The 55,306-nt window shown below is 61.5% G+C and carries 54 protein-coding genes, 1 tRNA gene and 6 pseudogenes (1 of these 61 cut by a window edge); 32 read left to right on the forward strand and 29 right to left on the reverse strand.

From position 1 onward, the window contains the following. The first annotated feature begins 238 nt into the window (after positions 1-238). Entirely contained in the window at positions 239-1,168 is a 930-nt protein-coding gene (locus AC0L2Z_RS26430; RefSeq protein WP_473629706.1) for a cation diffusion facilitator family transporter, read from the forward strand. 320 nt (positions 1,169-1,488) lie between these two features. Here the strand turns inward: AC0L2Z_RS26430 and AC0L2Z_RS26435 are convergent, their stop codons facing one another. Continuing rightward, a complete protein-coding gene (locus tag AC0L2Z_RS26435; protein WP_473629707.1) occupies positions 1,489-2,040 on the reverse strand; it encodes a hypothetical protein in 552 nt (183 codons plus the stop codon). On the opposite strand from AC0L2Z_RS26435, the gene AC0L2Z_RS26440 reads away from it, so the two are divergent. The 4 genes from AC0L2Z_RS26440 (at position 2,030) to AC0L2Z_RS26455 (ending at position 4,362) form a co-directional block, all read left to right on the forward strand. Beyond that, positions 2,030-2,641, forward strand: coding sequence for a hypothetical protein (locus AC0L2Z_RS26440; RefSeq protein ID WP_473629708.1), 612 nt, complete (start codon positions 2,030-2,032; stop codon positions 2,639-2,641). The two genes, AC0L2Z_RS26435 and AC0L2Z_RS26440, sit on opposite strands and share 11 nt — an antisense overlap. Positions 2,642-2,692: 51 nt before the next feature. Further along, positions 2,693-3,130 carry a DsrE family protein gene (locus tag AC0L2Z_RS26445; RefSeq protein ID WP_023797884.1) on the forward strand — a complete coding sequence of 146 codons (438 nt, stop codon included), beginning with the start codon at positions 2,693-2,695 and terminating at the stop codon, positions 3,128-3,130. 67 nt (positions 3,131-3,197) lie between these two features. After that, entirely contained in the window at positions 3,198-4,013 is an 816-nt protein-coding gene (locus AC0L2Z_RS26450) for an SDR family NAD(P)-dependent oxidoreductase (protein ID WP_036269456.1), read from the forward strand. Positions 4,014-4,059: 46 nt separating this feature from the next. Further along, positions 4,060-4,362, forward strand: a complete 303-nt coding sequence (locus AC0L2Z_RS26455) for a putative quinol monooxygenase (protein WP_023797886.1) — start codon at positions 4,060-4,062, stop codon at positions 4,360-4,362. Between the two features lie 40 nt (positions 4,363-4,402). Here the strand turns inward: AC0L2Z_RS26455 and AC0L2Z_RS26460 are convergent. The 3 genes and pseudogenes from AC0L2Z_RS26460 to AC0L2Z_RS26470 all read right to left on the reverse strand — a co-directional run bounded on the left by AC0L2Z_RS26460 (position 4,403) and on the right by AC0L2Z_RS26470 (position 6,654). Then, a pseudogene (locus tag AC0L2Z_RS26460) lies at positions 4,403-4,767 on the reverse strand (endonuclease domain-containing protein). A 135-nt stretch (positions 4,768-4,902) separates the two neighbouring features. Then, positions 4,903-6,031 (reverse strand): annotated as a pseudogene (locus AC0L2Z_RS26465) (IS4 family transposase). A 308-nt stretch (positions 6,032-6,339) separates the two neighbouring features. Then, a complete protein-coding gene (locus AC0L2Z_RS26470; RefSeq protein ID WP_027154393.1) occupies positions 6,340-6,654 on the reverse strand; it encodes a YMGG-like glycine zipper-containing protein in 315 nt (104 codons plus the stop codon). Positions 6,655-6,979: 325 nt separating this feature from the next. Between AC0L2Z_RS26470 and AC0L2Z_RS26475 the strand changes: the two genes are divergently transcribed. Continuing rightward, a complete protein-coding gene (locus AC0L2Z_RS26475) occupies positions 6,980-7,543 on the forward strand; it encodes a hypothetical protein (RefSeq protein WP_287280480.1) in 564 nt (187 codons plus the stop codon). A gap of 124 nt (positions 7,544-7,667) precedes the next feature. Next, positions 7,668-7,901, forward strand: coding sequence for a hypothetical protein (locus AC0L2Z_RS26480; protein ID WP_198032787.1), 234 nt, complete (start codon positions 7,668-7,670; stop codon positions 7,899-7,901). A gap of 159 nt (positions 7,902-8,060) precedes the next feature. On the opposite strand, the gene AC0L2Z_RS26485 is transcribed toward AC0L2Z_RS26480, so the two are convergent. Beyond that, entirely contained in the window at positions 8,061-8,492 is a 432-nt protein-coding gene (locus AC0L2Z_RS26485; protein ID WP_473629709.1) for a hypothetical protein, read from the reverse strand. 289 nt (positions 8,493-8,781) lie between these two features. On the opposite strand from AC0L2Z_RS26485, the gene AC0L2Z_RS26490 reads away from it, so the two are divergent. The 3 genes and pseudogenes from AC0L2Z_RS26490 to AC0L2Z_RS26500 all read left to right on the forward strand — a co-directional run. Continuing rightward, the gene (locus AC0L2Z_RS26490; protein ID WP_473629710.1) at positions 8,782-10,131 is read left to right on the forward strand and encodes a hypothetical protein; all 1,350 of its coding nucleotides are present in this window, start codon (positions 8,782-8,784) and stop codon (positions 10,129-10,131) included. A 307-nt stretch (positions 10,132-10,438) separates the two neighbouring features. Next, entirely contained in the window at positions 10,439-10,801 is a 363-nt protein-coding gene (locus AC0L2Z_RS26495) for a VanZ family protein (protein WP_023797892.1), read from the forward strand. A gap of 94 nt (positions 10,802-10,895) precedes the next feature. Then, positions 10,896-11,158 (forward strand): annotated as a pseudogene (locus AC0L2Z_RS26500) (AbrB family transcriptional regulator); the annotation flags it as partial. A gap of 117 nt (positions 11,159-11,275) precedes the next feature. Here the strand turns inward: AC0L2Z_RS26500 and AC0L2Z_RS26505 are convergent. The 7 genes from AC0L2Z_RS26505 to AC0L2Z_RS26535 all read right to left on the reverse strand — a co-directional run bounded on the left by AC0L2Z_RS26505 (position 11,276) and on the right by AC0L2Z_RS26535 (position 17,509). Beyond that, positions 11,276-11,515: a hypothetical protein gene (locus tag AC0L2Z_RS26505; protein ID WP_473629711.1), complete on the reverse strand. Its 240-nt coding sequence runs from the start codon at positions 11,513-11,515 to the stop codon at positions 11,276-11,278. 6 nt (positions 11,516-11,521) lie between these two features. Further along, a complete protein-coding gene (locus AC0L2Z_RS26510) occupies positions 11,522-11,983 on the reverse strand; it encodes a hypothetical protein (protein ID WP_473629712.1) in 462 nt (153 codons plus the stop codon). Positions 11,984-12,782: 799 nt separating this feature from the next. After that, positions 12,783-13,637, reverse strand: a complete 855-nt coding sequence (locus AC0L2Z_RS26515; protein WP_473629713.1) for a phosphorylase family protein — start codon at positions 13,635-13,637, stop codon at positions 12,783-12,785. 97 nt (positions 13,638-13,734) lie between these two features. After that, a complete protein-coding gene (locus AC0L2Z_RS26520) occupies positions 13,735-14,526 on the reverse strand; it encodes an ABC transporter permease (RefSeq protein WP_128248014.1) in 792 nt (263 codons plus the stop codon). Beyond that, positions 14,519-15,406: an ABC transporter permease gene (locus tag AC0L2Z_RS26525; protein ID WP_473629714.1), complete on the reverse strand. Its 888-nt coding sequence runs from the start codon at positions 15,404-15,406 to the stop codon at positions 14,519-14,521. The genes AC0L2Z_RS26520 and AC0L2Z_RS26525 overlap by 8 nt, the downstream gene beginning before the upstream one ends. Beyond that, positions 15,403-16,440 (reverse strand): ABC transporter ATP-binding protein, encoded by a 1,038-nt coding sequence (locus AC0L2Z_RS26530; RefSeq protein ID WP_473629741.1) that lies wholly within the window; start codon positions 16,438-16,440, stop codon positions 15,403-15,405. Before AC0L2Z_RS26530 ends, AC0L2Z_RS26525 begins: the two co-directional genes overlap by 4 nt. 28 nt (positions 16,441-16,468) lie before the next feature. Continuing rightward, positions 16,469-17,509, reverse strand: coding sequence for an ABC transporter substrate-binding protein (locus AC0L2Z_RS26535; protein WP_287375498.1), 1,041 nt, complete (start codon positions 17,507-17,509; stop codon positions 16,469-16,471). Positions 17,510-17,526: 17 nt separating this feature from the next. Here AC0L2Z_RS26535 and AC0L2Z_RS26540 point away from each other — a divergent pair, with 17 nt between their 5' ends. Beyond that, the gene (locus tag AC0L2Z_RS26540; protein ID WP_287375501.1) at positions 17,527-18,705 is read left to right on the forward strand and encodes a LacI family DNA-binding transcriptional regulator; all 1,179 of its coding nucleotides are present in this window, start codon (positions 17,527-17,529) and stop codon (positions 18,703-18,705) included. 59 nt (positions 18,706-18,764) lie between these two features. Here the strand turns inward: AC0L2Z_RS26540 and AC0L2Z_RS26545 are convergent, their stop codons facing one another. Next, the gene (locus tag AC0L2Z_RS26545) at positions 18,765-19,550 is read right to left on the reverse strand and encodes a DUF1499 domain-containing protein (protein ID WP_473629715.1); all 786 of its coding nucleotides are present in this window, start codon (positions 19,548-19,550) and stop codon (positions 18,765-18,767) included. A gap of 75 nt (positions 19,551-19,625) precedes the next feature. Continuing rightward, a complete protein-coding gene (locus tag AC0L2Z_RS26550; RefSeq protein ID WP_473629716.1) occupies positions 19,626-21,254 on the reverse strand; it encodes a fatty-acid--CoA ligase in 1,629 nt (542 codons plus the stop codon). 196 nt (positions 21,255-21,450) lie between these two features. Here AC0L2Z_RS26550 and AC0L2Z_RS26555 point away from each other — a divergent pair, with 196 nt between their 5' ends. After that, the gene (locus AC0L2Z_RS26555) at positions 21,451-21,807 is read left to right on the forward strand and encodes a hypothetical protein (protein ID WP_023797902.1); all 357 of its coding nucleotides are present in this window, start codon (positions 21,451-21,453) and stop codon (positions 21,805-21,807) included. 130 nt (positions 21,808-21,937) lie between these two features. Then, the gene (locus tag AC0L2Z_RS26560; RefSeq protein ID WP_473629717.1) at positions 21,938-22,327 is read left to right on the forward strand and encodes a DUF427 domain-containing protein; all 390 of its coding nucleotides are present in this window, start codon (positions 21,938-21,940) and stop codon (positions 22,325-22,327) included. 95 nt (positions 22,328-22,422) lie between these two features. Here the strand turns inward: AC0L2Z_RS26560 and ppdK are convergent, their stop codons facing one another. Continuing rightward, a complete protein-coding gene (gene ppdK, locus AC0L2Z_RS26565) occupies positions 22,423-25,101 on the reverse strand; it encodes a pyruvate, phosphate dikinase (protein ID WP_473629718.1) in 2,679 nt (892 codons plus the stop codon). Between the two features lie 231 nt (positions 25,102-25,332). On the opposite strand from ppdK, the pseudogene AC0L2Z_RS26570 reads away from it, so the two are divergent. Together AC0L2Z_RS26570 and AC0L2Z_RS26575 are read left to right on the forward strand one after the other, a co-directional pair. Further along, positions 25,333-25,444: pseudogene (locus tag AC0L2Z_RS26570) on the forward strand (VOC family protein); the annotation flags it as partial. Between the two features lie 172 nt (positions 25,445-25,616). Next, positions 25,617-25,691: transfer RNA gene (locus AC0L2Z_RS26575), tRNA-Gln, on the forward strand. 61 nt (positions 25,692-25,752) lie between these two features. On the opposite strand, the pseudogene AC0L2Z_RS26580 reads toward AC0L2Z_RS26575, so the two are convergent. Then, positions 25,753-25,902: pseudogene (locus AC0L2Z_RS26580) on the reverse strand (SLC13 family permease); the annotation flags it as partial. 22 nt (positions 25,903-25,924) lie between these two features. Between AC0L2Z_RS26580 and AC0L2Z_RS26585 the strand changes: the two are divergent. Both AC0L2Z_RS26585 and AC0L2Z_RS26590 read left to right on the forward strand, forming a co-directional pair. After that, positions 25,925-26,164, forward strand: a pseudogene (locus AC0L2Z_RS26585) (transposase); the annotation flags it as partial. Between the two features lie 267 nt (positions 26,165-26,431). Further along, a complete protein-coding gene (locus AC0L2Z_RS26590) occupies positions 26,432-26,749 on the forward strand; it encodes a hypothetical protein (protein WP_128174332.1) in 318 nt (105 codons plus the stop codon). A gap of 70 nt (positions 26,750-26,819) precedes the next feature. Here AC0L2Z_RS26590 and AC0L2Z_RS26595 read toward each other — a convergent pair whose 3' ends face one another. From AC0L2Z_RS26595 to AC0L2Z_RS26620, 6 genes are all read right to left on the reverse strand, one after another. Beyond that, positions 26,820-27,383: a DUF995 domain-containing protein gene (locus AC0L2Z_RS26595; protein ID WP_473629719.1), complete on the reverse strand. Its 564-nt coding sequence runs from the start codon at positions 27,381-27,383 to the stop codon at positions 26,820-26,822. A gap of 132 nt (positions 27,384-27,515) precedes the next feature. Then, positions 27,516-28,460, reverse strand: coding sequence for a glycoside hydrolase family 26 protein (locus AC0L2Z_RS26600; protein ID WP_128169368.1), 945 nt, complete (start codon positions 28,458-28,460; stop codon positions 27,516-27,518). 15 nt (positions 28,461-28,475) lie between these two features. Beyond that, positions 28,476-28,982: a DUF995 domain-containing protein gene (locus tag AC0L2Z_RS26605; RefSeq protein WP_128174439.1), complete on the reverse strand. Its 507-nt coding sequence runs from the start codon at positions 28,980-28,982 to the stop codon at positions 28,476-28,478. 201 nt (positions 28,983-29,183) lie between these two features. Continuing rightward, positions 29,184-31,022, reverse strand: a complete 1,839-nt coding sequence (locus AC0L2Z_RS26610) for a glycosyltransferase (RefSeq protein ID WP_473629720.1) — start codon at positions 31,020-31,022, stop codon at positions 29,184-29,186. After that, on the reverse strand, positions 31,019-32,005 hold the full coding sequence (gene galE, locus AC0L2Z_RS26615) for a UDP-glucose 4-epimerase GalE (protein WP_473629721.1): 987 nt from the start codon (positions 32,003-32,005) through the stop codon (positions 31,019-31,021). The genes AC0L2Z_RS26610 and galE overlap by 4 nt, the downstream gene beginning before the upstream one ends. Beyond that, a complete protein-coding gene (locus AC0L2Z_RS26620; protein WP_473629722.1) occupies positions 32,005-33,018 on the reverse strand; it encodes a UDP-glucuronic acid decarboxylase family protein in 1,014 nt (337 codons plus the stop codon). Before AC0L2Z_RS26620 ends, galE begins: the two co-directional genes overlap by 1 nt. Before the next feature lie 574 nt (positions 33,019-33,592). On the opposite strand from AC0L2Z_RS26620, the gene AC0L2Z_RS26625 reads away from it, so the two are divergent. After that, positions 33,593-34,735 carry a helix-turn-helix domain-containing protein gene (locus tag AC0L2Z_RS26625; RefSeq protein ID WP_287289374.1) on the forward strand — a complete coding sequence of 381 codons (1,143 nt, stop codon included), beginning with the start codon at positions 33,593-33,595 and terminating at the stop codon, positions 34,733-34,735. 19 nt (positions 34,736-34,754) lie between these two features. Here the strand turns inward: AC0L2Z_RS26625 and AC0L2Z_RS26630 are convergent, their stop codons facing one another. Continuing rightward, a complete protein-coding gene (locus AC0L2Z_RS26630) occupies positions 34,755-36,527 on the reverse strand; it encodes an SLC13 family permease (RefSeq protein ID WP_473629723.1) in 1,773 nt (590 codons plus the stop codon). A gap of 279 nt (positions 36,528-36,806) precedes the next feature. On the opposite strand from AC0L2Z_RS26630, the gene AC0L2Z_RS26635 reads away from it, so the two are divergent. Together AC0L2Z_RS26635 and AC0L2Z_RS26640 are read left to right on the forward strand one after the other, a co-directional pair. After that, positions 36,807-37,376 (forward strand): peroxidase-related enzyme, encoded by a 570-nt coding sequence (locus tag AC0L2Z_RS26635; RefSeq protein WP_473629724.1) that lies wholly within the window; start codon positions 36,807-36,809, stop codon positions 37,374-37,376. 2 nt (positions 37,377-37,378) lie between these two features. After that, positions 37,379-37,768 (forward strand): rhodanese-like domain-containing protein, encoded by a 390-nt coding sequence (locus tag AC0L2Z_RS26640; RefSeq protein WP_027150948.1) that lies wholly within the window; start codon positions 37,379-37,381, stop codon positions 37,766-37,768. 44 nt (positions 37,769-37,812) lie between these two features. Here the strand turns inward: AC0L2Z_RS26640 and AC0L2Z_RS26645 are convergent, their stop codons facing one another. Both AC0L2Z_RS26645 and AC0L2Z_RS26650 read right to left on the reverse strand, forming a co-directional pair. Further along, a complete protein-coding gene (locus AC0L2Z_RS26645) occupies positions 37,813-38,049 on the reverse strand; it encodes a hypothetical protein (RefSeq protein WP_023797920.1) in 237 nt (78 codons plus the stop codon). 111 nt (positions 38,050-38,160) lie between these two features. Further along, the gene (locus tag AC0L2Z_RS26650; RefSeq protein ID WP_473629725.1) at positions 38,161-39,093 is read right to left on the reverse strand and encodes a complex I NDUFA9 subunit family protein; all 933 of its coding nucleotides are present in this window, start codon (positions 39,091-39,093) and stop codon (positions 38,161-38,163) included. A gap of 665 nt (positions 39,094-39,758) precedes the next feature. On the opposite strand from AC0L2Z_RS26650, the gene leuA reads away from it, so the two are divergent. From leuA to AC0L2Z_RS26670, 4 genes are all read left to right on the forward strand, one after another. Next, positions 39,759-41,477: a 2-isopropylmalate synthase gene (gene leuA, locus AC0L2Z_RS26655; protein WP_473629742.1), complete on the forward strand. Its 1,719-nt coding sequence runs from the start codon at positions 39,759-39,761 to the stop codon at positions 41,475-41,477. A gap of 182 nt (positions 41,478-41,659) precedes the next feature. Continuing rightward, positions 41,660-43,432, forward strand: coding sequence for a hypothetical protein (locus AC0L2Z_RS26660; RefSeq protein WP_473629726.1), 1,773 nt, complete (start codon positions 41,660-41,662; stop codon positions 43,430-43,432). Between the two features lie 88 nt (positions 43,433-43,520). Continuing rightward, a complete protein-coding gene (locus tag AC0L2Z_RS26665) occupies positions 43,521-44,324 on the forward strand; it encodes an alpha/beta fold hydrolase (RefSeq protein WP_473629727.1) in 804 nt (267 codons plus the stop codon). 124 nt (positions 44,325-44,448) lie between these two features. Beyond that, positions 44,449-45,069 (forward strand): hypothetical protein, encoded by a 621-nt coding sequence (locus AC0L2Z_RS26670; protein WP_473629728.1) that lies wholly within the window; start codon positions 44,449-44,451, stop codon positions 45,067-45,069. Here the strand turns inward: AC0L2Z_RS26670 and AC0L2Z_RS26675 are convergent. After that, entirely contained in the window at positions 45,059-45,973 is a 915-nt protein-coding gene (locus AC0L2Z_RS26675) for a metallophosphoesterase family protein (RefSeq protein WP_023797927.1), read from the reverse strand. The two genes, AC0L2Z_RS26670 and AC0L2Z_RS26675, sit on opposite strands and share 11 nt — an antisense overlap. Positions 45,974-46,026: 53 nt before the next feature. On the opposite strand from AC0L2Z_RS26675, the gene AC0L2Z_RS26680 reads away from it, so the two are divergent. Continuing rightward, the gene (locus AC0L2Z_RS26680; RefSeq protein WP_031254497.1) at positions 46,027-46,527 is read left to right on the forward strand and encodes an NUDIX domain-containing protein; all 501 of its coding nucleotides are present in this window, start codon (positions 46,027-46,029) and stop codon (positions 46,525-46,527) included. Between the two features lies 1 nt (position 46,528). On the opposite strand, the gene AC0L2Z_RS26685 is transcribed toward AC0L2Z_RS26680, so the two are convergent. Then, on the reverse strand, positions 46,529-47,518 hold the full coding sequence (locus AC0L2Z_RS26685) for a glutathione S-transferase family protein (RefSeq protein ID WP_023797929.1): 990 nt from the start codon (positions 47,516-47,518) through the stop codon (positions 46,529-46,531). A 311-nt stretch (positions 47,519-47,829) separates the two neighbouring features. On the opposite strand from AC0L2Z_RS26685, the gene AC0L2Z_RS26690 reads away from it, so the two are divergent. The 6 genes from AC0L2Z_RS26690 (at position 47,830) to AC0L2Z_RS26715 (ending at position 52,930) form a co-directional block, all read left to right on the forward strand. Beyond that, positions 47,830-48,366 carry a GNAT family N-acetyltransferase gene (locus AC0L2Z_RS26690; protein ID WP_128174312.1) on the forward strand — a complete coding sequence of 179 codons (537 nt, stop codon included), beginning with the start codon at positions 47,830-47,832 and terminating at the stop codon, positions 48,364-48,366. A 172-nt stretch (positions 48,367-48,538) separates the two neighbouring features. Beyond that, a complete protein-coding gene (locus AC0L2Z_RS26695; RefSeq protein ID WP_023797931.1) occupies positions 48,539-49,300 on the forward strand; it encodes a 3-hydroxyacyl-CoA dehydrogenase in 762 nt (253 codons plus the stop codon). 6 nt (positions 49,301-49,306) lie between these two features. Then, the gene (locus tag AC0L2Z_RS26700; protein ID WP_473629729.1) at positions 49,307-50,497 is read left to right on the forward strand and encodes a CaiB/BaiF CoA transferase family protein; all 1,191 of its coding nucleotides are present in this window, start codon (positions 49,307-49,309) and stop codon (positions 50,495-50,497) included. A 38-nt stretch (positions 50,498-50,535) separates the two neighbouring features. Beyond that, positions 50,536-51,297, forward strand: coding sequence for a HugZ family pyridoxamine 5'-phosphate oxidase (locus AC0L2Z_RS26705; protein ID WP_031254499.1), 762 nt, complete (start codon positions 50,536-50,538; stop codon positions 51,295-51,297). A 173-nt stretch (positions 51,298-51,470) separates the two neighbouring features. After that, complete coding sequence (locus tag AC0L2Z_RS26710; protein ID WP_128169352.1) at positions 51,471-51,809, forward strand: ArsR/SmtB family transcription factor; 339 nt, start codon at positions 51,471-51,473, stop codon at positions 51,807-51,809. A 317-nt stretch (positions 51,810-52,126) separates the two neighbouring features. Next, positions 52,127-52,930 (forward strand): TrmH family RNA methyltransferase, encoded by an 804-nt coding sequence (locus AC0L2Z_RS26715; protein WP_473629730.1) that lies wholly within the window; start codon positions 52,127-52,129, stop codon positions 52,928-52,930. A 29-nt stretch (positions 52,931-52,959) separates the two neighbouring features. Here AC0L2Z_RS26715 and AC0L2Z_RS26720 read toward each other — a convergent pair whose 3' ends face one another. Further along, a complete protein-coding gene (locus tag AC0L2Z_RS26720; protein ID WP_473629731.1) occupies positions 52,960-54,108 on the reverse strand; it encodes a coiled-coil domain-containing protein in 1,149 nt (382 codons plus the stop codon). A gap of 148 nt (positions 54,109-54,256) precedes the next feature. After that, positions 54,257-54,865, reverse strand: coding sequence for a DUF1134 domain-containing protein (locus AC0L2Z_RS26725; protein WP_023797936.1), 609 nt, complete (start codon positions 54,863-54,865; stop codon positions 54,257-54,259). 357 nt (positions 54,866-55,222) lie between these two features. On the opposite strand from AC0L2Z_RS26725, the gene chpT reads away from it, so the two are divergent. Beyond that, positions 55,223-55,306: the start of a histidine phosphotransferase ChpT gene (gene chpT, locus AC0L2Z_RS26730; RefSeq protein ID WP_473629732.1), read on the forward strand. 546 nt of this gene lie beyond the right edge of the window; the window shows 84 of its 630 coding nt (coding positions 1-84); it begins with the start codon at positions 55,223-55,225; its stop codon lies beyond the right edge, outside the window.

A 55,306-nucleotide genomic window follows, 5' to 3' on the forward strand; every position in this document is an offset into this window, starting at 1 on the left:
GCTTAGGGCGAGGAGTTTTCGTGTTGAGGTTTGCGCCCTACGTCGCCCCCCTCTGTCCTGCCGGACATCTCCCCCACTTGGGGGGAGATTGTCTCTCATTTCGGCTTTCGCCAATCTCAAGCATTGCAGATCTAGCCCGAATATCTCGCACGACGTCATCCATGACAGCCCATCTCCCCCCTTGTGGGGGAGATGTCCGGCAGGACAGAGGGGGGCGCCGAAGAACGCGGCTTCCTCAATGACAACAGCCGAAATCAAGGCGACCAGCAAGCGCAAGGTCGCCAGCCTCGCCTTCTGGTCGATCATCGTCGCCTTCGTCGTGCTCGGCCTGAAGCTGGCGGCCTGGTACGTCACCGGCTCCGTGGCGCTGTATTCGGACGCGCTGGAATCGATCGTCAACGTCATTGCCTCTGCCGCCGCCTATTGGGCGATCCAGGTCAGCCACAAGCCGGCCGACCAGGATCATCCGTTCGGCCACCACAAGGCCGAGTATTTCTCGGCTGTTTTGGAAGGCGTGCTGATCGTGCTGGCAGCCCTTCTGATCCTCAACGAAGTGTGGTGGTCCCTGCGGCATCCCGTCCCGCTCGAACAGCCCTGGACCGGCCTCGCCATCAACGGCGTCGCCACGGTGATCAACGCCTTCTGGGCCATGACGCTGATCCGTGCCGGCCGTGCCGAAAAATCACCGGCACTGGTCGCCGACGGCAGGCACATCATGACCGACGTGGCGACCTCGGTCGGCGTGTTCATTGGCCTGGTCGGCGCCGTGCTGACCGGCTGGCAAGTCCTCGATCCCGCTCTTGCCGTCATCGTTGCGCTCAACATCCTGTGGCAGGGCTGGCACGTCATCGGCTCGTCGATGAACGGTCTGATGGACCGCGCCGTCGACACGCAGGAGCACATGCGCATCCGCGACATCATCTCGGCCAATTGCAAGGGCGCGCTGGAGGTCCACGATCTGAAGACGCGGATTGCCGGCCGCGCCACCTTCATCGAGTTCCACCTGGTCGTCGACGCCGACATGTCGGTGGGCGCCAGCCACGTCATCTGCGACCGCATCGAGGATGCGCTGAAGGCGGAAAACCGCTCGGTGCGTGTCACCATCCATGTCGAGCCCGATGACGAGGCAAAACTGCCCAGGGGCACGACGGCCGTGCCGTTCGCGTGAGGCCTGAGAGACGCCGGCTTCCCTGCCATGACATCAAAAACGTCGAGCCGGTGCAGAACCTCTATGCCGGCGGGACAGCGCCCCCCTCTGTCCTGCCCTCCCTTTGCCAAAATATGTCATCTCCCCCACTTGGGGGGAGATCGGCCGTCTTCCCGGCTTTCGCCAATCTCTGATGGTGCAAGAGTGGGCGGGACGCTGAAGCCGCCAATCTCCCCCCTCGTGGGCCCCACGTGGGGGAGATGCCAAGTGGGGGCAAAGAGGGCAGGACAGAGGGGGGCGCGAAGGATCGCTGCCGCCGCCATTCTGATCCGAGGATCCGATCAAGGCGCGCAGGCAGCCTGCGGCATCGGCTCCAGCCGATAGACCTTGTCGTCGGATGCGGTCTCGCCGTCGGTCGCCTTCGAGCAGAGGTCGACGATCGGCAGGCTGCTGTTGGGATTGGCCAGCATCATCGTGCCGTTGGCGCCGCGGCGCAGATAAATCTCCCTTGCCGCGATGTCGCAGGAAAAGTCGCTCGTCCTTGCGCTCGCCACACAGCGCCACTGGTCCGCTTCGCCGTCACAACTGTAGCTCTGCGTGACCTCTACGGCATTGTGTCGCGTGACGGAAACGACTATCTCGGCGCCATCAGGCCAGCTTGCCGTCTCGCCGTCCTTGGCGAAGGCGGCCAGTTCGATCGGGCCCCTGAAAACCCGGATGGTGTGGGTAAGCTGATCGGGATGCGAGCCGAGATGCGCGGCATCGTAGTCGCGCCCGTAGCAGAACGGCTGGTCCGGTTTCAGCCGCTCGCGCAACGGTGCTCCCAGCGCCGGATCGACCGGATCGATGCGCGCGAATTCGGCCTTGCAGGTCTGCGCCGGCATGGCGGTCAAGCCGGAAGCCGTCGTCTTCCGTGCCGAGTGCCTGCCTGGCGAACTCCTTTTCGCCAAGTTCATCCTCGGCGCCGGTATCGAGATAAAGGCTGCGATGCACGCCGGAGACGATCAGCCGGCCTTTTTCGTCGACGTTCAGCAAGGCCATGGTGCGGTCGCATTCCATGCCGCAATGGATCTCGCCCGATTGCGGATCATCCTTGCCGCACCAGCCGCCGACCCATTCAGGCTTGTTGGCGCCGCGCACCGTCGTCGCCAAAAAACCGTTGTAGCCGGATGGACCACTGCTCGGCTCCTCGTTCGGAGGGCTGACTGGATCCCCGCCAAAATAGAAGAAAATCCGTCCCACCTTCTGGTTCGGGTGCACCTTGAGATGCGCGGCATCGTAGATACGCCCGAAACAGGCATCCTTGCCGTCCGGGCTGAGTTCGGTGAGCTCAGGCGTATCGTCGGCAAGGGCCGTGCCGGCGACAGCGGCCAGCAAGGCGACAGCAAGTCCGGCGCCCACAATGGTCTTCCCCACAATGGTCTTCGATATCATGTGCCCCTCCTCGCCCGACCCCTCTTCGCTCGACCACGACGTAACGTCAATTTATGCTAGGATCGAGGCCGAAGCCACGCAATTTGCGCGGACATGCTGGAGAACGACATGATGCGACGCCGCGATATTTTCCGTGTCGGCCTTGCCGGGGCCGCTGGCCTCTTCGGGCTGCGCCAGGTCAAGGCGGCGGCCGTGGCAGAGGAAAGGCAGAAGGTCGCCTATCACCTCAGCGACCTCGACAAGGTCGGCTTCGTTCTGGGCAATATCAAGAACCATTATGAGGGCACCGGCGGCAACGTCGACATCGTGCTGGTCGTGCACGGACCGGCACTCGCCGCCTTCAAGTCGAAGAGCGCGTCGGCTGCCATTTCCAGCCGTTTTTCCGGTCTGGTTCGCGACGGGCTGGCCCCGCATGCTTGCGCCAACACCATGCAGGGCATGGACGTTGCGCTCACCGATCTGCTCGACGGCTTCCATGCCGCCGAGACCGGCGGCGTCGTCAAGCTCGCCGAATTGCAGCGCCAGGGCTACGCCTATTTGCGGCCCTGACCTCTACGGACTTGAACATGAGGGCGGCGAGGCCCTACGAAGAACAGGAGAACCCAGAGGAATAGCCGTGCCAGCCACCACAACCACCCCTGTCACTTCCGCCCTTGTCACCCCCACTTTGGTCATCCCCGACCTCGCCGGCAAGGCGGTGCTGGTCACCGGCGCTTCGACCGGCATCGGGGCGGCACTTGCACTGGCCTACGCCGCGCAGAAATGCCGCGTCGCGCTGCATTATAATTCAAGTCGGGCGGCTGCCGAAAACCTGGCCAAAACCATCCGCAACGGCGGTGGCGAGGTATTCCCGGTCCAGGGCGATTTCTCGATCGCTGCCGATGTCGAGCGCGTCGTCGAGGACAGCGCGCAACACTTCGGCCGGCTCGATGGCCTGGTCAACAATGCCGGCGGCATGCTCGGCCGCGTGCCTTATGCCGAACTGACCGAGGCGCATTACGACGCGGTGATGGACCTCAACGCCCGCTCCGTGCTGACCGCATCACGCAAGGCGATGCCATGGCTGAAGCGCCAGGGCGGCTTCATCGTCAACACCTCGTCGATCGCCGCACGCAATGGCGCCGGCGGCGGCGCCGGCCTTTATGGTTCGGCCAAGGCCTTCGTCTCCAATGTGACCCGCGGCATGGCCAAGGAACTGATCGGGTTCAACATCCGCGTCAACGCGGTGGCGCCGGGCACCATCGCGACCCCTTTCCATGAGCGCTATTCGACCGAGGAGCATATGCAGGCCATGGTTGCCACCATTCCGCAGGGCCGCGCCGGCACGCCCGAGGATTGCGTCGGCGCCTATCTGTTCCTCTCGTCCGCCCTGTTGAGCGGTTACATCACCGGCCAGATGATCGAGGTGAACGGTGGCCAGTTGATGCCGTGAGCGGCGGCCTGCATACTTGTCGCAGCAAGCAACGGAGAAACCGGCAATGTATGGTCTGATCGGCAAGATGCGGGCGACGCGCGGCCAGCGCGACGCAATGATGGACGTCCTGCTTGCCAGCACCGGCGCCTTGCCTGGCTGCCTGAGCTACATCATCGCCACCGATCCGGCCGATGCCGACGCGATCTGGGTGACCGAGGTATGGACCGACCAGGCCAGCCACAAGGCTTCGCTGCAATTGCCGGAAGTCCAGGCGGCGATTGCCAGGGCGCGGCCGATCATCGCCGGGTTTGAGTTCCAGGTCGAAACGCATCCTGTTGGTGGGTTTGGGTTGGCCAAGGCGGGATAGGCCGGCGTGACAGCGGCCTGGGCGCTGTCCCGCCGGCGTATCAAGTCGTACCGGCGAGCCCTGCCTCGATCACAATATGCTGGCAGACATTGTCGATGTCGCGAATGACGTCGTCGTTCCAGAAGCGCAGCATGGTCCAGCCATCCCGTTCCAGACGCTTTGTCCTCGCCTCATCGCCTGTATTGGCGTCGGCATGCTGCGAACCATCGACTTCGACGACGAGCTTCTTGTCCGGGCAAGCGAAGTCTACAATGTAACCGGCGATCGGAAATTGTCGGCGGAAGCCAAGCCCCATCAGGCGATGCGCGCGAAGCTCGTTCCAAAGCTCAGTTCGGCGTCGGTCATGGCTTTGCGCATCGACTTGGCATTTGCGCGATTTCGCGGAGGCAATGGCGTGTGAGGCATTGGTCAATGCTCGGTCGCAATTGAGGTTCGCGCTCTACGGCGCCCCACCTCTGTCCTGCCGGACATCTCCCCCACTTGGGCAGGGCTGTCCGGGGAAAGTTATTCATATATGAAGACCATCTGATCGGGAGAGGCTCAGTCTCTCGGTCGGCTTGGATTGACCCGGTGGCGGCTTGGTGATGGTGTGCATTTTCCGCCGCCCGAACAAGTACTGAGCGACCAGTTCTGTGAACCTCAAGATAGAAATAGGGACGCGGCGGGTGCGCGCGACAATGCGCAGCAGCGCAAAGGCGATCATTGCGGCAAAGAGTTGCAGGCGGATTGCATTGCCGTTGTTGCCGAGGAACTTGCGGATCTTGAGGTGCTGCTTGATCCATCGGAACAGAAGCTCGATTTGCCAGCGGCCTTTGTAGAGCCGTCCAATCTCGACGGCGGAGCGCTCCAGATCGTTGGTCAAAAGCGTGATGGTGTCGCCCGCTTGGCGCTGAACGCGCAGGCGACGCAGGCGCATCGGCAGCTTGCAAGGACCTTTGCTGACCTGGCTTACCTCACTGTCTTCCACAACCAGGAAGCCGTCGCCCTGCGGCTCGGCTATAGGGCGATCGCGCACCAGCGCCAGCCCCATGTTGGATTTGGGCCGCGTCGCGAAGATCGATCCGGCTTCGGCGATCGCTGTCCACCAGCCATAATGGCAGTAGCCCTTGTCGAACACGTAGGTCGCTCCAGCTTCGATCGTGATCTGGCGACCGACTTGAGCGTCGTTGACGTTGGCGTCGGTGATGTCGAGGATGCGCGGACAGTCGGTCTTCGGGTCATAGACGACATGCACCATCATGCCGCGGATGCGCCCGTTCGACTTGGCCCAATCGCACAGTTTGCCGAGCGGAATGGGGGTCGAGTCGATCAGCCGCAGCATGGCTTCGCCCTCGCGCCGCGTTTGCCTGTCGAGCAGGTTCGCCACCAGACCGAACGCCTCGGCAAAGACGGCGACCGGGCGCCGTCTGTTGGCATCCGACAAGGTCGAACGCATCAAGGAACCGCTGCCCAGGTGACAATGATGCTGGCTGTTAGCGTTCCAGCCGGCTTCCAGGCCACGCAAGCCGCTGCTGCCGCAGAACTGGGCATAGATCAGCGCCACCAGATGGTCCCAGCTTCTGAACGATTTGTCGTAAGCATCCCCGTCGTGGCGATCCACAATTGCTTGGAATTGACGCCGATCGATGGGTTCAAGAAGCTGCCCGAAGATGCTAGGTGCAAAGCGCATGCCCCGTTCCTTTTCTGAGTCTCGACAACCAGAGAGAAGACGGACAAACCCCGTTTTACGGGGCATGCACATGTGGCATTTCGATTCACTCAAAACTTTCCCCGGACAGCCCTGCCACTTGGGGGGAGATTGGCCGTCGCCGCTGACTTCGCCAATTGCCAACGCGAGAAAGGGGCAGGCGTTGGTGTTCCCTGGAACACCCCTCATCCGGCCGCGGAGCCTGTCTTCGGGCTTGCCGGAGGCAAGACCCGTGGGCGGCCACCTTCTCCCACAAGGGGAGAAGGGAAGACCAGCGCCGGGGCTACGTCTCAATAATCGCCGCGGTAGTAGCGGTCGTCGCAACGGGCGGTGTAGATGCGGCCGTAGCGGTCCTGATAGCGGCAAAGCTGTTCGCCGCGCCGCTGTGGCGTCGTTGCGCTGCCGACGACCGCCCCCAGCAGGGCGCCGCTGGCTGCGCCGATAACCGTGCTCTTGGTGTCGCGGCCCAGGGCCTGACCGACGAGAGCGCCGCCAGCGCCGCCGACCAGGGCCCCCGTGGTGGCTCTTTGCTGCCCTTCGGTCTGTGCACATCCTGCCAGCGCGGCAGTCACAAGCAGGGCGGCAATGGCTTTGTACATGGTCATCGTCTGATACTCCGTTGAAGCCTATGAACTAATACACTGGCTGGTTTTGCCAAGTGTTCGCCAAGTGCGGTTGCATTGCGGCGGAACCGCGGCAACCGCTTGTCACGAAATGCGACATGGTTTCTTTCGTCTTGACGGTGCGTGCCTCCGACTCTGAAAGATCGTACTCGAACAAGACGATAGGGCCAGGTCCTGTCGAAAAGAATCAGGCTGCGGCCGAACGATTCCGCCGGGTCCAGCCGATCCCTCAACAATCCAATAACACGCCCGGCTGAACTGGCCAGTGCTCGTTTCCATTTGCAAACAACAAGAAGGAATCTTTCTCATGACAGATCTGGCAGACGCCGGGTCCGTGGTGGCGTCGCCACCGGCGGGCAACCTTGCAGGGCCACCGGCCGCCGGGGACAACGGGTCCGCCCCGCCGGCCGGCAAGAGCTGGTTTGACGGTCTTTCCGAAGGCAACCGCAAGCTCGCTGAAACCAAGGGCTGGACCAAGCCTGAAAGCCTCGACCGGGTTCTCACATCCTATGCCGAGCTGGAACGGCAGCAGGGCGAAAGCCTGCGCATTCCGCCAGCGGACGCAGCTGCGGAAGACTGGGACAGGTTCCATGCCCGGCTGCCTGAGGCGATGCGCCCGCTGACATCGCCCGACAAGGTCGAGTACAGGCGCCCCGACGGGCTCCCCGAAAACTTCGCCTATTCGGACGAACTCGCCAACGCGTCCAAGGCGTGGGCGGTCGAGGCCGGCGCCACGCCGAAGGTGGCGCAGGCCTATCACGACCGCTTCGTCGGCTACATGGCCGAACAGGCCAAGGCGCAGCAGATCGCCGCTGCCCGTGGGGCGTCAGAGTCCCGCCCTTCTGGACGCCAGGTCGGCCGATGTGGCTAATCCCAATTCACGCGCCGTGCTGCCCCAGAATTGTTGTTGTTGCACATTGATCAATCGCCGCCACCAAACGGTTACACAAGCGGGCGATGCTGCCATGTCTTTGCAAGGGAGGGTAAGCATGAATATGACCTACAAGGCAGTTCAGGATGTGCTTCGAAAAGCCGGCATTGTTATAAGCAAAAAGGGCGAACTTCACCGCATCAACTTCTTCAGCGGCCTGGAAAACACCGCCTACTACACGACGAGCCTCGAGAATGCGCTTGAGCGCGGTTTGGCAATGGCGAGAGCTGCCGAAAGGTTGCCAGCAAGCGCCTTTGCCAAGTCGCGCGGGCGGCCGACGAGCGCACACTTCGGCTGACGCCGCAGGATGTCATCGCCGCGTTGCGCGGCGATGTTGTGGAACTGCATATCATCAGGTGGCGCACGCCACAGGTCCTGGCGCCGCATTCCCTCGCGGTCAGAGGATGCCGGCGCTTCACGCGAGACGACCCCCTCTGTCCTGCCGGACATCTCCCCCTCAAGGGGGGAGATTGGATGTCACCGTCGCTTTCGCCAACCACCAAACGTTGCAGGAATAGCCGCCACGCCTGAACTGCCAATCTCCCCCCTTGAGGGGGGAGATGTCCGGCAGGACAGAGGGGGATGGGCCACGGAACGCGACCTTTCCCCACCTGCAATCCCCGCCCGCAAACTGGAACTGGAAAAGGCCAAGGGTCGTGCGATGTTCGGCCGTGGCGACCTGGCGGCGGCGCACATTGCGCTCTCCGAGGCCAACGCCGTCGTTGCGCTGCTGGAAAAAACCCGTGAGGCGGCGAACGAGCGCCGTGCCGCCGCGCAAAGCGACTGCGTCGACATCGCAGCACTTGCCGACGAGATCAGGGCAAACGCCGCTTCCCTCGACGAGCGCTGGCGTATGGCCCACTGGCTGGTCGAGCAGCTGCGCCAGCAATTGTTCGACGCCGATGCCTTGCGCGGTGCCGTCGCCACCGTCAACAGCCAGCTCGACGCCGCCGGCGTCGCCAACCTGAAAATCAACCCGACCGCCGTCCGGCGCGCCGCCGTGACCGGGCGGCGAGCGACAGCTCCGGCTCGTCTCAGCGCGGCAGCGATCCAGGCCGACAGACTGCTATTGTCGCTGCTCAGCCCCGGCGGCGCGCTCGACCCGCGACGCCGCTTGGCGCGCCGGTCGGAGGCATCGCGGGTCGATATTCGCTGCGTGGCCGAGGCCGCGGCTGACCATGTGCACACTTGCCCTTATCGGCACGGCTCTCTCGGTCGGCGGCGCGCTGATCGAAGGCCAGCAGTCGCGGCAGATGACCGACTACCAGGCCAGAGCCTACGAGCAGCAGGCGCGGGCCGACGCGCAAGCCGCGGCCTTCGAGCAGGGCCAGGAACGCCACAAGCAGGATCTGTCGCTGTCGCAGGCGCGCGCCCGGGCCGGCGCCTCGGGCGTCGCCCTGTCAGGCTCACTGAGCGAGGTGCTCGCCGCCAATGCAAGGCAGGGTCAGCTCGACATCAAGGCGATCCAGTACGGCTCGCAGCTGCGCCAGAACAATTTGACCACGCAGGCCGCCATCTCGCGCTTTTCCGGCAGGCAGGCGGCGGCTGCCTCGATCTTCAGGGCCGGCGGCAATCTCGTGTCCGGCCTTTTTCGGGCTGTACGACCCGAGCAGAGCGGTGACGTGCGGCAACCGCGCCTTTCCGCCGGCGCCGGTCGGAGGGCTTTACTGATGGCGACCATCCCCCTCCAGCTCGCTCAGCGCCGGCTCGACAGCGGCAGCGTGGTTTCCTATCCCGACAGCTCGCCGGTCGGCGCCGCGATGCAGGGCTTTGGCGACGAGCTCGCGGCCGTCGCCGAGCGTTTCCGGCAGCAGAAGCAGCAGCAGGACGCGTTCGACGCCGAGGTCATCGGCCGCGAGCTGAACGGACAGATCGCCCAGGCCGAGAAAGAAGCGATCCAGAATGCGCCGGCCGACGGCCGCGGCCTGCACGACGCCATGTATGGCCAGGCACGCAACGGTGTCGTCAAGCCCGGCCTGTTCGACAAGATCTTCGACAGCACCGTGCCAAAAATGCCGGAAAGTGAACGCGCCAGCTTCATCAGGCAAAAAGAAGCGATGAGATTGGCCGGGTCGGCCCGCATGGCCGCACAGCAATATGCGCGCCGCCAGAACTATGAGCAGGCCGAATGGTCCAAGGCGCAGGCTGCGGAGCTCAATGCTATCGCGCAGAGCGACCCGGACGACACCGCGACGTTCGAGGCGATCAGGCAGAGCGGGTTCGACTTCATCGCCAAGATGGGCAACCCGGTGGCCCGGCAGCTGGCCGAAACCGGCTGGCGCAGCAGCACGGCAAAGGCGCTCGCCCAGGCGATGCTCGCCAAGGACCCGAGGCGCGCTGCCGAAATGCTAGGCGCTGCGTCGGCCGCGCAGGCCGGTGACAGTGAAACCACAGGCGCCGAAGGCACTGATCTGTCGGCGAAAAACCCGAATTGGCTGGCTTCGGGCGACGACCGCCTTGCTGATCTGACGCCCGACGACAGGGTTGCGCTCGCCCGGCTGGCCGGCGTTTCGGTGACGCAAAACTGATGTCCGCACCGGCGACCTGGCCAGGTTCTTCTCGTTACCTGGCCTGTTGCGTTGCCGTCAGCCCACCGGCATCTTTAATGGCTTCTTCATGTTAGTGGGCTTTTTTATGGGAAAACCCAAAGCCCCTCGCAGGCATGGGGTCGTTTTCAGCGATAAGAGCGACGGCGGCCTTTCTTACAACACAGACTTGTGGTTCTGGATTTGAAATTCCCATGCGCTGATGCGATCATTGGCAAATCCACCTCGCCCATGCAGGCTTCTCAGATGAAGGACTGACCCTACCTTGTTGCGCCTAGATTCTTTTCCGATGCTGGCAAGGATCGTTTTTCCGATCACGTTGGCCGGCGTTCTCCTGCTCACGCTTCTGCCGGCGCGGTTCTTGCCGGAACTCGGCACGGCCGTCACGCTTTACGACGACAAGCTGCAGCACGCCATCGCCTTCGCGGTGCTGGCGGCCCTGGGAAGCCTCGGCTGGCCGGAACACAGGACAAGGCTGATTGTCCTCCTCGCCTTTACCGGCGCGGCGATCGAGGTGCTTCAGGGCGCGCAACTCATCGGGCGCGACCTGGATGGGTTCGACTGGGTTGCCGACTGCGCCGGCATGGCGTTGGGGCTGACAATCGCCGGGACAAGCAGGCGCGTTGGCAAGCGCGTCGGCGGATTGCCGTAGGTCGTCATCCCAAGGCGAAGCAAGGAGCGAAGCGAAGCGGCGCAGACCTTGGGATAATGTCCGGCAGGACAGAGGGGGGCGCGAAGGATCGCTGGCGACGCGTGCGCTGCCGCAGATCGTCGGCTCGATCATCATCCTCATCGCCTTCTGCGGCGGCCTCGGCATCACGATCAGCCATGTGCTCGATCCGCTGACCGCCTATCTGGCGACCAGCCCCGGCGGCATGGACTCGCCATCGTCGCCGCCGCCGCACAGCATGTCGCCTTCGTTATGGTGCTGCAATCGGCCCGCTTCCTCGTCGTGCTGCTGGTCGGACCGCGCGTGGCGCGGCTGGTGGCGCGGAGTCCGAGGGAATAGAGCTGCGGCTGCAGAAAGACCTGCGGCGCTGTCACATAAATGGGCCGCAACGCGGCCGCTGGAGGTCCAGCCCGGTCGCTCAGGAATGCGTCGGGTAGCATAGGAAACGCCCCCGGCCTACGTGCAGGGCTTCGAATCGAGGTTCACGGCGTAGGTCGCCGCGACGGTATCGGGCTGGGTCGGCGGGCAGGACGCGACGGTTACCGGCAAGCTCACGCTGGTCGACATGAACGGCAATGTCACGTTGACGCATTCGGCGGCACCGGCTGCAGGTGCCGGGTTTTTCAATCTCAGGGCGGGGGCGAACCTCGCGATGACCGCAATGATTCCTGTGACGTTCACCATGATCGACGGCAATTATTATCAGGACGCGGTAACGTAAGCCATGCGCGTCTTGCTGCCGTAAGCGATCAGCCTCGACGCTCTCTGCGCTGGCTTCTCGGCCAGATGCCATAGTGCATATGCTGCAGCGAAAGACGCCACCAGGCCAACGATGATCGCCAGCAACGGTGTGCCGGGGAGCAATCGATCGGACAGCTTCACGAATCTGACCCCGACCGGGATGTGGATCAGGTAGCGAATAGCGGCCGGGATCTTCGAAACGGCGATAACCGTTGCGCCAAGCAAGCAGGTGACAGCAACCGGCGCGCCCAAGGTCCACCAGATCACCGCGCATAGGCTGACAGTCCCGATGCAAAACTCATTAAGGTCCACCCGTTTCGTCACGAACATGAAAGTCAGGATGCCGGCTCCGAACACACTGAGATGCGCCGGCAGGAATTGGGTGTAGCCGGAGCCGATAATCGAGATCACAGCTATTTTCATTTTCTATCAAAATGGTGATCGACAGTTTCGTAGAGAACTCCAACCCTGTTTTTCACAGCAAAAACATTTCCCACCGTCGATTGGCCGACCAAAAAAAGAGCAATGCGACGATTTCTCGCCAGGTGCCATTCGCACTTGGGCTAATGCAGCCTCCCCGGCTCTCTGCGCACAGTTCATAACTGCGACGGCCGGTTTCTTAAGCGTTCTCGTTCTTCCAGAGCCTCCAGGCGCTTGACCTTGACGATTGCTCCCGCTTTCACCGCTCTTATGAATCCGCCGACGGGATTGCCTTCAGTCCAGTGGAATCATCTTCAAATCGGAAGTGCGCGCGTTGCCGAAGGTATTAGACGCCAGTCTTCTTATGCTGCCAAGGTCCGGGCATTCTTAAGCTCATGTGTACCATCTCTGTGCACCAGACAGGGCGGCAAAAAGACCGAGAAAACCAGATATTGTTCCCAATCAACGGGATAGTCTGGTGCTGCGAGAGAGGTTTGAAACTCTCGTTTTCCGATAGAATTTCGGTTTGCGGGAAACCCGGCGGGTTTCGCCGAATTGATTGCTTGTTGCCATTCCCTGCTATGAAAAACCGGCATCGGAAACTCTAACTAACTGAATTTTATAATCAAACTGACCTTTTTCGCCCCTTCGTCGTACTCAAAAACACGTAGATTCGCTGTAGATTCCCTGTAAACGGCGGAGACCCGTTCGCTTAGCCCTTCGACGGCGACCCGGCGATCGACGGCATTTTCAGCCTGCCTGGCTAAGATCCCGCCGGAACCCGCACTCCGCTCCTGAAAGCTCAGAACCGGCTGGAACGCTCTTCCGGTTGAGGCGACTTCAGACCCTGGCAAGAGCATTGCGGATTGGCCGGAAGTCGCGCGGCGGTCTCCAGCGCGACAAGCGAGGCTGTCATGGACAGATTGGGCAGCACGTCCTCCTGCAGCAATTTCTGGCGGTTGCGGTCCATATAGTCGTTGAAACCTGCGGTGACGAACGCACAGGGCACGAAGCAGGCGCCGATCTCGCGCGCCAAGGTCGCCTCAGGGGCGATGGAATGATTGAGCACGTCCGCCCCCATGCCGCGATAGGCCAAGGCTTCGGCCGGGGTTGTCAGCCGCGGCCCATAACAATGGGCAGCCACCAGTTGCTGTTCGATGCCATGCACGCGGCATTCGGCCGGCCAATGGCGGCGGGCCGTCTCGGCCAGAACCGCCGCACATCTTGGACATACGATCTGCTTGCCCGAACAGTCAAAACTCTGGCGGTCCGGAAGCAGTGAAAACGGGGTCTGCGTCAGTTCGATGATATCGGCGGGCACCACCATGTCGCCGGGCTGGATCGCCTTGTTGACGGCGCCAACGGTCGAGCAGGCGAGGACTTGCCGCACCCCCGCTTGCATCAACACCCAGAACGCGCGGCGATGGCAGGAATGGTCGATATGGTCGCGGGGATTGCCGTGCGAATACATGCACAACGCCCGCTTTGCTCTGCCTTCGGCTGAAATCGAGGCATCGAACTCGAGCAACTTCCAGTTGTCGGAACGACCGAAAGGCGTTTCAAAACTGATGTCGCGCCGCAGCGTGCGCACGCCCTCGACTCCGATATCTTCCGGGAAGGCAAGCCCCCAGTTTGCCGACCCGGTGATGATGGCCAAGCCTACCTGAGGAATGTCAGTCGATTGATCCGCCGGAGCACCGGCCGCGTGATGATTTTGGGGCATGCTTCCAACTCGGTCAGGATTTTTGGCTCGGTCAGGATTTTTGGCGAAGGGCCACGATCACGACGACGACCACAACAATGGCGGTCCACAATGTCGAGATCGCCGCAATGGTCGGATCGATCTGATCGCGCAGCGAGATGAACATGAGCTTCGGCATCGTGCTGTTGCGACCACTTGCCACGAAGATCGAAATCACGGACTCGTCGAGCGACGTCAGGAACGCCATCAGTGTCGCCGACAACAGGCTGAGCCGAAGTTGCGGAACGATTATTCCGCCAATTGCCCTGGCCCAGTCCGCGCCGAGGCTGCGCGCCGCCTGAACCTGGTTCCAGTCGAAGCGAGCCAGCGCGGGCAGCAACACGATGCACGCCACCGGTACGGCCAGCACCACATGTCCGACCAGCACACCGAACAGCGTTCCGACCAGGCGTTGCGCCGCCAGCACAAAGAACAGGCCGATCGCCAGCAGGATTCCCGGGGTGACCGAGGGGGTGAGCAGGACGCCCTGGATGGAAGCTGCGGTCTTGCCGCCCAGCCGATTCATCGAGATGCAGGCGAGCAGCGCAAAAGGCACCGCGATCAGCGCCGTCAATGTCCCAAGGATCAGGCTGGTCCTGAGTGCTGCCATCCACGTCGCTGAGCCGAAGAAGTTCTCGTACCAGCGCAACGAGTAGGCGTGCGGTGGAAACTCGAGGAGGTTCGATGCCGAAAACGAAAGCGGCACCACCACGAGCGTCGGCAACATCAGAAATGCCATGACCAGAGCAGCAAAGCTCCAGAGGACAATGCGGGCGAGCCGGTTTTGCGGATAGGCTTCAAGCATGGGAGGCTGCCATCGAGTTCAGGGCCAGCAGGCGGCGTGCCGCCAGCAGCATCACACCGATCAGCGCCATCAGAACGAGGAGCAGAATGCCCAGGACGCTCGCCGACCCCCAATCCTGAAAGGTCGATAGCGCACGCTCGATCCGGGTGGAGAGAGGATTTACCTTGCCGCCGCCAAGCACCGCCGGCGTGATGAAAAAACCGATGGAATAGATGAGGACGATGACCGAACCCGAGAAGATGCCGCCGGCCGAAAGCGGCATGATGACGGTGCGGATGACCTGCCCGAGCGTGGCTCCCATGCTCGCTGCCGCGCGAACGAGGTTTGGGTCGATATCGCGCATCGCGGCATAAACCGGCAGCAGAAAGATCGGCAGCATGTAGTGAACCATGCCGATCAGCGTCCCGGTGAAGTTGTAGACCAGCGGCAAAGGCTCCGCCGTCAGGCCCGAACCAGTCAAGGCCGCGTTGATCAGGCCATCACGCCGCAAGAGCACGAGCCAGCCATAGGTGCGCACCAGGATGGCGGTCCACAATGGCAGCATGACGAAGGCCATCAGCACGTTGGCCACCCTTGGTCTGGCGCTGGCCAAGGCGAGTGCCAGCGGGATGCCCAGAAGAATGCAGATCGCCAGCGTGCCGAGGGACAGTTCGAGGGTGGTGACGAGCGCCGACCATGTCAGTCCGCTCGACAGCACTTTGGCGTAGTTGCCGACAGTGTACTCACCGCCTGTGGTCAGGAAAGATTGCCGGATGATCCAAAGGATGGGCAGTATCGCCGCCAGTCCAACGATGAACAGCGCCGGCAGCGAAAGCGAAAGAAAAAACCGCCGCTCGCGGCGCGCATCCGCCAGCAGCGCTGGATCCACGGTGGCGGTCACGCCAGCGCTCCCGGTATGGCGTGAACCTTCGCTGCTGGTGCATAGGCGATCATCCGCTGACCGGCGGCAAGCTCGGCGCAGCCGCCGGCCAGCGCTGCCGGAATGCAGACAAGAACCTCCTGGCCACCGTCAAGCGCCAGCGTCAAAAGCCAGTTCTCGCCGCGGAACGCCTTGGCGCGCAGTATTCCTTCGAGAGCCACTGCGTCTGCCCCGGCGAGCTTGGCATCAAGATGGAAGCTTTCGGCGCGTATCATCAGGGTTTCGCGCGCCGCTTCGGCGCCATCGATCCTGCGCACCGAGCCCGGCGGCACGATGTTGGCCTCGCCCATGAACTCGGCGACGAAGCGGGTCGATGGACGATCATAGATCCGCTGCGGCGTATCGATCTGCTGGATGCGGCCAGAATTCATCACCGCAATCCGGTCGGACATGATCAGCGCTTCGCGCTGGTCGTGTGTCACGTAGATTGTGGTGATGCCCAGGTCATCGTGCAGACGCCGGATCTCATACTGCATGGTTTCGCGCAGATTCTTGTCGAGCGCCGACAGCGGCTCGTCCATCAGCATCACGCGCGGTTCGAAGACGATTGCCCGCGCCAATGCCACCCGTTGACGCTGGCCGCCGGACAGTGCGGCAACATTGCGCTCCGCCAGGCCATCCAGCTTGACGCGGGCCAGGGTGGCAAGCGCCCGCTGGCGCGCCTCCGCTCTCGGCGTCTTGCGCAGCGCCAGCGGATACGCGACATTCGCCAGGACGTTCATGTGGGGAAACAAGGCGTAATTCTGGAATACGATGCCGATGTCGCGTTTGTTGGGCGCCAGACGGGTGATGTCGCGATCGCTCAACAACAGCTTGCCGGAATCCGGCCGGACAAAACCGGCCAGAGCCATGAGCAGCGTGGTCTTGCCCGATCCCGATGGCCCCAGCAGCGTGAGGAACTCGCCAGCTTGAATGTCGAGCGAAACATCATCCAGTGCGACGTAGGACCCGTAAGCCTTGCTGACGCTGTCGATGGTGATCGGGAGCGACTTCATCATCTGCTCCAGCCTTGTTAGCCGAGACTCAGCGGGCCATCATCTCATCGAAGGCCTGTTGGGCAGCCTCGCCGTTCTTGACCCACCATTCCGAATTGGAAAACACCGAAGTGCCGGCATTTTCAGGCGCCGTCGCAAGCGTCTTCAGACGGTCCTCGGGAATCAGGCCACCCTCATAGGCCGCAGGATTGACCGGGCCATAGGCGATGAAATCGGTCAGCTTCGCAACACGCGCCGGCTGCGTCATCGCTGCGATGAGCTTCATGGCGGCTTCCTTGTTCGGCGCGCCCTTCGGCACCCCAAGGCAGTCCGTGCCGATGACCGAACCCTTGAACGTGTAGTCAGCCGCGCCGCCATCTTTTTTAACAGTCTCTGCGCGTCCGTTCCAGGTAACGACCAGATCCGCCTCACCATCCTTCAGCAGCTGCGCGGACTGGGCTCCCGAGGTCCACCACACGGCGACATCCGGTTTGATCGCTTCAAGCCGCTTGATGGCGCGCTCCAGCCCTTCCGGCGTGCCGAGCACGGAATAGACGTCCGCCGGCGCCACGCCATCGGAGAGAAGCGCGATCTCGATCGAGTCCTGCGCATTGGCGCGCAACGCGCGGCGGCCCGGGAATTTGGCAACGTCCCAGAACTCGGCCCAGGTCTTCGGCGGGTTGTCCCCATAGGTCTTGGTGTTCCACGACAGGACAGTGCCATAGGAATCGAACGGATAGCAGTAGTCGGACGCGGCACCCTCCGGCACGGATTTGGCATCGATGATCTCGTAGTCGAGCGGCTCCAGCAGCGACTGAGCGGCGGCCTGGGCGCCTTCCGGCGAGCCGAGGTGGATAATGTCGGTCGCAACTGCCCCCGAGGTGACCTGCATCTTCAAGGCGGCCAGGCCGTCGCTCAGCGTCTCCTCGCGAACATCATGGCCAAGCTCTTGTGCAGCAGGGCCCCACATGGCCTCTTTCATGGCGTTGCCATAATCGCCGCCTGCGGTCGTGATAGTGAGTGTTTGCGCATGGACGGGCAAGGCAGCCGAGATGGTGAATGCTGTTAAGGAAATGCGCAGCCAGGACATAGGTTCTCCTCCCCAACTTGATCAAATATTGCCTGAAATGGCTATTTATTTGTAATCGTAACGTTACGATTGCATCTGGATACGCAGGAGTCAAGCTGCTTGCGACGGGGGTTCGGATTGACCGGGATGTCGAATCCGGTAACGTTATGGCGGTCAGCAAGTCAGCCGGCGCTTTCGCAAATGAAGTCGGGCGAACAATGGCCAATCTAAAGCAGATCGCGGCGGAACTTTCCCTCTCGGTGACCACGGTGTCCCGCGCTCTGAAGGATGGGCCGGAAGTGCAGCCCTCGACCATAGCCCGCGTCAAGGAGGCGGCCAAGCGGGTCGGCTATCTGCCAAATCATCATGGCCGTGCGCTAAAAACCGGTCGAACGCTGACGCTGACGGCAGTGCTGCCGATGGAGACCCGAGACCATCTGTCCGATCTGTTGAAGCTGCCTTTGATCGAAGGCATGACGCTGGCGGCGCGAAAAGCTGGTTATAGTCTGTCCATCTATTCCACCACGCCCGACGACGATCCCGTCGAGAGTGTGCAGCGGCAGCTTCAGGCGCGCAGCACGGACGGATTGATCATCACGCGCCTGGTGTCGGGTGATCCGCGCGTCAAGCTGCTGCTGGATCAACGCATGCCATTCGTCGCGTTTGGAAGAACCGACCTGGACACCGCCTATCCTTATGTCGATGTCGACAATGAACAGATTGCCTACGAGGCAACCCGACGGCTCATGGACAAAGGCTGTCGACGCATTGCACTGCAACTTCTGGTTCCAGAGGATCAGGCGAGTGCCATGCGTCTTTCCGGCTATGCAAGGGCAATGGCCGAGGCCGGCATTCCGATCGACCAAGCGCTGATCGGTCATGGCATGTTCACCATGGAATCGAGCGCAGCCTGGTTCGATCGCTTGCTGGCTTGTTCAGATCCGCCGACAGGCTTGGCATGCGCCAACGAACTCGGCCTTCTGGGGGCGCTGCACGCTCTTGGCAAAAGAGGTCTTGCGCCGGGGAGCGACGTCCACATCGTCACGCGTGACAGCACACGGCTGGCACGCTTCCTGCCGGCAAAGATCGAAGTTCATTCCGTCGATATGGCGGCTGTCGGACGCAAGCTTGTCGAAGTCCTGGAGAGCCGGATCATCAATCCGCTTGGACCGGTGGAGACAATCCTGCTCAAGGGTGAATTCGACCCCGGCGAATAGCCTGCCCGCATACTCAACCCGTGATTGTATCAGCCGCATTTCTGTGGCGTCAAAGCGATTCACTCGGCCGGGGCCGTGCCGACCTGGCCGGCGACTTCCTTATCCAGCTCGGCCAGGAAATCCACGATGCGGGCCGCATTGTCGCCAAGGTCGTAGCGGCCGTAACGCGAGGCCGAGCGCATGTCGACGATGACCGCATCGCCATCGTCGGTCACACGGATGGCGACGCCGGCGGGAAGGCTGAGGATGAAGCTCCTGGCCAGGGCGTTGATCGTCACCTCGCTCTGCCCGATCGCCCGCGGAAACGGCGCCGCAAGCTGCCAGTCCCGACGATCAAGCACGGTTTCGACTGCTTCCAGGACCCGATCGAAAGGCAGATTGTAGCTGCGTCCGGTGACAAGCGGATAGGTCTCGGCCTGCAGGCGCCGCTCGCCCGGGTTCGGTGGCGAAAGCGCGTTCATATCACCGGTCCGGGTGCTGGTGTCGAGCACCGGCGGATCGTCGAAATCCGTCGAGATATCCCTGAGCGGCGGAGAAGTCGCTGCCCAGTAGGCGGCAATGCCAAAAGGAACAAGCACCAGCAGTGCCAGCACCGTGCCGACGGTGAGATCGCGGCCGCCACGGTCGCCGAAATTCCACAGTCTCGAAAAGGCAAATCCGGCGAACAACAGCGCAAAGGCGGCAAGCAGCGCGACAATGCCGAGCACCCAAAGGAAAGCCGGCGTTTCAACAAGCTGATATCGGTGGCCGACGAGAACCGTCAGCAGAAGGACCGCCGAAAAAGCGCCTGTCCGCCGCGACCAGCCGGCCGCCCTCGACGTCTGTCGCTCGGGAGTTTTCATCATTTTCAGCACTGCCTCACCCCGGACCGGCGCTTAAGCCGTCCAGCGGCGGCTTGAAAGCGAAAGACGTCATGTCAGTCAGTCCGTCGGCAGGCGGTAGTCCCTGAACTGCCGGCGCAAGGTTGTCTTCTGGATCTTGCCGGTAGCGGTGTGGGGAATTTCGCCGACGAAGGCGACGTCATCCGGCATCCACCACTTCGCCACCTTGCCGTCCATGAAGGCGAGGATATCCGTCTTGGTCGGCTCGCGGCCAGGCTTGCGGACGATGACAAGCAACGGCCGTTCACCCCATTTCGAATGTTGGATGCCGATGGCGGCCGCCTCCGCCACATCCGGGTGACCGATCGCGAGATTCTCGAGCTCGATGGTCGAGATCCATTCGCCGCCCGACTTGATGACGTCCTTGGCGCGATCGGTGATCTGCATGTAGCCGCCCGGGTCGATATGGGCGACATCACCGGTATCGAACCAGCCTTCTTCATCGAACTGTTCGGATCCGATGCCGCCATAATAGGCACGCGCGACGGCCGGTCCGCGGACCTTCAGCCGCCCGAATGTCCTGCCGTCCCAAGGCAGTTCCTTGTCGTCGTCGTCGGTGACCTTCATTTCGACCCCGAAAGGTGGAAAACCCTGCTTGCTCTGGACGTCGAGCCGGGCTTCGCCCTCAAGCCCGGCATAGCCCGGCTTCAAGGTACACAGCGTGCCGAGCGGCGACATTTCGGTCATGCCCCATGCATGGATGACCTCAACATCGTAATTGCCCTGGAACTTTGCCGTGATCGCACGCGGGCAGGATGAGCCGCCGATAACGACCTTGTTCAGATAGGGAAGTTTCTTGCCGGTCTCCTCCAGGTACTGCAGCAGCATCAACCACACTGTCGGCACGGCGGCGCTGAACGTAACCTTTTCGGTGTCGAGCAATTCATAGATCGAGGCGCCGTCCATCTTGCAGCCAGGCATGACCAGCTTGGCGCCGATCATCGGGCCGCTCTGGCCGAGGCCCCAGGCGTTGGCGTGGAACATCGGCACAACCGGCAGTATGGTGTCGCGCGAGGAGAGGCCCATCGCATCGGGCATCGCCGCAATCATGGCGTGCAGCACGTTCGAGCGATGGCTGTAGAGCACGCCTTTCGGATCGCCTGTCGTGCCCGAGGTGTAGCACATGCCGGCGGCGGTGTTTTCATCGAACGTCTTCCAGGTGAAGGCGCCGTCGGATTCGTCAAGCCATTCCTCATAGGCAACAGCATTCGGCAGCGCCGTTTGCGGCATGTGCGCCTTGTCGGTCAGCACGATCACCTTTCTGAGCGATTTGACCGCGCCGGCGAGCTTTTCAAGCAGCGGCACGAATGTCAGATCGACGAAGATCGCCTTGTCCTCGGCATTGTTCATGATCCAGGCGATCTGCTCGGGAAACAGGCGCGGATTAAGCGTGTGATAGATCGCGCCGACACCCATGATGCCGTACCAGGCTTCGATGTGGCGCGCCGTATTCCAGGCCAATGTGGCGATGCGGTCGCCAAGCCCAAAGCCATCACGCTCGAGCCGCTCGGCGACCCGCAAGGCGCGGCGATGAATTTCGACGTAAGTGGTGCGGACGATCGGGCCCTCGATCGAGCGCGACACAATCTCGCGTTCGCCGTGCTGCCTGGCTGCGTTGTCGATGAGCTTGTGGCAAAGCAGCGGCCATTCCTGCATCAGTCCGAGCATTCTTTTCCTCCCATGGGTTTTCGTTCCCCCATTGGTTTTCGTTCCATTGTGGGACGAACACGCGGATTGTCCAGCCATGACCGGGCAGAAGCAGCCCATTGTTCAAAAAGGCAGGGAAAACCGCCACAATCCGGCCATTGTCGACATTAACTTTGATTAATGGTAGGGGTGTGATTGGCGAATGAAAGAGGTTCGCATGGACGCGCAGCTCGACGACAAAGCTCTCGAAGATTCGCTTGCCGAAAGCCTGGCCGATTTGGTGCCGGACGCCAAAACCGTTTCCGAGGACGAATTCGTCGAAGTCGTCGGCGGCGCCCTAGAGGCGGTCGGCGGCACGCTGCTGTTCAAGATGTGCGTTCAGAACGAAGGCGAAAGCCAGCACGTCGCCGCGGCTTGCGTCGGCGATGGCGGCAACCGCCAGTTCCTGCTTCTTACCTTGCCGACCGGCGGTGGTGCGCTCAAGGTCGAAACCGCGTCGCGAAGCACCAATCCGGTCGCCGGTATCGCCGCCGCCTATGCCGGGCTGATGGACGCCTTTCAGGCTGCCGCCTGATCGGTCATAGCCAAGCTCGATTTGACGAGAGATCCTTCAACGCCAAAAGGCGATGGAGCCCCCGCATTCGACAGCGACCTTGCGTAGCGCGCACGCCCTACACACCTTAGGTCGTGCAAGGAGAACCGTCATGGACCAGACCGCCAATCCGTCACCCGGCTTTCAGCGCAACCCGGATAAAGTCATTACCATCGAGCCGTACAGCGGAACTGTGACCGTACGCGCCGGCGACGCGGTCATTGCCTCGTCCAGGAGGGCCAAGGTGTTGACCGAATCCCCCTACCCCGGGATCCTCTACATTCCATTCGAAGACATCGATTTCGACCAGCTTCGCAGGACGGACTCGTCGACTCATTGCCCATTCAAGGGCGATGCGGGCTATTGGAGCGTGCTGCCTGCCGCGGAAGCAGGCAGGGATGCGATGTGGGCCTATGAGCGGCCTTTCGACGAGATGATCGAAATCCGCGATCACGGCGCGTTCTATCCCAACAAGGTGACGGTCGAAGCCAAACCAGCTTGAACAGGGCCAGCCTGAGCAGGGCCAGCCTGAGCAGGGACGGCTCGTGGCCTGTCCCGCCGATCAAACGCTGGCACGGCCAAGCCGACGTCGGCCCGTTACCCACGACCGTTCTTGGCAGCCTGCACCGCCGCCTGCGCGGCAGCCAGCCTGGCGATCGGCACGCGGTAGGGCGAGCACGACACGTAGTCGAGGCCGATCTCCTCGCAGAAATGGATCGACGCCGGATCGCCACCATGTTCGCCGCAAATGCCGAGCTTGATGTCCGGCCGCGTTGCCCTGCCTTTTTCGGCCGCCATCCGCACCAGTTCGCCGACGCCCTCGATGTCGAGCGACACGAACGGATCCTGCTCGATGATGCCCTTCTGGCGATAGGTCTCCAGGAACGAGGCCGCATCGTCGCGTGAGATGCCGAAGGTGGTCTGGGTCAGATCGTTGGTGCCGAAAGAGAAGAATTCGGCCGCCTCGGCGATGACCTGGGCGCGGATCGCGGCGCGCGGCAGTTCGATCATCGTGCCGGTAAGATAGGTGATCTTGACACCGGTTTCCTCCATCACGCTCCTGGCGACGGCATCGATCCGCGCCTTGACGTAGTCGAGCTCCTTCACCAGACCGACCAGCGGCACCATGATTTCCGGGACCACCAGCGCGCCGGCCTTCCTGCCGGCTTCGACGGCGGCCTCGAAAATGGCGCGCGCCTGCATCTCGGCGATTTCGGGATAGGAAACCGCAAGCCGGCAGCCGCGATGGCCAAGCATCGGGTTGAATTCGTGCAGGGCTTCGGTGCGCTGCCTGAGCTTGTCGGGCGACAGGTTCATGGCGGCGGCGACTTCGGCCACCTCTTCCTCGGTCTTGGGCAGGAATTCGTGCAGCGGCGGATCGAGCAAGCGGATCGTCACCGGCAGGCCGGCCATGATCTCGAACAATTCGAGGAAATCCGAGCGCTGCATGGGCAAGAGTTTTGCGAGCGCCGTTCGCCGGCCCTTTTCCGTGTCGGCCAGGATCATCTCGCGCATGGCAACGATGCGGTCGCCCTCGAAGAACATGTGCTCGGTGCGGCAAAGCCCGATGCCTTCGGCGCCGAAGGAACGCGCCATGCGCGCGTCGAGCGGCGTTTCGGCGTTGGTGCGCACCTTCATGCGGCGCACGGCATCGGCCCATTCCATGATGGCGGCGAAATCGCCCGAGAGCTCCGGCTGCAGCATCGGTACGGCGCCTTTCAGCACCTGGCCGTTGCCGCCGTCGATGGTGATGATATCGCCCTTGCGGAACGTCAATCCCATCGCCATCAGGGTGCCGGCCCTGTAGTCGACGCGCAGCGAGCCGGCGCCCGACACACAGGGCTTGCCCATGCCGCGCGCCACCACCGCAGCGTGGCTGGTCATGCCGCCACGCGTGGTCAGGATGCCTTCCGCCGCATGCATGCCGTGGATGTCCTCCGGACTGGTCTCGATGCGCACGAGAATCGCCTTGCGGCCTTGCGTCTTGAGCTCCTCGGCATCGTTGGAGGAAAACACGATCTCGCCGGTGGCTGCCCCCGGAGATGCGGGCAGACCGATGCCGATGACATCGCGTGCCGCCTTCGGATCGATGGTCGGATGCAGCAACTGGTCGAGCGAGGCCGGATCGATGCGGGCGACGGCCTCCTCCTTTGAAATGAGCTTGTCGCGCGCCATTTCGACGGCGATTTTGAGCGCCGCCTTGGCGGTGCGCTTGCCGGACCTGGTCTGCAGCATCCACAATTTGCCGCGCTCGATGGTGAATTCGAGATCCTGCATGTCGCGGTAGTGCTTTTCCAGACGGTCGGAGATGGTGACGAAAGACTGGAAGGCTTCCGGCATCAGTTTCTGCAGCGACGGCTTGTCGGAGCCGGCGGCAATGCGCGCCGCCTCGGTGATGTTTTGCGGCGTGCGGATGCCGGCGACGACATCCTCGCCCTGCGCATTCACCAGGAACTCGCCATAGAGCATCTTTTCGCCGGTCGACGGATTGCGGGTGAAGGCGACGCCGGTGGCCGAGGTCTCGCCCATATTGCCGAAGACCATGGCCTGGACGTTGACCGCGGTGCCCCAGCTTTCGGGAATGTCGTGCAGGCGCCGGTAGGTGATGGCGCGGTTGTTCATCCAGCTCGAAAACACGGCGCCGATCGCGCCCCAGAGCTGCTCGTTCGGATCTTGCGGAAACGGCTTGCCGAGTTCCTCCTCGACCTTGGCCTTGTAGAGCGCGATCACGCCCTGCCATTCGATGGCGCTCAGATCGGTATCGAGTTCATGGCCGAGCCCGCCCTTCTGGTCTTCGAGGATTTCCTCGAACACCTCATGGTCGAGGCCCATGACGACATCGGAATACATCTGGATGAAACGCCGGTAGCTGTCATAGGCAAAGCGGGCGTCGCCTGAATCGGCGGCCAGTGCCTCGACCGTCTCGTCGTTCAGGCCGAGATTGAGCACGGTGTCCATCATGCCGGGCATCGAAGCGCGGGCACCGGAACGCACCGACACCAAAAGCAGTTTTGAGGGATCGCCGAAACGGCGCCCGGTCAGCCGGCCGATGTGGTCAAGCGCAACCGCGACGTCCGCCTCTAGCGAGGCCGGGTAGGTGCGGCCGTTGGCGTAGTAGGCGTTACAGACCTCGGTGGTGATGGTGAAGCCCGGCGGCACCGGCAGGCCCAGGCTGCACATTTCGGCCAGATTGGCGCCCTTGCCGCCCAGCAGGTTCCTGTCGCCGGCACGGCCTTCTGCAGCGCCGTCGCCAAAGGTGTAGACCCATTTGGTCATGCTTGCTCTCCGGTTGCAGGAGATTGAAAAGATTGACGAAGCCGAAGTTCCGCCGTGTCCCTGCACGAGCGATATGATGCTGCAGTGCGAAAGGCAAGCCGTCGGCAAGCCAGCCGGCTTCTACAATCGATTAAGAAAAAGCGATGACAAAAAGACTTGCGGCTCGACCGCCAGTTGAAGGAGGACAAAACAGGAACTAGCGATAACGCCATGTGACTGACCGGAGAACTCGAAACGCTGGGCGCCGTCGAAAATGCCGGCGGCACGACCCCAAGCCGATCTTCTCACTCCCGGCGGCAGGCGGTTCCATTTCTTCGATCCGGCCGGCAATGAAATGGCAGTTGGGGTGAATAGATGCCATCGCCCGACAGCAGACGATGATACGCGACGCCAATCTGCGGGAACCGGTGGATCAGTTCCGCGCACTTTCCGTTCTCGACACTTGCCATTCTCGCCATTGAGCTTTCCGTCGGCTCGTCCTATAAGGCCGCGCGCAGCGGGCATGTTCCGACTGCTGGGGCGTAGCCAAGTGGTAAGGCATCGGTTTTTGGTACCGACAATCCCAGGTTCGAATCCTGGCGCCCCAGCCAATCCGGCATTTTCCGAACTGTGGACCGCGAAGGCCGCCAGGATTGATCCGTCCGCCGTATATCAGCTCATTGGCCAAACGATCATGAGCATCGGCACGGCAACAATGACGACGAGGAACGATAGCAGCAGTCCCAAATGTGGATAATCGCTGAAACGGTAGCCGCCCGATCCCATGGCGAGCGTGTTGCACTGGTGGCCGATCGGTGGCAGCCCTTTTCTCGAATCCAATGGGGCGCGGCGGGATGAGGCGCTGAGTGCCTCGAAGGCGAGTGGACGCTGGAGCGGCTCGGCTACCGCTCGAGTTTATTACGGCCGCACCCTTGTCACCCGCGTCGGCAAGCTTGAGCTGCGGATTCCGTAGGACCGGGTTGGCCGCTTCTCCACCGGGCTGTTCGAGCGTTGCCAGCGTTCGGAGCGGGCCTTGGTGGCCACGCTTGCGGGGTTGTATGTGCAAGGCGTGTCGACCAGCAAGCAGCTGGTCCAGCAGTTTCTCGATAGCCAAGCGATGATTCTTTCCTTTCCATCATCATGGCCTCGCGCACAGAATTCCTGCAGGCCCGCGCGATGACTGCCTGCAGGAGCTGTCGATGCCGGCACGCTCTCGCCGAAGCCAAGTCCAAGGCCGTCTCTCTGCATGAGGAATGCAACATTTTGTCTAAATTTATCAAGATAGTTCAAACCAGAACCTAAAGTCCTGTGGGTACAACGCACTCCAGAACAAAACATTGGAGGCTAGCACATGACGTTTTCTACTGCGCATCGGAACCGTTTTAGAAGAGTGGCGATTGCAGCGATCGGGCTTGCTTTTTCCGTGGCTCTCGGCGCAAACGCGCGAGCAGGCGAATTGCGTAAGCCAGAGAGAGAGACACGGTCCGTCTACCTTGTCAAATATCGGGTTAACAACGATGTTCGCTACAACAAGAAACCCGTCGGCAAGGTCGTTAAAATATCAGCATCCCGGTACTTGAACAGCAACAGCTATGTCTGCACTCCGAGCGGCTTTGGTCAGAAAGCGCGTTGCTACACTCGAAGGGGCTCGAATCAGCCGGGCGTTTAATGTTGGACCTGGTTTTGACAGAAGCCGCCGCGCCTGAGCCTGAAGCCGCGGCGGCTCCGTTTTTGCGCGGTTATCGAGAATTCGCCTTAAGATGCGAAACTTCTTTGCTTACCCGATTACCTTTGACCAGTTTGCGCGCCTCATCGTCCCGGCGAGCGGGATTGTGACGAAAGACATACCATTTCCCACCGGTGGAAGGCTTCTGATAAACGACGCCATGTTTTTCACGGTGCAGGAAACATGTGATTGCACCGTTTCTGGCCAGACTCCCTTTCGCTACTTTGCTGGTCCAGATAGCGCGCATACAGAGCTTGCCCCCATTGGTCGCATACCAGTTTCCCTCCGCATAGGACCATGCTGCCCGTTTGCGCGACCAAGCGGCGAACGGCTTCCTATTTGCAGAGAACAGCCCGCGAGCAGTTGTCTCCGCAGAATAGAACCCGCCGCCGTTTTGCCATTTCCAGGTGCGGCCGGCATAGAGCTTTTCAACCGCTGAGGCCCTCATCGGCGTCGCGGCAGCGGCGCGTTTTTCTATAGCGTCGCCCGCCGGTTGTTTGGGAGCGGCGTAGGCATTGCCTGCAAGCAAGAACACAAACAGCACCGCACTTGAGATAATCGAACGGATCGAAAACATTTTACTTCCTCTCCACCAAGGCAATTCCAGTAAGACTGCGTAAGAGTCCTGCGTTGGAACCGCATAGAAATAAAGGGATGGAGCGGTTCGGCCATCTGGTGAAAGCCGAACCACTCTGTCGAACGACTTGGATCAGTCCAGCGGATGGTTGGCCACGCGCCAATCGGGCCGGCCAACCTTCCTCGGCCATGGATAGACTTCAAGATCGTTGAAGTAGACAACGGCTGTCATGTCCGGGAACTCGGCATGCGGCTTGTTTGCTTCCGCGGCCCAGTCACGAGCATATTCGTCGTTACCTTCGTAGCCAAGCTCCGCAATGGCGATCGGTTTGCCGAAGCCCGTCACACGGTCATAACCCGGCTTTGTGCGCTCCACAAAAGTCGTATCACGACCGACCTCCAGCTTGTCATAGGGCTGATAGCCAAAGACGGACAGACCGATAATGTCGACATACTTGTCGCCAGGATAGAAAGCTTCCAGTCCTTCTTCTCCTTTCGGTGACCACATGTATTGGGCCGACGGAAGGTGCTTGCGGCATATGTCGATGGCATGCCTGTAGGCGTTCACATAACCTTCAGGCTTCCAGAAAGCCCAGGTGAATTGCCCGTCATTATCTTCCATTTCCTGCGCCCAGCGGATAGTGACGGGGCTTTTCAGCTGCGCCGCCGCAGAGCAGACCGCTGACATATTGGCATCGTAGCGCCCGCCCAAAATCCCGGCGAGCAAATCCTCGGGACCTACACGCCAGTCCCGCGCCCAGGACCACGGCTCGACCGTGATCAACAGGGAACGTCCACGCTCACGCGCATAGGCATCTGCGGCGCTGAGCGTTGCCAGATCCACATCTTCCCAGGGAAGAAAAAGGTGTTCGATTTTTGAGTTGGAATCGTTGGTATAATCCGCATGCGGATCGTAGGCGCCGGGGGTTACGGAGTCAGCCGTGATGATGGGACGCTTGTCCCGAAACTGATTGCGGCTGTCGACACTCGCTCCCGACACGCCGCTGGCTGCATAAACACCACCGGAAATGCATAAGCCGCAAAGCAAGGCTGCTGATAGTTTAAAGAGACTTTTCAAGGACCCCTCCCTTTCTTACTGTTCAGATTGCTGTGCCGCACCAAGCGCGGCTTTGATGGCATCGAGTTGACGGGAAACCAGATCGGTGGACACTAGCTTGCTGGCCTCGTCGCCTTGGTGGACCTCGGCGTTACGGAACGCATACCACTCACCACCGGGCTCGCGCTTCTGATAGATCGTTCCATTATCGATGCGATGCGAAAAGCAGGTCTTGGCGGGAAATACACCCTGTTCGGAATGCCATGTCGCGTTGAGACACATCCAACCTGTCTCGGTGATGATCCAGCGGCCTTCCGCCCAGGATTTGCCCGTCTCACCGTCGGTCCATGCGGAAAATTGCCGGTTCGCGCCCACCATTCGTCCGGCTCCGCTGTCCCACTGCCAGCTCTTGTCTCTATAGAGATCGTAGATTTCGCCTGCTGTCATGCGACGTGCCCCTTCCGGCAGAACGGAAACCTGTGAGGAAGAGGCAAAGGCCGGTGCGGCAATGCAGGACACTGCCCAAGCGACTGCTGTCAGCATCCGGAAACCTGACAGCAATAGAGTCCTTTCAGATTTAGAAAGTGCCACCGGAACCTCCTGCCATATCGAGATGAGCGGCGCCCGCCGTTTGTCCTCGATGGGCGTGTCCGGTCGCATGAGGCAGTGCGGCCAGGCATGTGCCGCTGACCAAACCGACATAGCCTGTTCCAATGATTGCGATCTTCATGTGTTGATTGCCTTCTATCGCTGATTTGAATTGCTGGGAGTGCGCCAACGTGGATTGAAGATGGTCTTGTGAACAGCGCGACCACCGACGCCTGCCCCTGCAATTGAGAAGCTGTCGTCGAACAGGGAAAAGCTTTTGGTTCCCCAGGCGAGCGCCTCGATGCCGTCGCGTCCACGCTCGACCGTGGCGAAGCTGGTAACCATCAAAAGGGCCATGAAGCTGCTTGCCAGCGCGGGGCGATAGGCGCGGCTTTTCATCCGCACGTCATTCTCCCGGCCATGCTGCAGCAAGATCATGAAGATCAGCAGCAAGTAAAAGCATGCATTGATGATGGCGAAGACGAAAAAGCCGCGCGTTTGATACGCATCCTGCATGAACACGACCGGCAGAATGGAGATCAGGACCACGAAGGCATACGGTGCCAGCACGCGGAACGGTAGCGGATCGACTTCGGACGTGCCTTTTGGCGTGACGCGAAAATCAACAAAGGATCCGGTCATCCAGTCACGGAACGCGGCAAAGGTCCCAGCCAGAACCCACGGCCAGCGCGCCAGCAGAAACAGCATCGCTTCCCAACTGAAAATCTTGCCGTCGATAGGCCGAAATGTGCGACTCGACCGCCACCAGAATGCCAAAAGCAGGATCATAAGCGACTGCGGCATGAAATGGAGCAGAAACTCTAGGTAAGTGACGTTGACGAAATTATCGCCCTTGACCAGCACAATCACGGGCAACAGGAATGTCAGAGCAAGAAAGAAGGCGTAAAGCGGGTACCAGAACTGCGAAAATATGAATTGAACCTTCAAACGCAGCGGCAAGTGTCCGATCAGTTTTGGTGAGTATTGCAACAGGATCGTCACCAGGCTCCGCGACCACTGGAACTCCTGCGTTACAAGATCGGCAAACGTCCGTGGGCCGTCGCCATGGGCGATGGCATCAAGCGCGTGAGCCCCTCGCCAGCCATAGGCATTCATGAAGAGCGTTGTGGAATGATCCTCGGCGAGTTCTGGCCCCAGCCCGCCGATTTCCTTCAGTGCTGCAGTGCGCACCGCATAGTGCGATCCGATGCATACCGGCGCGAAGCCATTGTTGTATCCGGCTTGCAGTGACCCATGCATGCTCGCTTCGATGTAGAGGCGGCCACGCGCGGACCAGCTTTCATGTGCATTGCGATCGCAAATGCTGGGCGCGGAAACATAACCGATTGTCGGGTCGGCAAAAGGCCGCAACATGTTATATAGGTAGTCCGGTTCGGGAACATGATCGGCATCGAGCTGCGACACAAAATCATATTGGTCGTAGCCATAATGATCGTAGAAGAAAGCCAGGTTGCCTTCCTTGCAGCGTGTGCGGCGGGGCCAGGACTGGCGATGGTAATCGGCGCGATTTTTGCGGGTGGAAACGAATACGCCATGTTCGCGACACCATGCGAGCGTTGCGGGCGATGGATCCTCATCGGCCAGCCACGTGTCGTGAGGCACGTTCTGGGCTAACATGGCCCGCAAGGTTTCGGCCACCACCTCAAAAGGTTCTGATGGAGCCTTGGTGACCACCATGGCAACGCGACTTCCTGCGGAAATACGCAGTCGTCCGTGCGGCCGGCGTGCATTGAAGAAAATGGTGATGAAGTAGACTGGCAAAAGCGTTACCCACGCCAGAAGCGCCGTCACCAGAATTGAGCCGGCCATGTTGGTGTGGGTGGCTCCGAAAACCCACCATTGCCAGAAGAATGCGACGGCCATCGCCCACAAAACCGCGCCCATAATGTACTCGACGCGCTTTCGGCCGGTGAAGACCGGCACCATCAGGGGTTCTTCCCTGTCAACGGACAGCGCGATGCGCGGCGTGCTCATGAGCGCACATCGAGCCCGAAGAAGGGAGCCGCTGTGCGAATGATCGTATCGAGATCGGAATAGAGCGCCTGAAAGCCAAGTTTTTCGGCAGCGAGCGCCGGATCGGCATAAAGCACCGGAGGATCGCCCGCACGACGAGCGCGCATCTCGACCGGCACGTTACGACCTGTCAGCCGGCTGATCGCTTCGAGAATTTCCTTGATGGATGTACCACGCCCGCTGCCAAGATTGACGGCCAGATTGCCACCGCCGTTGATCAGATGTTCGAGCGCCAGCACATGCGCGCGCGCGAGATCCGCGACATGAATATAGTCGCGAATGCAGGTGCCGTCGGGCGTATCGTAATCCTGGCCATAGACTTCGAGAAAATCGATCCTGCCTGCAGCGGCCATCATGGCTCGCGGAATGAGATGTGTTTCTGGATCGTGGGTTTCGCCGATTTCCCCGTCGATATCCGCGCCGGACGCATTGAAATAACGCAGCGCCACGTAGCGCAGCGCATAGGCAGCCGAATAATCGGCAAGCATTTGCTCCGCGATGAGCTTCGTGCGTCCATAAGGATTGATCGGGCGCTGGCTCTCGCCTTCGCGGATCGGCAAGCGATCCGGAATGCCGTAGGTGGCGCAGCTTGACGAGAAGATGATATTGCGCGTTCCGCTTCTCTGGCAGGCGTCCAGCAGCGATTGGGTCCCGTTGACGTTGTTCTGATAATATTTTGCCGGTTTCTCTACGGATTCGCCGACATAGGCCGATGCAGCAAAATGGATCACCCCGATAGGGCGATACTCATCCATGACGTGGGTCAACCGCTCCGAATCAAGGATGTTGCCTTCAACGAAGGCGCCCCATCGGACGGCTGACCGGTGACCCGTGGATAGATTGTCGTAGACAATCGGATCATAACTCTGCCTGGCCAAAAGCTTGGCTGTATGGCTGCCGATAAAGCCGGCCCCACCAACGACAAGTACGTTCTTGCCGGACATCAGGCGGCCTCCGCCAGCTTTCCGGAGGGCTTCCTCAACTGCCGTTCGAAATAAGCGATCGTTGACTTCAGCCCATCGGCCAACGCCACGGTCGGCTCCCATCCAAGTTCTCTCTGGGCCACTGTGATGTCGGGCCGACGCTGGCGCGGATCGTCCACGGGCAACGGGTGATAGACGACTTTGGAGCTCGAGCCGGTCATTCCCACGATCTGCTCGGCCAACTCACCGACTGTAAATTCGCCGGGATTGCCGATGTTGACAGGCGTATGGATCGCCTGAGGGCTGTACATGAGCCGGTAGAAGCCTTCGATCAGATCGTCCACGTAACAGAAGGAACGGGTCTGCGACCCGTCGCCGTAAACGGTGATGTCTTCGCCCTTGAGCGCCTGCACGATGAAGTTGGAAACGACCCGGCCGTCATCCAGGCGCATGCGCGGACCATAGGTGTTGAAGATGCGCACGATACGGATGTCGACGCCGTATTGCTGATGAAAATCGTAGAACAGAGTCTCGGCAGAGCGCTTTCCTTCGTCATAACAAGAGCGCGGACCGAAGGAATTGACATTGCCCCAATAGCTTTCGGGCTGCGGATGCACATGGGGATCGCCGTAGACTTCCGAGGTGGAAGCCTGGAAAATCCGCGCCTGGTAATGTGCTGCCAGTTCCAGAAGATTGAGCGACCCGATCACGTTCGTCTTCAACGTATGGACCGGGTCGGCCTGATAGTGCGGCGGTGAAGCCGGGCAGGCGAGATTGTAGATCTCGTTGACCGGCAGATCGAGCCGTTCCACGATATCGTGGCGCACAAAGCTGAACGTGTCGTAGTTCAGGAGGTGGCGCAAATTCTCAAGCCGCCCCGTGGAAAAATTGTCTACGCAGATAACAGAATGGCCGTCTTGCAAAAGACGTTCGCACAGATGTGATCCGAGAAAGCCGGCCCCGCCCGCGACAAGTACCCTCCGTTGCGATGAAAGAGCAGAGTTCAAATTTGTAGGATGAAATCCTATACTCACTGGAACACCTCATTCGTTAACCATCAGCGCTAAAATGAAGACATGTAGGTGTCTAGAATGCACTGAGACTTCAGGTTTTCTTTCTCAAGTGAATTTGATGATGTCCAATACCTCCCCGGTTCCTACGTTGCGATATCAGGGAATCCGGAAACTTTTCACATCGTCCATTTTTGCAGCTGACCGCCGCAGACATTTGTTTTTTGATGGAGACGGTGGGCTTCAGGCGATTCTATTGCCTGTGCCGAGATCGGTGCTGCCAAAGGCCTTTATCTCGAAGCGAGCCAAGAAACCCATCATGGTCGGTTCAGGATCGATCCGCTAACGGCTAAGCTTTGTTGACTTGGTGCGCGATATAATTAACTACTTTACAACCAGGGACCCTTAAATATAGCCAATGATTTTGTTTCTTATAAACGATACACTTCGAAGATGACGACGCATGTCGTTCTTCCATACAAGTTGGCAGGGTCGGAATGTTGTCTATGCGGTCGGTCAGTTCCTCCCCATGGCGATGACATGGCATATCTCCTGAAGCAGCGCGACGTCGCGGACTTCCGGGTCGTGGCTGGAGGCAATGATGTCGGATAAGACGGTCCCACTTAACGACAGGGAGCCGACATCTGTCGAACGTCGCCGCTGGCCGCGCATGTCGCAGGATCCACTCGGTGAGGATGAGGTGGGGAAGGCCGTCCTGACGTCGTTGCGCTTTGAGACGGAAATCCTTCCACCAGTCCAGCAGTTTGCTGCCTGGCGGGAGCATATGGCGATATTGATGGATTCGCGTCTGCCGAACAATGTGAATCCCGAGGATGGATTTGTCGTCCAGCAGGCGGTGTGGAATCTGGGCGGCATGCTTTTGTTGCAACAAACCGTTCCGGCCTTCAGTTACGAACGCTCGCCAGACGCGGTCCGGTTCAGTCCAATCGACCATTGGCAGATCACCGTTCTCCGCGCCGGTCGCACCTGGACCGGAGTTGACGGACGTGTCGCGCAAAATGAACCGGGCATGATTGAAATCCGCTCGCTCGGGCATCCGTTTAGCGGGCGGGCGCTGGCAACAGAGTCGATCAGCCTGATCGTTCCCGTCGATCTGTTTGCCGATGGAGGTAGCTTGCCGGCGGCGAGCAACAATGTCGTTTTGGGTGGACACCGGGCCAAACTGCTGATCGATCTTATGTCAAGCGTTGAAGCCAATCTCGATCGTTTCACGCAAGACGACCTTCCTAGAATCAAGGACCGTTTGCGGCAAATGGTATTCGACGCGGTTACACCTTTGGTGGATCGCGATGACGGCAACGATCAGATCTCACAAATCGGATTGATGACGCGGGCGAGACGCTTCATTTCGAGCAATCTTGCCTCGCCCGACCTGACACCGGATGCTCTCGCCCGGCAACTGGCGACCTCGAGGACACGGCTCTATGAGCTTTTCGAAACGTCCGGCGGCGTTGCGAATTACATTCGTCGACGACGTCTATCCGCAGCTCATGCAATGTTAGCGGATCCTTCCGACACCCGAAAGGTCGCCGAAGTTGGTCTAGCAGTCGGCTTTGATTCAGCGGCGAATTTCAGTCGAGCTTTCACGCAGCAGTTCGGCTATAGCCCGAGCAACATACGCAAGCAGTCGTCCGAAGACTATACGTACCCGGATAGGCAAACAGATAAGAAACCCAAGGTCACATTCGAAAGCCTGCTGCAAACACTCGGCCTCTTTTGAGGATGGCGAGGAGCATATATTAGCTCATCGGCCAAACGATCATGAGCATCGGCACGGCAACAATGACGACGAGGAACGATAGCGGCAGTCCCAGGCGTGGATAGTCGCTGAAACGGTAGCCGCCAGGCCCCATGACGAGCGTGTTGCACTGGTGGCCGATGGGGGTGAGAAAATCGCAGCCGGCGCCAATGGCGACTGCCATCAGAAATGCTTCCGGCCGGTAGCCGAGATCGCCGGCAAACGCGGCGGCGATGGGCGCCATGACCAGAACGGTTGCGGCATTGTTGAGGAATGGCGTAACGGCCATGGCGGCGACAAGGATGAGCATCAAGGCGCCAGGCGCCGGAAGAATGGTTCCCAGTTTGGCAAGCTCGCCGGCAATGATGCCTGTCGCCCCCGTACTGCGCAGCGAATCGCTCACTGGAATGAGAACGGCGAGCATGACGAGGATTGGCCCATCCAGCGATTGGTAGACGTCCCGGACCGGGATGACCTTGAAAAGCACCATCCCGACCGCGGCCGTAAAGAAAGCGACGGAGACCGGGAGCAGCCCGAGCGCAGTCGCCACCATGGCGAGAGCAAGGATCGTTACCGGCACAACACCTTTGCGGACGCTGCCAAGCAGGATAGCCCTTTCTGCCAGCGGCAGGCAGCCGAGTTCACGCAGTATCTCGGGTATCGTCGCTGCATTGCCCTGCAGCACGATGACGTCGCCCAGCCTTAGCTGGATTTCGGCCAGCCTGCGGTCGGGGCGCTCGCCGTGACGGCTGACAGCCAGGAGGTTGACATTGAAGCGGTGATAGAGGGCAAGGCGCTGGGCCGTCCAGCCGATCAACGGGGAGTTTTCACCGATGACGGCTTCGATAGCGACCAGCTCGCCGGTCGTGTCATCCCCGCTGGCCCTGCTGCCCGTAACGCTGAGTTTGCCCTGGGAGACGAGGCGATCCAGCGCCCCTGGGTCGCCCTCGAGCAGCAGAATGTCGTTCATCTTGAGGACAACGTCGGGCAGTGGCGTCATCCGCATGGTCCGGTTGCGCAGGATCGATGTCACGATAGCATCGCCGCCGGAAAGCTTCATGAGGTCTGCCACGGTTTTGCCGAGCACAGTGGAATCGCGGACAATCCGGGCCTCTGTCACGTAATTCTTGATATCGATGGCTTCATTCACCGACCCGCCGAGCTTTTCGCGCACCGGCAACAGCCAATAGAAAAACACCAGGAAGATCGTTCCGGCGGCGGCCAGGGCGGCTCCAACAGGTGTAAAATCGAACATTGTGAAGGCGGTGCCGGTCAGTTCCTCCCGCACCCGCGACACAACGACATTGGGAGATGTCCCCACCTGCGTCATGAGTCCGCCGAGCAGCGACCCGAACGCCATAGGCATCAGGAATATCGACGGTGAAACGCTCGACCGGCGCGCGAACTGGAAAGCTATCGGGATCATGATCGCGAGCGCACCGATGTTCTTTACGAAGGCAGACAGGATCGTGACCACGATGACCAGCAGCGCCAGTTGCGAGCGAACGCCCGACAGGTTCGGAGCGAACCGCCTGATGGCGACTTCCATGATGCCCGAGCGTGCGATGCCTGCGCTCACCAGCAGGGCACTGCCGACAATGATCACGATATCGTCGCTGAACCCGCTGAAGGCCTCGTCAAAAGGCACGATGCCAACCGCGAGTGCGCACAACAGTGCCGCGGCTGCAACCAGATCATATCGATACCGACCCCATACGAGCGCCGCCATCATTATGAAGATAACGGCGAACGACAGGATTTGCGGCGTAGTCATGTCTTCGGATACCCCGCCGCTTGTGCGGCTGATCAGAACGGCCAAACCGCCCTTTTGTTGCTTTCGCTGGTCACGGTTTTGCTACCACGGTTCCGTGCCTGCCAATAAGCCCGTGTCGAGCAATGTTCCTGACTTTCGCAGCCATGGTCCTGGGGCGGCGCCTTTCAACCTGGCCGGCGCGCGGCCGTTCCGACTTCAGCCCTTCCATGAGGCTCGCAGAAAAGCCTTCGACGGCCTAAAGCTGGTCGCATTGACGGCCGTGCAAGGGAGAGAACACAGATGACCGCGCCCGCCATAAGCCGCTTCCCCGTTCCCGAGATCGCCGGCCTTCCCGACGACATCCGCGAACGGATACTCGCCGTACAGGAGAAGTCGGGCTTCGTGCCCAACGTCTTCCTCGTGCTTGCGCATCGGCCGGACGAGTTCCGCGCCTTCTTCGCCTATCATGACGCGCTGATGGACAAACCCGGCCCGATCACCAAGGCCGAGCGGGAGATGATCGTCGTGGCCACGAGCAATGCCAATCAGTGCCAGTACTGCGTAGTGGCCCATGGCGCGATCCTGCGCATTCGCGCAAAGAACCCGCTGATCGCCGATCAGGTGGCCACCAACTCCCGCAAGGCCGACATCACCCCGCGCCAGTTGGCGATGCTCGATTTCGCCATGAAGGTTTCCGCGCGCGCCTACGAGGTCGGCGACGCGGACATCGCGGACCTCAAGATGCATGGCTTCACCGACGAGGACGCCTGGGACATCGCGGCCATCGCCGCCTTCTTCGCCATGTCAAACCGGCTGGCCAACGTCACCAGCATGAGGCCGAACGACGAGTTCTACGCGATGGGGCGCTGACCATGCCGAAGGGATACAAGGACCTTCTGGCCGACGCCGATGCGGTCGTCCGCTCGGTCGAGGCAGCGGACATGGCGACCATTCCCGACGGCGTTGTCATGGTCGACATCCGGGATCCGCGGGAACTGGAGCGCGAGGGCATGATCCCCGGCGCGTTCCATGCGCCGCGCGGCATGCTCGAATTCTGGATCGACCCGGAAAGCCCCTACCACAAGCCGATATTCGCCGAGCCCAGGACCTTTGTGTTTTACTGCGCGTCCGGCTGGCGCTCGCTGCTCGCCGCCAAGGTCGCGCAGGAGATGGGACTTGACGCGCGCAGCCTGCGCGGCGGCTTCTCGGAGTGGAAGAAGCGCGGCAATATCGTCGCCGAGAAACCGAGGAAGGACAGCTAGGCTCGACGACCGGCACCGTCGCTTGCCACTGGGAATGCGGGCGATCAAGGCGCGCGATCGGTCAGCGCGCTTGCACCTTCCTCCGCGGCGCAATGTGCGCAGCAGTAGATGATGTCATCTTGTTCGACACCATGTCCGATGATCCGGCACCCGCAATGCGGGCAGAGCGGCGCAAGTTTCTGGATCGCGCATTCGAAGCTGTCGAACGTATAGCTTTCCTCAGCCAGCGTCACTTCGAAAGCCTTGTCGTAGTCATTCCCGCATTGATCGCATCTGGCCATAGTTCTTTTCCTTCTTCCTCATTGGTTCAAACTCGACCAACCCGCCGCATGGCGATAGGTTCCCGGCAGGATCGTAGAGTCCTGCCAAGCAGGAGACGAGCCCGAGCAGCCTCACGCGCGCCGTTCGATCAAGCGGATCACCTCCTCGATGTCGCGCGGCGCGATGTCGAGTTCCTTCAGGCCCGGCGCGCCGATTGCGGCCACATTGTCGTGCCGCATAAGATCGACCTGGTTGCGCGTTATCGGCGCTCCCGGAAGGAGTTCCGCGACGCCGGCCAAGGCGTCCCACGCCGCAAACGGCACCGGCATCAGCCTGATGTGGGTATCGAGCTGTCGGGCGATCTCCCGCAGCACTTCCTTATAGGTGTAGATGCGCGGGCCGCCGAATTCGAATATCGATGAGCCCTTGTGGTTTCGCCCGCCGATCAGCCGGCTGACTGCGTCTGCGACGTCTTCCACATAGACCGGCTGAAGCCGTGTGCCACCATCGCCGAACAGCGGATAAACCGGCAAGAGACGTATCAGCCTGACAATCGTCGTGAGGAAAACGTCGTCAGGTCCCGTCATGACGGCGGGACGCACAATGATGGCGCCGGGAAATGCGCCCGCCACCGCCTCTTCTCCGCGCCCACGTGCCCTGATGTAGTTCGAATCCGATTGAGGATCGGAGCCGATCCCCGAAATCTGGACGAACCGGTCGACCTCGCCAGCGCGCGACGCGGCGGCAAGTTCAGCTGCGGCTTCCACATGCACGCGCTCAAACGTCTGGGCGCCCTGCTCGACGTAGAGACTGACGGCGTTCACGATCGCTTGTGATCCGTCAATGGCCGTGCCGATCGAGGACGCATCCAATATGTCCGCCTCGACGGCTTCGGGCGGCCTTGCCGTCGAGGAAAAAACCTGGCCCACACGAGCCGGGTGGCGGGATGCGGCGTGGACCGTGAAACCCCTTTCCAGGAGCCGCTTCACGATCCGGCGCCCGAGAAAACCTGTCCCGCCGAACACAGTGACGATCCGTTCTGTATTGAGATCGTCAGGATCCATTTGCCTCGCCATCCCTTGGCTTTGCGTGCCCGCCGAGCGCCTGCCGCAAGGATCGCCTCTGGCCGGCGTATAACCCAGCCCCTTCGAACATCGGGACGGTTGGAGAACAACGCAGGAACGTTTTTTGTTCCAGTCGGCGCCAGGTTCGATCGAGAGACGGCCGATGTTGCTGTGGACGGCGAGTGTTCGACGCCGGGTTGCCATGCTGTCCGTTTCATCCCCAGCCTCCATGCGCTGGTGATAAAATCGGACAACTCACGTGCTACCTAATCCGGACAACTCATCTGCTTACGACACTGTCGTTCGGCCCCACTTGCCTCGCTTTGGCTGCTCCTGTATGAAAACCGCCATGACCAACCGCGCCACCTCCGTCGCTTCCCGTCAGACCGGCTTTGCTGGCGAGACCGTGCGCGCGCTTGCTTCCGCTCTGCTGCTGCTCGGCCTTATCGGCGATCGCCGGGTTCGCTGAAGGAGCGCCCGGCGGTCGAACCGCCGCTCACGCGCATGCTCCTTGGCCAGTCTCAAAATTGGCAAGTCACATCTAGCGAATGAACATCTGGTAAAGGCGCCGCTCGGCACCAAATCCGCCTGAAGGCGGATCCCGCGAGCCGCCGGGAGAGACGACAATGAACGCACGAGAAGAGATCCGCTCAGACAGCGGGGAGATGGGCCAGGATGCCCGGGCCATGCCGGGGGCAGCCCGGGGCATGCCGGAGGCAGCCCGCAAATACCAACCCTACCCGACCGTCGGTCTCACCGACCGCGTGTGGCCTTCGAAAGTCATCGACAAGGCCCCGATCTGGTGCTCGGTCGACCTGCGCGACGGCAACCAGGCGCTGATCGATCCGATGGGCCACGAGCGCAAGGCGCGCATGTTCGCCCTGCTCCTCGACATGGGCTTCAAGGAGATCGAGATCGGTTTCCCGTCGGCCTCGCAGACCGACTTCGATTTCGCCCGCTGGTGCATCGAAGAGGGCAATGTATCAGACGATGTCTCGCTGCAGGTGCTGGTGCAGTGCCGGCCGGAACTGATCACCCGCACTTTCGAGGCGCTGCAGGGCGCCACCAACCCGATCGTGCATTTCTACAATTCGACCAGCGAACTGCAGCGCCGCGTCGTCTTCGAGAAGGACGTCGCCGGCATCAGGCGGATCGCCACCGATGCGGCCAAGATGATCACCGACATGGCAGCGAAGGCCGGCGGCTTCTATCGTTTCGAATATTCGCCGGAGAGCTTTACCGGCACCGAGCTCGAAGTGGCGTTGGAAATCTGCAACGCCGTCACCGAAATCATGAAGCCGACGCCGGAAAACAAGCTGATCATCAACCTGCCGTCCACGGTCGAGATGTCGACACCCAACATCTATGCCGATCGCATCGAATGGATGTGCCGCAATCTCGACAACCGCGAGAACCTGCTCATTTCGCTGCATCCGCACAATGACCGCGGCACCGGGATCGCCACCACCGAACTCGGCCTGATGGCGGGCGCGGACCGCGTCGAAGGCACGCTGTTCGGCAATGGCGAGCGCACCGGCAATGTCGACATCGTCACGCTGGCGCTCAACATGTACACGCAAGGCGTCGATCCCGAGCTCGACTGCTCCGACATCAACCGGATGAAGGACGTCTACGAATATTCGAACCAGTTGAAGATCCCCGAGCGCCATCCCTATGTCGGCGAGCTCGTCTACACCGCCTTTTCCGGCTCGCACCAGGATGCCATCAACAAGGGCATGAAGGCGTTGCGCAAGGCCAACACGCCGTACTGGGAAGTGCCCTATCTGCCGATCGACCCGGCCGATGTCGGGCGCAACTACGAGGCGATCATCCGCATCAACTCGCAGTCCGGCAAGGGCGGCATCGCCTATGTGCTGCAGGCGGACTACGGCCTCAATCTGCCGCGCAACCTGCAGATCGAGTTCAGTCAAGCGATCCAGGCGATCACCGACGCCGAAGGCAAGGAGGTGCCGGCCAAGCGCATCTACGAGCGCTTTCTCGAAACCTACGTCGATCAGCCCGACGCGCGGCTGAAATTCCTCGACCACCACACTTATCCCGACATCGAGATCAAGGGGCGGCGCGCGGTGGAGGCGATCATCCTCGACAGCGGCAAGGAGGTGACGATTTCAGGCTCCGGAACCGGCCCGATCGACGGCTTTGTCGACGCGCTGTCGCGCCATGTCGGCGTGCCGATGTCGGTGCTCGACTATTCGGAGCACTCCATGCAGCGCGGCTCGAATGCCTCGGCCATCTCCTATGTCGAGATGGAGCATCCGGGCGGCAAGCTGTTCGGCGCCGGCATCAACACCAATATCGTCGCCGCTTCGCTGGAAGCCGTGGTTTCCGCCGCCAATCGCATCGTCGGCGGAAAGGCCGACTAGAGGAGCTGAGCTGGAGCAAGATGACCCCGGATGGTATCATCCTGCTCCAGTCTTTCGCGCCATTAACCACCGGAATATTATCCGGTGGGGTACGCGATCGCATAATGGATGCATGCTTGTATGGCAGTGCAGGCGCTATATGATTGCGTCTTAACCTGTGCCGACTTCGAGAGGATCGACACTTGCAGCATGCCACGCCTGCCGCCCCCGCAGTGCGCGAGACGCTGGAGCGATTGCTAGCCAGCGAAACGTTCGGGAGATCCGAACGAGCGCGTAAGCTGCTTCGCTATCTGGTCGAGCGCGAGCAGGCAGGCGAAGCCGACAAGCTCAAGGGCTTTTCCATCGCGATGGATGTTTTCGGCAAGGACGGCGATTTCGATCCGTCGACCGACGCCGTGGTGCGGGTGCAGGCGGGCAGGCTGCGCGAGCTTCTGCAGCATTACTTTGCCAATGAGGGTGTTGCCGAGCCGATCCGCATTGCCATTCCGCGTGGCGGCTATGTTCCATCCTATGAACTCAACGCGATCCGCCTGCCGGTCGAGCCGGCGTCGGCGGAACACGTCGAAGCGGCGGCCACCTTGCCGGAATCGCCCGAAGAACCCGTCATGGCCGCACCTGCCGCATCGTCCCCCGTCGTTCGCCAGCCGGCACCCTCGCTGCTGCGTCATCTCCAGTTCTTCTGGCTGGCGATCGCTCTGGTCATCGCCATGCTGGGGGTGCTGATCCTTCGTCAGGGAAGCAGCGCATTGCTGGCGGGAAGCGATGCCGCGCCGACGATTGAAAATGCGGTGGCAACCGGCAGCATTGCGCCATGGGCTCCGGCTGAAAGCCTTCCGCTCGTCTACATTGCGGTGAAAACCAACAGTGCCGAGGCTGCCCGCGTCGCCGCATCGCTGCGCGCCGGCCTCAGCCGCTTCGACACGGTCACCTTCATCGGTCGCGATGCTGACGGCCCGCCCGATCCTGTCGCCGATGCGATCAGCTTCGTGTTCGATGTCTTGCCGGGACCAACGGCAGGCGATGTCACCCTGGAGCTTCAAAGCGTGGCGACCGGCCGGGTGCTGCTGTCACGCAACTTGACTGCCGCCGACAGCACACCCTCCACCGTCGAGGACAGTGTCGCCGGCATTTTGAGTTCGGCCGTTCCGGCTCCGGGCGCGATCTACAACTATATCGAACAGAACGGCCTTCAGACCGGCCTGACCGAATGTCTGCTGCTCAACGACAAATACTATCTCGACCAGGGCGCCAAAACCCATGAGGCTGCCTATCGCTGCCTCGAAATCCTGGTCGATCGGGATGCGAAATCGTCGCTCGTCTTTTCGGAGCTGGCGACCCTGCATCTCGAGGCGGGCACAGATCACTACGCCTATCCAGCCGGCGCAACGATCGAACAGGCGATGTCGCTGGCCCGTCGCGCCGTGCAGATGGGGCCGACCAGCCCCTATGCCCACCGTGCCTATGGCTATCTCAATTCCCGCCTCGGCAATTCGGAGGAATCGATCCGCTGGATGCGCAAGGCCTACGAACTCAACCCTTACGACCTCAGCATGGCGGCAGCTTATGCCTACGGGCTGATTTTCGCCGGCAGGTACAGGGAGGGAACACCGATCCTTGCTCACGCCGCCGAAACCTCCAGCGCCCATCCGACCTGGTGGGATTACGGGCTTTTCGTCGGCCAGTTCATGGCTGGCGATATGAACAAGGCCGCGCTTGCCAGCGATGCGCTGCAAGCGACGCCGACGAAATCGCACTATCTGGCTGCGCGGCTGATCACTGCCAAGGCCGCCGGTCGCAATCATCTGGCGCACGAACTTTTGGACGAGTTGACGGTCAAGTTCCCGAAATTCGCTGCCGATCCGCGCGCGGCTTTTGTCGAGCGGAAATACCCCGCCGATCTGACCGAGCGGCTGGTCGAGGCTTTGCGTGCCGCCGGGCTCGGCAATGCCAGCTAGTCCTTCCGACCAGCACGGCCGATCGCGAAAAACTTGGTACAAGACACAATCCAGCCACATCCGAATTCGCATAAAACCATAGTATTTCATGATTTCATCGCTTTACGTTGCCGAACGGGGCGCCGGCCCGAAGACGGTTGTCTTTCTGCATGGCTTCGGCGGTTGCCACGGCGACTGGCACGAGGTGATTTCGACACTGGCACCTGGTTCACGGACGCTGGCCTACGATCTTCCGGGCCATGGGCTGTCCCTCGATTTCCCGGGTGGCGGCCCGGCCAGGACAGCCGCCCGGGCTGTTCTTGCAGACATCGCCGCTCGCAGAATCAGGAGGGTGCATCTCGTCGGCCATTCGATGGGCGGGGCGGCGGCTGTGCTGATGGCACTGGCCGAACCCGCAAGGATAGCCTCGCTGACGCTTCTGGCGCCGGGCGGGTTTGGCACTGAGATCAATGGCCCGCTGTTGCGCCGTTACGCAGCGGCAGCCGGCAAAAGTGAAATTCGCGCCTGCCTCGCCGCCATGTCCGGACCGCAAAGCCCGCCCTCGGAGCGCATCGTGGATGTGCTTGGCGCAATGCGCGCGCGTCCCGGCCAGTCGCACAAACTTGTCGAGATCGCAGCCGCCATGACCAGGGACGATCGGCAGGGCGTCATCCCGCACGAACGGCTCGAAACACTGGATATGCCGGTGATTGTGGTCTGGGGGACCGATGACGCGGTGCTGCCCTTCAGCCAGGCCGATGGTCTGCCGGCGCATTTCCACCTGCACCACGTGTCGGAGGCCGGCCATATGCTGGTCGAGGAAGCGCCCGGCCTGATCGCCGAGATCGTCCGCCGCAACATGAAACGCCGCAGCAGGCCGCTTCGTCCAAACTCCGCTCCCGCAGCGGGCTGATCCCTGTCAAAGCGCGGCTTCGGGCCGGATTTTGCAAGCCGCCTATCGATCTCGCAAGCGCATTTTGCTGCATTTTGCCAACGACTGTGTTAATTCGGTGTTAACCAAACGCGAGGCAACGCCGATGAAGGATGCAGCCGAGACCATAAGCCAGGCCGATGAGTCGCGAAAATTGTCGGACGCCATCCGCGACGTGAAAAACGCTTTCGCCGACCGCGACGACGTCGTGGTCGACATGCGCGAAGCGCATCGCATGCGGCTCGAATTGCTTGCCGCCGAACTCGCGGCGGTCTTCGCCGACGTGCCCGCCGACATGGACAATTTCGACTTCGCCGTCTCGTCCGGGCTGCAGCCGCGCCTCTGGATCGACGCCGTCAGCCATGTCGCCATGGGGCGCGACCGCCGCACCTATCGCTTCCTCAAGGACACGCGCATCGGCCGCGTGGTGCTCGCCGAATCGACCGAGATGAAACCGGTTGCCGATCAGGTGACGCGCTACGTCGCGGAGCGCGTCATCGAACGCCAGAGAATGCTGGAAGGCGGGGTCGAGCAGGCTGCCGGCCTGAAACGTGCCTTGGTCCCGGAAGCCGAGCCGCCGCTGCGATCCGTCAAGCGCCGCAAACGTTGGTCAGCCTTTCTCTCCGGTCTCGGCCTGATCGCTGCCGGCGCCCTGGTCGGGCTGGCGGTATCGATCGTGTTGTTCTGGGACCGCCTCGTTGCGATGGGACTGAGTTTCACGCCATAGCGTCCGCGCCAAGCTCCACAACCTCCAGATCGGCAGGCGGGATGGCCGGCCCGGTCAGGCCACGTCGCGTCAGCCTGAGCCGCCAGTTGCCTATTTCACCATCGATCTCCAGCAGATTATATTGCGCCGCTGGACGCCTGCCGCCTGGCGCCTGCCCTGCGGCAGCGACGCCGACCACTGGAATTTTGGCGCCGCGCCCATTGATCGAGAACAGCGTCGGCTCGTGCGAATGGCCGTGCAGCACAAGCTCGGCCCCGTGCCGCTGAACGACCTTTTGGAAGCGGGCAATGCCGAACAGCCGCTTGGGCTGCGAAACGGCGCCGCGCACCGGCGGATGGTGGATCATGATCACCCGGAACAGCCCGCGTTTGGCCGTGGCATCGAGCACGTCCCGCAGCCTTTCCGCCTGGTCTTCCAGAAAAAAGCCGTTGGCCATGAACGGAGCCGTCGCCCGCGCCGTCGTGACACCGATCAGCGCGACGTTGCCACGCACGCGCAGATAGGGAAAGGCTTCGCGGTCGACCGGCGTATTGACGCCGTCGCCGGTCATCCACGCCGTCCACGACCGGCAGGACTTGTCGAAAGCACCGGGCACATAGGCGTCGTGGTTTCCCGGAACGACCGACACATCGTCGGGGGAGCCCAGCGTCTCCAGCCAGTGCTTGCCCATCTCGATCTCGCCATCGAGCGCCAGATTGACCAGATCGCCGGTGACGGCAAGGTGATCGGGTGCGCTCGCCTTGATATCGGCGACGATGGTGTCGATGACGGCGTCGCGCATGTGGCGGCGGCGATTGCGCTGCCAGTTGACGTAACCGACCACCCGCTTGGAGGCGAGATCGCGATAGGTTACACCGGGAAGCGGTCCCAAGTGGATATCGGAAATATGCGCGAGCCTGAACATCCCTCCTTCATAAGCGACGCACGCGCTGCTTTCCACCCACGGTTTCGTGGGTGATGATGCGGCCCGATCCGGAGCAAGCTTTCCGCCAGACCGGCTGGCCGGGTCTCAGGGCAAGGCTGTTTCATCTGTACTTCGTGCTGCGGCGGCCGATGACGCTTGGGGTGCGTGGCTTGATCCACGATCGCACGTCCAGTTCCGTCTTCCTCATTCGCCATACCTATGTACCGGGCTGGCAGCTTCCCGGCGGGGGCGTCGAGCTGGGCGAGACGATGATCGAGGCGTTGGCGCGCGAGCTCTCCGAGGAGGGCAATATTGCATTGACCGCGCCGCCGGTGCTGAAATCGATGCATTTCAACCGTCGGGCCAGCCGCCGCGACCATGTCGGCCTCTATTTGGTCGAGCAGTTCAATCAGACGGCGCCGAAGCTGCCGGACCGCGAGATCGCCGCAGCCGGCTTCTTTCCGCTCGACCGCCTGCCGGAAGCAACGACGCCGGCCACGTTGCGGCGGATTGCCGAGATTTTCAGCGGCGCGGCGGCATCGCCCTTCTGGTAGATCACGCTGCCTTCCTGAACCGCGCCCGATCATGCGGCGCCGCGTAGTCCAGTTCCGGCCCGACCGGCACGATGTGCGTCGGGTTGATCGTTGCGTGGCTGCCGTAATAGTGCGCCTTGATGTGGTGCAGGCTCACCGTGCCGGCCACGCCCGGGACCTGGTAGAGGTCGCGCAGATAGTTCGACAGGTTCGGATAGTCGGCGATGCGGCGCAGGTTGCACTTGAAATGGCCGACATAGACCGGGTCGAAGCGGACCAGCGTGGTGAACAGCCGCCAATCGGCCTCGGTGATGCGGTCACCGACGAGATAACGCTGGCGAGATAGGCGATCCTCGAGCTGGTCGAGCGCCGCGAACAGTTCGCCAAACGCTTTCTCATAGGCCGCTTGCGTGGTGGCGAAGCCGGCGCGATAGACACCGTTGTTGACTGATGGATAGACCAGAGCGTTGACCGCGTCGATTTCGCCGCGCAGTGCTTTCGGATAAAAATCGAGGCTGGCATCGCCCCATTTGTCGAAGGCTGAATTGAGCATCCGAATGATCTCGGAGGACTCGTTGCAGACGATTGTCTGTTCTCGCCTGTCCCACAGAACCGGCACCGTCACGCGGCCGGAATAGGCGGGATCGGTCTTGGTGTAGATCTGATGCAGGAAGTCGAGGCCGTAGAGCGTATCGCCGGTGGCGCCGTCCTCGGCCACGAAGGTCCAGCCGTTGGCGCCCATGAAATGATGGACGACCGAGACGGAAATCACGTCCTCGAGCTTTTTCAGTGCCCGAAAGATCAGCGTCCGGTGCGCCCAGGGACAGGCAAGCGAGACATAGAGATGGTAGCGGCCCGGCTCGGCCTTGAAGCCGCGCGTGCGGCCTTCGGCGGGCCTGCCGTCAACCGTGACCCAGTCGCGCCATCGCGACTGCGCCCGCACGAATTCGCCGTCGCTCGCCTTGGTGTCGTACCCGCTGTCCTGCCATTTGCCGTCGACCAGCAATCCCATGTGATGTCCTTTCCTCTTCGTAGGGATGTAGGCACAAACCGACGATGCGGAAATCGCCAGGCGTTGAACAGTTCGTCAATCGCCCGGTGCGGCAGACGAATGACGGCAAACGAAGGCGGCAAACGAATGGCGGCAGCAAACGGCCGATTGCAGTGGCTGAAGATTGGTGCTAGCGGAAAATCCGCATGCTTGACTTTGCCTTGATCCGGTTCGACCGACGACGAAAGGGCGCCCGCGCTTGATGAAGCGCTGACTGGCGAACGCTGCCGTTTGCAGCAAACCTTTCCCCGTCTACCCGGAACGCAAAGACCATGAGCCTTGCCGACGTGAAATACCTGCCGGAAACTCCGGCGCATGACCCCGAAATCGAAACCATCAACGACGAAGCCTTCGGGCCGGGCCGTTTCGTGCTGGGCGCCTACAAGATCCGTGAGGGCGGCCCGCATGAACGCGCTCTGTCCTTCGTGGCCGTCGATGGCGATATCGTCGTCGCCTCTGTGCGCATGACGCGCATCGCGGCCGGCGCCGGCCGCGCGCTGATGCTCGGACCGCTTGCCGTGCGGCCGGCCTACAAGAATCTCGGCATTGGCCGCCGGCTGGTGGCGATCGCGCTGGAGGCCGCCGCCAAGGCCGGTATGCCGGCGGTGATGCTTGTCGGCGACGAGCCCTATTACGGCCCGCTCGGCTTCAAGAGAATCCCGCGTGGGCAAATCTCCATGCCGCGCCCGGTCGATCCTGACCGGCTGTTGTCGCATGAGATCGTGCCGGGCGCGATGGCACGGCTGGTGGGGGAGGTTTGCCACGCCGATCAGGCAAGGATTGCCGCGCAAATCGCCGCGATGGCGTGACCATCCGGATGCTGTTGCGCCATACTGTCAGGCTTCGTAGCATGTTGCCGATGGTGCATGTCGCCCAAAAGTGCGCAGCGGTTTTGGGTAACGAGATGCAATAAAAACAGAGATTTAAAGCGCTTCGATTGAGTCCGTTCAGTTCGACGCGCTTTAGATGGAGGACGCCGACATGAACCCGAACGGCCAGATTGCGATCGTCACCGGTGGCGGCTCCGGCCTCGGAGAAGCGACGGCACGTGCACTGGCCGCAAAGGGCGCCGGCGTTGCCATCCTCGACCTCGGCATCGAGCGTGCGGCGAAGATCGCGGCCGATATCGGCGGCATCGCCATCCAATGCGACGTAAGCAGCGCCGACGGCGGTGCTGCTTCAGTGGCAGAAGTGGTAAAAAAGTTCGGTGAACCCCGTATCCTGGTCAATTGCGCCGGCATCGCCATCGGCATGAAGACGATCGGCAAGGACGGTCCGCACCCGCTCGACCAATACCGCAAGGTGATCGAGGTCAATTTGATCGGCACCTTCAACATGATCCGCCTCGTCGCCGACCGGGCCGCGAAGCTTGAGCCGCTGGAGGGCGGCGAGCGCGGCGTCATCGTCAACACGGCATCGGTCGCCGCCTATGACGGTCAGATCGGCCAGGCGGCCTATTCAGCCTCCAAAGGCGGCGTCGTCGGCATGACGCTGCCGGTGGCGCGCGATCTTGCCCGGTCGGGCATTCGCGTCTGCACCATCGCGCCCGGCATCTTCAAGACGCCGATGATGGCCGGCATGCCGCAAGAGGTGCAGGATACGCTCGGCGCCGCGGTGCCCTTCCCGTCCCGTCTCGGCGAGCCTTCCGAATATGCAGCCCTTGTGCTGCATATCATCGAAAACCAGATGCTCAACGGCGAGACCATCCGCCTCGATGGCGCCATCCGCATGGCGCCGAAGTAGCCGACCATGAGTGCCGAAGTCGCCCTTCAGGCGAAGACTGGCCCGCTCGCCGGCCTGACGGTGATCGAGATGGCCGGGCTTGGACCGGTGCCGCTGGCCGGCCTGATGCTGTCGGAGATGGGCGCCGAGGTGCTGCGCATCGAGCGGGCTGGATCGAGCCAGCCGTTTCTGGCGCTACCGGACGAATACGACATCGACTGTCACGGCCGCTCCATCCTGCGGATTGACCTGAAGCGCTGGGAAGGCGCCGAACTGGTGCTGCGCCTTGCCGAAAAGGCCGACATGCTGGTCGAAGGGTTTCGTCCCGATGTCATGGAGCGGCTTGGTCTCGGGCCGGGTGCGGTTCTGGCGCGCAATCCGGCCCTGATCTACGGCCGCGTGACGGGTTTCGGTCAGGACGGTCCGCTATCGGGACGTGCCGGCCACGACATCACCTACCTCGCCTACTCGGGTGTGCTGCATGCCATCGGCCAGCAAGGCGGCCGGCCGGTCCCACCGCTCAATCTTGTCGCCGACTACGGCGGCGGCGCCATGATGCTGGTCGCCGGCGCACTGGCCGCCCTGTTTGAGCGCTCGCGCTCCGGCAAGGGTCAGGTGATCGACGCCGCGATGACCGAGGGCGCTTCAATGCTGGCGACACCTGTGCACGCCCTGATGGCGGCGGGCCTGTGGAGTGACACGCGTGGCACGAACCTGCTCGATTCCGGCGCGCCCTTTTACGACATCTATGAGACCGCGGACGCACGGCACGTCGCCGTCGGCTGCCTTGAGCCCCGGTTCTTCGCCGAATTCGCAAGACTGCTGCCGCTCGACCAGATTTTTGTACGCGGCCAATACGACAGGTATTTGTGGCCGCAGATGCGGGCCGCCATTGTCGATCGGGTCGGGCAAAAGTCACGGGACGACTGGGACCGTCTCTTTGCTGCGACCGATGCTTGCGTCGCACCGGTCTTGTCGCTGCGGGAAGCCAGGGATCATCCGCACAATCGCGCTCGCAACGCCTTCTTGAAGTCGGGTGCGCTTGAGCGCCCCGCCCCAGCGCCGCGCTTTTCGCGCTCCCGGCCGACGCTTGCCGCCATGCCGGCCGATCACGATTGTCAGGCGGCGACGGTGCTGGCACGCTTCGGTCTTTCGGAAAGCGAGACTGAGGCCCTTTTCAAATCTGGGGCCCTTGTCAAATCCCGTGTGATAGGTTGATAACTGGAGAGCAAAGATCAGCTTAGGACGGTGTGGATTTGAACGATCGGAAGAAGGACGTGATCCGCGAGACCGACGCCGAAGCGATCAGGCTGGCGAAGACGCTGATCCGCAGTGCCCGTTTCGGCGCGCTGGCGGTGATCGAGCCCGGCACCGGTTCGCCGCTGGCCAGCAGGGTTGGTGTCGCCACCGATATCGACGGCACGCCGCTGATCCTTGTATCGATGTTGTCCGCCCATACCGGCGCGATCCTTGCCGACCCGCGCTGTTCGCTGCTTGTCGGCGAGCCCGGCAGGGGCGACCCGCTGGCGCACCCACGGTTGACGCTCGTCAGTCGGGCGGCACGGCTTGAGCGTGGATCCGACGAGCACGCCGGCGCCGAACGGCGCTATCTCAACCGCAACCCCAAGGCGAAGCTCTATGCCGGCCTTGGCGACTTCTCGATCTTCCGCCTGGAGCTGGAGCGCGCCAGTCTCAACGGCGGCTTTGGCAAGGCCTACCTGCTCGAACGCGCCGATCTGGTCACGACCGCGCCGATCGTCGAAGAGCTTGCCGCTGGCGAACAATCCGCCCTCGACCATATGAATGCCGACCATAGCGACGCAATTGCCGTCTACGCGCGCCACTTCGCCAAGGCGGCGGGCGACGGCTGGGTCGTCACCGGCTTTGACGCCGACGGCATGGACCTGGCATTGGGCGACGATATCTGCCGGGTGTTCTTTCCCGAGCCATTGAGGACGGCGCGCGAGCTCAGGCATGTTCTGGTCGACATGGCAAAAACCGGCCGAGTGGCGGATTAAACACAGTCCGACAGTTAATCGCGCCGGGTCGAAAGCAAGTCTTGAGGTTTGAGCTAGATGTTCTACGCTTTCCCGGTAGCGTTGAATCGCCAGCGCAAATTCGCAAGTGAGCCTATGGAATCAGACGCTATTGCCCCCATAGCGCCGGAGGAGCAGGAAGGTATGGGGGATCGATGGTCTCGAAAAAGCTAATCGCCAATGCCGAATCAGCGGCCTCGTTTCTGACGCTGATGGGCAACGAGAAACGACTGTTGATCATGATCCACCTGGCCGAAGGTGAAATGTCGGTCGGCGCTATCGCCGAAAAGGTTCTGCTCAGCCAATCCGCCCTGTCACAGCATCTGGCCAAACTGCGGGCGCTCGATCTCGTCGAGACCCGGCGCGACCGGCAGATGATCTACTATTCCTGCAAATCCGATGCCGTGCGCGAACTTCTCAACACGCTGGACGGGGTTTTCGGCGAGGGTGAGCTATCGCAGATGGCATACCGCTCGCGTCGCTCCGGGACTTGACCGGCCAATGCATGTCGCCCAAAGCCGGCACATGCATAAGATAAGAACTGGTCCGAGCGCCCCTTGCCTCGCTGACGACTCCTAATGCATGTCGCGCAAAAGCATGCCCGTGCAGCGGTTTTGCGATAGCGACATGCATAAAACAACAACCTAAAGCGCGTCGCGAGAGGTCGGTTGAGGTCGGTCGAACGCGACGCGCTTTTGAGCGACTTGCGTCCACTTGGACGCAGAAGGTACGCTCTGACACTTTGGATCCACGCGTCGTGCTGTCGCAAAACCCACCACGATCGGGCCGATGCGGGTCAGTTGAGGCAAGCATGCGCAGCATTCGTATCGACGACCCGCAAGACCCGCGCGTCGCCGCCTATCTCGACATTCGCGAGCGCGATCTTGCCGGCCGGCAGGGTCGTTTCGTTGCCGAAGGCAAGGTGGTGCTCGAAATGTTGCTCGCGGCCAAACGCTTTGCCGCCGAATCGGTGCTGGTGCTCGAAAACCGGCTGGCAGGCCTCGACGCAACCCTGCGCAAGGCGCCCGCGGACCTTCCGGTCTACGTGGCGGCCAGCGAGGTTATGGACAGGATTGCCGGCTTTCACATGCATCGCGGCATATTGGCGATCGGCCGCAAGGGCGAGGCGCAGCCTGCAGAGGCCTTGCTGGATGCCCTGCCCGCCCGCGCGTTGATCGTCGCGCTGGTCGGCATCGCCAACCATGACAATATGGGCTCGATCTTTCGCAACGCCGCCGCCTTCGGCGCCGATGCCGTGTTTCTGGACGCGGCCTGCTGCGATCCCCTGTACCGCAAGGCGATCCGCGTTTCGGTCGGCGCCGCGCTGAAAGTTCCTTTTGCCTCCTTCGCTGAGACCGTCGGCTTTACCGCGGCGCTCGATCGGCTGGGCTTCGGCCAATTCGCATTGTCGCCGCGCGGACAAACCGACATCCGCGATGCGAAAAGGACCGAACGGCTGGCACTCTATCTCGGCACTGAAGGCGAAGGCCTGCCCGAGATGCTGCTCGCCCGCCTGCGGACGGTGCGGATCAATATGACAGAAGGCTTCGACAGCCTGAATGTCGCCGCCGCGTCAGCCATCGCCTTGCATCATTTCTCGGCAAGCAGGACCTGAGCCGCAGAAGTCAGCATCACTGCCTGGGCTCAATGCGCCGATTCGGCCTGCTGCAGCGCCCGCACGCGATCGGCAAGGCTGCGTTCACCGCTTCCCGGTGGGTTGGGTGCCGCAAGAACCTTTGCGATCGGCGATTCCGGCCCGTCGAGCTTCGCCGTCAGGGCTACGACCTGCGCCGCCAGGTCGCTCATCTGCTCGCGCAACGCAGCGCTGGCGCCTTCGGATCTGGATGCCGCGTCGGCGGCAAGATCCGTTTTCAGCCTCTTGTTCTCGCTGGCCAGTGCCGTCAATCTCGCCTCCAACTGCTCCCGGTCGCTGTCGAGCTTGGCGATAGCTTTTTCCATATCGCCCTTGACGGCCACATCGGCCTGACCGCCTTGCGCTCCGACGAGACGCACCGCTGCCGACGCATTTTCCACGCTTTCGCTTTTCAGCTTTTCGCGAAGCCGCGCGATTTCCTTTTCGCGGCGTGCAAGCTTGTCCTCGCGATCGGCAAGCGTGGCGAGCAGGCGCTCGATCTTCTTGTCCAGTTCACCGGTCCTTTTCTTCTCGGCTTTCAACGCGTCTCGCGCGGCCTTGCTCTCGGCCGCGATCTCCTGTTGGCGCCTGTCCGCCTCCTTGCGCTGGCCGCGCAGCACTGAAATATCATCGGCCAGCTTTTGCAATTCGGATTCGCGCGCCACAAGTTCGATCTGACGGCTGCTGGAAGAAAAGCTGGCGTCGTCATACATGTGCTCCAGTTTTTTCAGCTCGAGCACACGCTTTTCCAGGGCATGCTCGGTTTGAGCAAGCCGATCCGACAAAAGCTGCAACTCGTCTTTGCGCTGCCGAAGGTCTTCGCCCTTGGCCTCGAGCGCGGAAAGGGTCTGTTCCTTGTCCTTCCGCTCGAGCGCCAGTTCCTTCAGTGCTTCGCGGCCACGGCCGATCTCGACAAGCTGTTCGGCCGATTTCTCGCGCAACGCCTTGACGCTCATCTCAAGCCGACGTGTCGCCATAGCGAACTCGGCGCGGATGCGATCCTTCTCCGCCTGGATCTCGGCCAGCGTCAGCGGCATCGAGCCCTCGATGCGTTTACGCGTCAGCATCACGGCCCGCCGCCAGATGGCCGGGGCAATCATCAGCGCCAGAAAGCCGGCGCAGAGAAAGCCGAGGACAAAGAACAGGACCGACTGAACCAAGGTGACTATCCGTTATGAACGGCAAACAACCGTAAGGGACTGTGCCACGTTCGCATGACGGAATTCCAGTGCCGCGGCAAGGGTCTGCCGCAGCATTGTTCAGACCGTCGATCCTGGAAACAATCGCGGTGACGAGGCAACCGCTTGCTCAGAATGGATTCCAGGTGGCGCGCTGGGTAAGCTTGAGGTAGCCGAGATTGACGCCAAGCCGGGCGCCGACGCCGGTACGGATCGGGACCAGCAGCACATTGTTGTTCTTCATCACGTTGAAGCCGACGCCAGCCACAAGGTAGGCGGAGCCGGCAAGGCCGCCGAAACGATTGTAGAGGCTGTTCACATCGTCGAGATTATAGACCAGCATCATCACCCGCGAGCCCTCGCCGCCAAAATCCCAGCCGAGCGACGGGCCCTGCCAGAACACTTTGTGATCGCCGGCATTCTTCGTGTAGAGTGTGCCTTCACCATAGGTCAGGCCACCGATCAGGGCGCCCGAGCCCTCCTCCCCAAGCAAATAGCCATTGGGCAGGCCATAGGAGGAGAAAATCTTCTCCACGACGGTGGCGAGCCCGCCCGACGTCGCACCGAAGAATTTATGACCGGAATCGACGATCTCCTGAGCGGTGTATTCCTGGGCCCGCGAAGGCGAGGTTGAAAAGACGACAAGGCCCATGAGAGCGATTGCCATTGAGAAGACACGGAGAAAACTCCGGTCTGTGAAGACACGGAAAAAACTCCGGTCGTAGTATCGGGAAAACATGCTTCCAATCTCCGTCAGGGAGCACTTTCGCCGACGCCTCGCATCCGTGCGGCTCTTTGGTGGCCGTTAAGGATGACTGTTAAGGACAAACTATGCCGTAATCCTTTTTCAACCATTAAGCTTTCACATGAAGATGGCGGTTCGTAGGCTGGTTTCGCGCTGATTTCGCGTCGGCCCGCAGTATCCGCACCCTGCGTGAACACACCATTTTCGATAGCGACAATTCCGGATTTGTTGCTGCGCGCTCAGGCGCTGTGTATTCAGTAGGCCTTGGGAGAGCGAGCGTGATTCGTGTGGACAGGCGTGATCGTTGATCGCCCGGCCATTTCCAGTGAATTTTTGCAGGGACTTTCGTCGATGGCCGAGCTTTTCACCCTTTCCGCACCCGATCTCGCCGCGCTTTTGTGCAGCCGGGTCTGCCACGACATCATTTCGCCGGTC

The organism is Mesorhizobium sp. WSM4850 (assembly GCF_055811735.1).

What these genes read in the sequence shown, in the direction of transcription:
- AC0L2Z_RS26430 (WP_473629706.1), top strand. Translation starts at nt 239, where the DNA reads ATGACAACAGCCGAAATCAAGGCGACCAGCAAGCGCAAGGTCGCCAGC.
- AC0L2Z_RS26440 (WP_473629708.1), top strand. Translation starts at nt 2,030, where the DNA reads ATGGCGGTCAAGCCGGAAGCCGTCGTCTTCCGTGCCGAGTGCCTGCCT.
- AC0L2Z_RS26445 (WP_023797884.1), top strand. Translation starts at nt 2,693, where the DNA reads ATGCGACGCCGCGATATTTTCCGTGTCGGCCTTGCCGGGGCCGCTGGC.
- AC0L2Z_RS26455 (WP_023797886.1), top strand. Translation starts at nt 4,060, where the DNA reads ATGTATGGTCTGATCGGCAAGATGCGGGCGACGCGCGGCCAGCGCGAC.
- AC0L2Z_RS26470 (WP_027154393.1), bottom strand. Translation starts at nt 6,654, where the DNA reads ATGACCATGTACAAAGCCATTGCCGCCCTGCTTGTGACTGCCGCGCTG.
- AC0L2Z_RS26475 (WP_287280480.1), top strand. Translation starts at nt 6,980, where the DNA reads ATGACAGATCTGGCAGACGCCGGGTCCGTGGTGGCGTCGCCACCGGCG.
- AC0L2Z_RS26480 (WP_198032787.1), top strand. Translation starts at nt 7,668, where the DNA reads ATGACCTACAAGGCAGTTCAGGATGTGCTTCGAAAAGCCGGCATTGTT.
- AC0L2Z_RS26490 (WP_473629710.1), top strand. Translation starts at nt 8,782, where the DNA reads ATGTGCACACTTGCCCTTATCGGCACGGCTCTCTCGGTCGGCGGCGCG.
- AC0L2Z_RS26495 (WP_023797892.1), top strand. Translation starts at nt 10,439, where the DNA reads ATGCTGGCAAGGATCGTTTTTCCGATCACGTTGGCCGGCGTTCTCCTG.
- AC0L2Z_RS26510 (WP_473629712.1), bottom strand. Translation starts at nt 11,983, where the DNA reads ATGAAAATAGCTGTGATCTCGATTATCGGCTCCGGCTACACCCAATTC.
- AC0L2Z_RS26520 (WP_128248014.1), bottom strand. Translation starts at nt 14,526, where the DNA reads ATGCTTGAAGCCTATCCGCAAAACCGGCTCGCCCGCATTGTCCTCTGG.
- AC0L2Z_RS26530 (WP_473629741.1), bottom strand. Translation starts at nt 16,440, where the DNA reads ATGAAGTCGCTCCCGATCACCATCGACAGCGTCAGCAAGGCTTACGGG.
- AC0L2Z_RS26535 (WP_287375498.1), bottom strand. Translation starts at nt 17,509, where the DNA reads ATGTCCTGGCTGCGCATTTCCTTAACAGCATTCACCATCTCGGCTGCC.
- AC0L2Z_RS26545 (WP_473629715.1), bottom strand. Translation starts at nt 19,550, where the DNA reads ATGATGAAAACTCCCGAGCGACAGACGTCGAGGGCGGCCGGCTGGTCG.
- AC0L2Z_RS26550 (WP_473629716.1), bottom strand. Translation starts at nt 21,254, where the DNA reads ATGCTCGGACTGATGCAGGAATGGCCGCTGCTTTGCCACAAGCTCATC.
- AC0L2Z_RS26555 (WP_023797902.1), top strand. Translation starts at nt 21,451, where the DNA reads ATGGACGCGCAGCTCGACGACAAAGCTCTCGAAGATTCGCTTGCCGAA.
- AC0L2Z_RS26560 (WP_473629717.1), top strand. Translation starts at nt 21,938, where the DNA reads ATGGACCAGACCGCCAATCCGTCACCCGGCTTTCAGCGCAACCCGGAT.
- ppdK (WP_473629718.1), bottom strand. Translation starts at nt 25,101, where the DNA reads ATGACCAAATGGGTCTACACCTTTGGCGACGGCGCTGCAGAAGGCCGT.
- AC0L2Z_RS26590 (WP_128174332.1), top strand. Translation starts at nt 26,432, where the DNA reads ATGACGTTTTCTACTGCGCATCGGAACCGTTTTAGAAGAGTGGCGATT.
- AC0L2Z_RS26595 (WP_473629719.1), bottom strand. Translation starts at nt 27,383, where the DNA reads ATGTTTTCGATCCGTTCGATTATCTCAAGTGCGGTGCTGTTTGTGTTC.
- AC0L2Z_RS26605 (WP_128174439.1), bottom strand. Translation starts at nt 28,982, where the DNA reads ATGCTGACAGCAGTCGCTTGGGCAGTGTCCTGCATTGCCGCACCGGCC.
- AC0L2Z_RS26610 (WP_473629720.1), bottom strand. Translation starts at nt 31,022, where the DNA reads ATGAGCACGCCGCGCATCGCGCTGTCCGTTGACAGGGAAGAACCCCTG.
- galE (WP_473629721.1), bottom strand. Translation starts at nt 32,005, where the DNA reads ATGTCCGGCAAGAACGTACTTGTCGTTGGTGGGGCCGGCTTTATCGGC.
- AC0L2Z_RS26625 (WP_287289374.1), top strand. Translation starts at nt 33,593, where the DNA reads ATGATGTCGGATAAGACGGTCCCACTTAACGACAGGGAGCCGACATCT.
- AC0L2Z_RS26630 (WP_473629723.1), bottom strand. Translation starts at nt 36,527, where the DNA reads ATGACTACGCCGCAAATCCTGTCGTTCGCCGTTATCTTCATAATGATG.
- AC0L2Z_RS26635 (WP_473629724.1), top strand. Translation starts at nt 36,807, where the DNA reads ATGACCGCGCCCGCCATAAGCCGCTTCCCCGTTCCCGAGATCGCCGGC.
- AC0L2Z_RS26640 (WP_027150948.1), top strand. Translation starts at nt 37,379, where the DNA reads ATGCCGAAGGGATACAAGGACCTTCTGGCCGACGCCGATGCGGTCGTC.
- AC0L2Z_RS26645 (WP_023797920.1), bottom strand. Translation starts at nt 38,049, where the DNA reads ATGGCCAGATGCGATCAATGCGGGAATGACTACGACAAGGCTTTCGAA.
- AC0L2Z_RS26650 (WP_473629725.1), bottom strand. Translation starts at nt 39,093, where the DNA reads ATGGATCCTGACGATCTCAATACAGAACGGATCGTCACTGTGTTCGGC.
- leuA (WP_473629742.1), top strand. Translation starts at nt 39,759, where the DNA reads ATGGGCCAGGATGCCCGGGCCATGCCGGGGGCAGCCCGGGGCATGCCG.
- AC0L2Z_RS26665 (WP_473629727.1), top strand. Translation starts at nt 43,521, where the DNA reads ATGATTTCATCGCTTTACGTTGCCGAACGGGGCGCCGGCCCGAAGACG.
- AC0L2Z_RS26670 (WP_473629728.1), top strand. Translation starts at nt 44,449, where the DNA reads ATGAAGGATGCAGCCGAGACCATAAGCCAGGCCGATGAGTCGCGAAAA.
- AC0L2Z_RS26675 (WP_023797927.1), bottom strand. Translation starts at nt 45,973, where the DNA reads ATGTTCAGGCTCGCGCATATTTCCGATATCCACTTGGGACCGCTTCCC.
- AC0L2Z_RS26680 (WP_031254497.1), top strand. Translation starts at nt 46,027, where the DNA reads ATGATGCGGCCCGATCCGGAGCAAGCTTTCCGCCAGACCGGCTGGCCG.
- AC0L2Z_RS26685 (WP_023797929.1), bottom strand. Translation starts at nt 47,518, where the DNA reads ATGGGATTGCTGGTCGACGGCAAATGGCAGGACAGCGGGTACGACACC.
- AC0L2Z_RS26690 (WP_128174312.1), top strand. Translation starts at nt 47,830, where the DNA reads ATGAGCCTTGCCGACGTGAAATACCTGCCGGAAACTCCGGCGCATGAC.
- AC0L2Z_RS26695 (WP_023797931.1), top strand. Translation starts at nt 48,539, where the DNA reads ATGAACCCGAACGGCCAGATTGCGATCGTCACCGGTGGCGGCTCCGGC.
- AC0L2Z_RS26700 (WP_473629729.1), top strand. Translation starts at nt 49,307, where the DNA reads ATGAGTGCCGAAGTCGCCCTTCAGGCGAAGACTGGCCCGCTCGCCGGC.
- AC0L2Z_RS26710 (WP_128169352.1), top strand. Translation starts at nt 51,471, where the DNA reads ATGGTCTCGAAAAAGCTAATCGCCAATGCCGAATCAGCGGCCTCGTTT.
- AC0L2Z_RS26715 (WP_473629730.1), top strand. Translation starts at nt 52,127, where the DNA reads ATGCGCAGCATTCGTATCGACGACCCGCAAGACCCGCGCGTCGCCGCC.
- AC0L2Z_RS26725 (WP_023797936.1), bottom strand. Translation starts at nt 54,865, where the DNA reads ATGTTTTCCCGATACTACGACCGGAGTTTTTTCCGTGTCTTCACAGAC.